The 57,423-nt window shown below is 58.7% G+C and carries 50 protein-coding genes (2 of these 50 cut by a window edge); 21 read left to right on the top strand and 29 right to left on the bottom strand.

The genetic code is table 11. The annotated features are described in order from the left end of the window. On the top strand, positions 1-1,235 hold the 3' portion of the coding sequence (locus GBK02_RS01640; protein ID WP_203468047.1) for a B12-binding domain-containing radical SAM protein. The gene continues 382 nt to the left of window position 1, outside the view; the window shows 1,235 of its 1,617 coding nt (coding positions 383-1,617); the start codon falls outside the window, past its left edge; its stop codon occupies positions 1,233-1,235. On the opposite strand, the gene GBK02_RS01635 is transcribed toward GBK02_RS01640, so the two are convergent. The 14 genes from GBK02_RS01635 to GBK02_RS01570 form a co-directional block, all read right to left on the bottom strand. Further along, a complete protein-coding gene (locus tag GBK02_RS01635) occupies positions 1,232-3,409 on the bottom strand; it encodes a CHAT domain-containing protein (protein WP_203468046.1) in 2,178 nt (725 codons plus the stop codon). The two genes, GBK02_RS01640 and GBK02_RS01635, sit on opposite strands and share 4 nt — an antisense overlap. A gap of 59 nt (positions 3,410-3,468) precedes the next feature. Then, positions 3,469-4,596, bottom strand: a complete 1,128-nt coding sequence (locus GBK02_RS01630) for a hypothetical protein (protein ID WP_203468045.1) — start codon at positions 4,594-4,596, stop codon at positions 3,469-3,471. A gap of 32 nt (positions 4,597-4,628) precedes the next feature. Further along, complete coding sequence (locus tag GBK02_RS01625) at positions 4,629-8,105, bottom strand: peptidoglycan DD-metalloendopeptidase family protein (protein WP_203468044.1); 3,477 nt, start codon at positions 8,103-8,105, stop codon at positions 4,629-4,631. A gap of 45 nt (positions 8,106-8,150) precedes the next feature. Then, entirely contained in the window at positions 8,151-9,674 is a 1,524-nt protein-coding gene (locus GBK02_RS01620; protein WP_239003231.1) for a caspase family protein, read from the bottom strand. Between the two features lie 9 nt (positions 9,675-9,683). After that, on the bottom strand, positions 9,684-10,586 hold the full coding sequence (locus GBK02_RS01615; protein ID WP_203468042.1) for a hypothetical protein: 903 nt from the start codon (positions 10,584-10,586) through the stop codon (positions 9,684-9,686). Positions 10,587-10,693: 107 nt separating this feature from the next. Then, a complete protein-coding gene (locus GBK02_RS01610; RefSeq protein WP_203468041.1) occupies positions 10,694-11,410 on the bottom strand; it encodes a hypothetical protein in 717 nt (238 codons plus the stop codon). A 302-nt stretch (positions 11,411-11,712) separates the two neighbouring features. Continuing rightward, positions 11,713-12,834, bottom strand: coding sequence for a branched-chain amino acid ABC transporter substrate-binding protein (locus tag GBK02_RS01605; RefSeq protein ID WP_203468040.1), 1,122 nt, complete (start codon positions 12,832-12,834; stop codon positions 11,713-11,715). A 157-nt stretch (positions 12,835-12,991) separates the two neighbouring features. Next, positions 12,992-13,909, bottom strand: coding sequence for an ATP-binding cassette domain-containing protein (locus tag GBK02_RS01600; RefSeq protein WP_203468039.1), 918 nt, complete (start codon positions 13,907-13,909; stop codon positions 12,992-12,994). Next, positions 13,897-14,535, bottom strand: a complete 639-nt coding sequence (locus GBK02_RS01595; RefSeq protein ID WP_203468038.1) for an alpha/beta hydrolase — start codon at positions 14,533-14,535, stop codon at positions 13,897-13,899. The genes GBK02_RS01600 and GBK02_RS01595 overlap by 13 nt, the downstream gene beginning before the upstream one ends. Continuing rightward, complete coding sequence (locus GBK02_RS01590; protein ID WP_203468037.1) at positions 14,532-14,840, bottom strand: ferredoxin; 309 nt, start codon at positions 14,838-14,840, stop codon at positions 14,532-14,534. Before GBK02_RS01590 ends, GBK02_RS01595 begins: the two co-directional genes overlap by 4 nt. Before the next feature lie 25 nt (positions 14,841-14,865). Further along, entirely contained in the window at positions 14,866-17,580 is a 2,715-nt protein-coding gene (locus GBK02_RS01585) for an HAD-IC family P-type ATPase (RefSeq protein ID WP_203468036.1), read from the bottom strand. Beyond that, entirely contained in the window at positions 17,529-18,587 is a 1,059-nt protein-coding gene (locus GBK02_RS01580) for a VanZ family protein (RefSeq protein ID WP_203468035.1), read from the bottom strand. The genes GBK02_RS01585 and GBK02_RS01580 overlap by 52 nt, the downstream gene beginning before the upstream one ends. A 135-nt stretch (positions 18,588-18,722) precedes the next feature. Beyond that, a complete protein-coding gene (locus tag GBK02_RS01575; RefSeq protein WP_203468034.1) occupies positions 18,723-20,219 on the bottom strand; it encodes a sodium:solute symporter family protein in 1,497 nt (498 codons plus the stop codon). Positions 20,220-20,304: 85 nt separating this feature from the next. Beyond that, positions 20,305-20,955, bottom strand: a complete 651-nt coding sequence (locus tag GBK02_RS01570; RefSeq protein ID WP_203468033.1) for a pseudouridine synthase — start codon at positions 20,953-20,955, stop codon at positions 20,305-20,307. Between the two features lie 265 nt (positions 20,956-21,220). Here GBK02_RS01570 and recA point away from each other — a divergent pair, with 265 nt between their 5' ends. From recA to GBK02_RS01530, 8 genes are read left to right on the top strand one after another with little or no spacing between them, the layout of a single operon-like run. Beyond that, positions 21,221-22,249 (top strand): recombinase RecA, encoded by a 1,029-nt coding sequence (recA, locus tag GBK02_RS01565; RefSeq protein WP_203468032.1) that lies wholly within the window; start codon positions 21,221-21,223, stop codon positions 22,247-22,249. After that, on the top strand, positions 22,242-22,685 hold the full coding sequence (recX, locus tag GBK02_RS01560; protein WP_203468031.1) for a recombination regulator RecX: 444 nt from the start codon (positions 22,242-22,244) through the stop codon (positions 22,683-22,685). The genes recA and recX overlap by 8 nt, the downstream gene beginning before the upstream one ends. After that, positions 22,682-23,419, top strand: a complete 738-nt coding sequence (gene lptB / locus GBK02_RS01555; protein ID WP_203468030.1) for an LPS export ABC transporter ATP-binding protein — start codon at positions 22,682-22,684, stop codon at positions 23,417-23,419. The genes recX and lptB overlap by 4 nt, the downstream gene beginning before the upstream one ends. Positions 23,420-23,447: 28 nt before the next feature. Then, on the top strand, positions 23,448-24,917 hold the full coding sequence (locus tag GBK02_RS01550) for an RNA polymerase factor sigma-54 (RefSeq protein WP_203468029.1): 1,470 nt from the start codon (positions 23,448-23,450) through the stop codon (positions 24,915-24,917). Positions 24,918-24,932: 15 nt separating this feature from the next. Then, complete coding sequence (gene hpf / locus GBK02_RS01545) at positions 24,933-25,256, top strand: ribosome hibernation-promoting factor, HPF/YfiA family (protein WP_203468028.1); 324 nt, start codon at positions 24,933-24,935, stop codon at positions 25,254-25,256. A gap of 54 nt (positions 25,257-25,310) precedes the next feature. After that, positions 25,311-25,757, top strand: a complete 447-nt coding sequence (ptsN, locus tag GBK02_RS01540) for a PTS IIA-like nitrogen regulatory protein PtsN (RefSeq protein ID WP_203468027.1) — start codon at positions 25,311-25,313, stop codon at positions 25,755-25,757. Positions 25,758-25,766: 9 nt separating this feature from the next. Further along, positions 25,767-26,702, top strand: a complete 936-nt coding sequence (hprK, locus tag GBK02_RS01535) for an HPr(Ser) kinase/phosphatase (RefSeq protein ID WP_203468026.1) — start codon at positions 25,767-25,769, stop codon at positions 26,700-26,702. Positions 26,703-26,752: 50 nt separating this feature from the next. Beyond that, the gene (locus GBK02_RS01530) at positions 26,753-27,016 is read left to right on the top strand and encodes a PsiF family protein (protein WP_203468025.1); all 264 of its coding nucleotides are present in this window, start codon (positions 26,753-26,755) and stop codon (positions 27,014-27,016) included. A gap of 45 nt (positions 27,017-27,061) precedes the next feature. Here the strand turns inward: GBK02_RS01530 and GBK02_RS01525 are convergent, their stop codons facing one another. The 4 genes from GBK02_RS01525 to GBK02_RS01510 all read right to left on the bottom strand — a co-directional run bounded on the left by GBK02_RS01525 (position 27,062) and on the right by GBK02_RS01510 (position 33,190). Beyond that, positions 27,062-27,943: an adenylate/guanylate cyclase domain-containing protein gene (locus GBK02_RS01525; protein WP_203468024.1), complete on the bottom strand. Its 882-nt coding sequence runs from the start codon at positions 27,941-27,943 to the stop codon at positions 27,062-27,064. 38 nt (positions 27,944-27,981) lie between these two features. Then, positions 27,982-28,845: a tRNA 2-thiocytidine(32) synthetase TtcA gene (gene ttcA / locus GBK02_RS01520; protein WP_203469263.1), complete on the bottom strand. Its 864-nt coding sequence runs from the start codon at positions 28,843-28,845 to the stop codon at positions 27,982-27,984. Between the two features lie 77 nt (positions 28,846-28,922). Further along, positions 28,923-32,036, bottom strand: coding sequence for a response regulator (locus GBK02_RS01515; protein WP_203468023.1), 3,114 nt, complete (start codon positions 32,034-32,036; stop codon positions 28,923-28,925). 11 nt (positions 32,037-32,047) lie between these two features. After that, complete coding sequence (locus GBK02_RS01510; protein ID WP_203468022.1) at positions 32,048-33,190, bottom strand: FIST signal transduction protein; 1,143 nt, start codon at positions 33,188-33,190, stop codon at positions 32,048-32,050. Positions 33,191-33,286: 96 nt separating this feature from the next. Between GBK02_RS01510 and GBK02_RS01505 the strand changes: the two genes are divergently transcribed. Continuing rightward, positions 33,287-34,447 (top strand): class I SAM-dependent methyltransferase, encoded by a 1,161-nt coding sequence (locus GBK02_RS01505; protein WP_203468021.1) that lies wholly within the window; start codon positions 33,287-33,289, stop codon positions 34,445-34,447. Positions 34,448-34,450: 3 nt separating this feature from the next. Here GBK02_RS01505 and GBK02_RS01500 read toward each other — a convergent pair whose 3' ends face one another. Beyond that, entirely contained in the window at positions 34,451-35,413 is a 963-nt protein-coding gene (locus tag GBK02_RS01500) for a hypothetical protein (RefSeq protein WP_203468020.1), read from the bottom strand. A gap of 63 nt (positions 35,414-35,476) precedes the next feature. Between GBK02_RS01500 and GBK02_RS01495 the strand changes: the two genes are divergently transcribed. Then, the gene (locus GBK02_RS01495; protein ID WP_203468019.1) at positions 35,477-35,668 is read left to right on the top strand and encodes a YjfB family protein; all 192 of its coding nucleotides are present in this window, start codon (positions 35,477-35,479) and stop codon (positions 35,666-35,668) included. On the opposite strand, the gene GBK02_RS01490 is transcribed toward GBK02_RS01495, so the two are convergent. Next, entirely contained in the window at positions 35,658-36,464 is an 807-nt protein-coding gene (locus GBK02_RS01490; protein WP_203468018.1) for an alpha/beta hydrolase, read from the bottom strand. The genes GBK02_RS01495 and GBK02_RS01490 overlap by 11 nt on opposite strands. 59 nt (positions 36,465-36,523) lie before the next feature. On the opposite strand from GBK02_RS01490, the gene GBK02_RS01485 reads away from it, so the two are divergent. Continuing rightward, a complete protein-coding gene (locus GBK02_RS01485) occupies positions 36,524-36,721 on the top strand; it encodes a DUF2905 domain-containing protein (protein ID WP_203468017.1) in 198 nt (65 codons plus the stop codon). Here GBK02_RS01485 and GBK02_RS01480 read toward each other — a convergent pair. Genes GBK02_RS01480 through GBK02_RS01470 form a run of 3 tightly spaced genes read right to left on the bottom strand, consistent with a single transcriptional unit; the run spans position 36,686 to position 40,872 of the window. After that, positions 36,686-37,924 carry a multifunctional CCA addition/repair protein gene (locus GBK02_RS01480; protein ID WP_203468016.1) on the bottom strand — a complete coding sequence of 413 codons (1,239 nt, stop codon included), beginning with the start codon at positions 37,922-37,924 and terminating at the stop codon, positions 36,686-36,688. The genes GBK02_RS01485 and GBK02_RS01480 overlap by 36 nt on opposite strands. A 16-nt stretch (positions 37,925-37,940) precedes the next feature. Beyond that, positions 37,941-38,903 (bottom strand): complex I NDUFA9 subunit family protein, encoded by a 963-nt coding sequence (locus GBK02_RS01475; RefSeq protein ID WP_203468015.1) that lies wholly within the window; start codon positions 38,901-38,903, stop codon positions 37,941-37,943. A 37-nt stretch (positions 38,904-38,940) separates the two neighbouring features. Beyond that, positions 38,941-40,872: a lytic transglycosylase domain-containing protein gene (locus GBK02_RS01470; RefSeq protein ID WP_203468014.1), complete on the bottom strand. Its 1,932-nt coding sequence runs from the start codon at positions 40,870-40,872 to the stop codon at positions 38,941-38,943. Positions 40,873-40,886: 14 nt separating this feature from the next. On the opposite strand from GBK02_RS01470, the gene GBK02_RS01465 reads away from it, so the two are divergent. Further along, entirely contained in the window at positions 40,887-41,474 is a 588-nt protein-coding gene (locus tag GBK02_RS01465; protein WP_203468013.1) for a 5-formyltetrahydrofolate cyclo-ligase, read from the top strand. Here the strand turns inward: GBK02_RS01465 and GBK02_RS01460 are convergent. The 6 genes from GBK02_RS01460 to ilvA all read right to left on the bottom strand — a co-directional run bounded on the left by GBK02_RS01460 (position 41,449) and on the right by ilvA (position 47,226). After that, positions 41,449-41,739 (bottom strand): hypothetical protein, encoded by a 291-nt coding sequence (locus GBK02_RS01460; RefSeq protein WP_203468012.1) that lies wholly within the window; start codon positions 41,737-41,739, stop codon positions 41,449-41,451. The two genes, GBK02_RS01465 and GBK02_RS01460, sit on opposite strands and share 26 nt — an antisense overlap. Further along, positions 41,736-42,866, bottom strand: coding sequence for a MalY/PatB family protein (locus GBK02_RS01455; RefSeq protein WP_203468011.1), 1,131 nt, complete (start codon positions 42,864-42,866; stop codon positions 41,736-41,738). Before GBK02_RS01455 ends, GBK02_RS01460 begins: the two co-directional genes overlap by 4 nt. Continuing rightward, positions 42,863-43,795, bottom strand: coding sequence for a cysteine synthase A (gene cysK, locus GBK02_RS01450; RefSeq protein ID WP_203468010.1), 933 nt, complete (start codon positions 43,793-43,795; stop codon positions 42,863-42,865). Before cysK ends, GBK02_RS01455 begins: the two co-directional genes overlap by 4 nt. Positions 43,796-43,809: 14 nt before the next feature. Further along, positions 43,810-44,583 (bottom strand): EAL domain-containing protein, encoded by a 774-nt coding sequence (locus GBK02_RS01445; RefSeq protein ID WP_203468009.1) that lies wholly within the window; start codon positions 44,581-44,583, stop codon positions 43,810-43,812. A 14-nt stretch (positions 44,584-44,597) separates the two neighbouring features. Beyond that, entirely contained in the window at positions 44,598-45,593 is a 996-nt protein-coding gene (locus GBK02_RS01440) for a sulfate ABC transporter substrate-binding protein (RefSeq protein ID WP_203468008.1), read from the bottom strand. 94 nt (positions 45,594-45,687) lie between these two features. After that, complete coding sequence (gene ilvA / locus GBK02_RS01435; protein WP_203468007.1) at positions 45,688-47,226, bottom strand: threonine ammonia-lyase, biosynthetic; 1,539 nt, start codon at positions 47,224-47,226, stop codon at positions 45,688-45,690. 127 nt (positions 47,227-47,353) lie between these two features. On the opposite strand from ilvA, the gene GBK02_RS01430 reads away from it, so the two are divergent. The 8 genes from GBK02_RS01430 to GBK02_RS01395 form a co-directional block, all read left to right on the top strand. Continuing rightward, positions 47,354-49,369, top strand: a complete 2,016-nt coding sequence (locus GBK02_RS01430) for a Cache 3/Cache 2 fusion domain-containing protein (RefSeq protein ID WP_203468006.1) — start codon at positions 47,354-47,356, stop codon at positions 49,367-49,369. Beyond that, entirely contained in the window at positions 49,366-49,791 is a 426-nt protein-coding gene (locus GBK02_RS01425; protein WP_203468005.1) for a YqaA family protein, read from the top strand. Before GBK02_RS01430 ends, GBK02_RS01425 begins: the two co-directional genes overlap by 4 nt. Before the next feature lie 149 nt (positions 49,792-49,940). Continuing rightward, positions 49,941-53,816 carry a DUF3683 domain-containing protein gene (locus tag GBK02_RS01420; protein WP_203468004.1) on the top strand — a complete coding sequence of 1,292 codons (3,876 nt, stop codon included), beginning with the start codon at positions 49,941-49,943 and terminating at the stop codon, positions 53,814-53,816. 108 nt (positions 53,817-53,924) lie between these two features. After that, positions 53,925-54,374, top strand: coding sequence for an HIT family protein (locus GBK02_RS01415; RefSeq protein WP_203468003.1), 450 nt, complete (start codon positions 53,925-53,927; stop codon positions 54,372-54,374). Positions 54,375-54,460: 86 nt separating this feature from the next. Next, positions 54,461-55,972: a hypothetical protein gene (locus GBK02_RS01410; protein WP_203468002.1), complete on the top strand. Its 1,512-nt coding sequence runs from the start codon at positions 54,461-54,463 to the stop codon at positions 55,970-55,972. Between the two features lie 62 nt (positions 55,973-56,034). Then, entirely contained in the window at positions 56,035-56,454 is a 420-nt protein-coding gene (locus GBK02_RS01405) for a gamma-butyrobetaine hydroxylase-like domain-containing protein (protein ID WP_203468001.1), read from the top strand. Positions 56,455-56,458: 4 nt separating this feature from the next. Continuing rightward, the gene (gene ubiE, locus GBK02_RS01400; RefSeq protein WP_203468000.1) at positions 56,459-57,196 is read left to right on the top strand and encodes a bifunctional demethylmenaquinone methyltransferase/2-methoxy-6-polyprenyl-1,4-benzoquinol methylase UbiE; all 738 of its coding nucleotides are present in this window, start codon (positions 56,459-56,461) and stop codon (positions 57,194-57,196) included. Positions 57,197-57,217: 21 nt separating this feature from the next. Beyond that, a protein-coding gene (locus tag GBK02_RS01395; protein WP_203467999.1) for an SCP2 domain-containing protein crosses the window boundary here: on the top strand, positions 57,218-57,423 show its 5' portion. 364 nt of this gene lie beyond the right edge of the window; the window shows 206 of its 570 coding nt (coding positions 1-206); it begins with the start codon at positions 57,218-57,220; its stop codon lies beyond the right edge, outside the window.

Below are 57,423 nucleotides of genomic sequence, written 5' to 3'. Positions count from 1 at the left end.
GCTGGGGCGACGTCAGTTTCCCAAAATTGTGCCGTGCCTTGCTGCATGGGCCGCAACCCTTGATGAAAGTGATCGCCGGCGAGCAGGCCAGCCTGGCCGAGATTGAATTGCCCTATGCCGAGTTGAGTGCCGACGATCTGGCGCATCGCCTGCTTTATGTCGAAGCGTCGCGCGGCTGTCCGTTCAAATGCGAGTTCTGTCTCAGCGCGCTCGACAAAACGGCCTGGGCCTTTGACGAGGCGCGCTTTCTTTCTGCCCTGGAAACGCTTTACCAGCGCGGAGCGCGCAATTTCAAATTTGTCGATCGCACCTTCAACCTCAAGATCGACAGTTCGCTACGCATCCTGGAATTCTTCATCGATCGTCTGACGCCCGACCTTTTCCTGCATTTCGAGGTGGTTCCCGACCATTTGCCGGATCGCCTGAAAGCCATGATCGCCCGCTTTCCGCCCGGCGTGCTGCAGTTTGAAATCGGTATCCAGAGCTTCAATCCGGCCGTCCAGCAAGGTATCTCGCGTCGTCAGGACAATGACCGGACCTGCGCCAATCTCGACTGGCTGGTCAGGCACAGTCATGCTCACCTGCACACCGACCTGATCTTCGGCCTGCCCGGTGAAACCCTGTCCAGCTTTGCGGCCGGCTTCGACCGCCTGTATGCGCTGAAGCCCGACGAAATCCAGCTCGGTATCCTGAAACGCCTGCGCGGTACGCCGATTGCCCGGCATACGCTTGAATACGGCATGGTCTATGACGCCCAGCCGCCCTACACCATCACCCAAACCGGCGTTGTCGATGCGTCGACCGTGCAACGCTTCACCCGTTTTGCCCGCTACTGGGATCTGATCGCCAATTCGGGCCGTTTCCCGGCAACGCTGGCAACCCTGCTTGAAGCACCCTCTCCGTTCCATGCTTTTCTCGCTTTCAGCGACTGGCTCTGGGAGACTCGGCAGAAAACCAGCGGCTTGAGCCCGGAAATGCTGCTCGATGGCCTGTTCGACTACCTGACCGGCGTGCTCGGCCAGCCCGGAGAGTCTGTCCGCACTATGCTTCTGGCCGACTATCGGGCCAGCGGCGCCCGATCCAATCCAGCTTGTCTGGCCGGTTTGCTGAAAGATCGGGAAAAGCCGCTGCCCAAGGCTTCAAGCGCCCTGGTCCAGCGGCAGGAACGGCATGGCGGGGTGACGGCTGATTGCATCGATCGTGTCTTGGTCAGCCGGCCAGGCCTCGATACTTAACGTGCTTGTGCCAGGTAGAAGGATGCCCAGTAATATGGATGCGGGTATTTTTTGCGGACTTCGTCCTGGGCATGATGGAAAGCAGTGACGATATCGTGGGTTTGGGCCAGCTGTTGGTAGAAAGCGGCGACAAAATCACGTGTCGCAATGTCATCAACGTTCCATAGCGACAGGATGATGTTGCGGTTGCGGTTGGCTGTGAGCGGTCGAAGGATGCCCATCAGTTCGTTCTCGTTGGCCTGATCCGCTGCGCTGAGACCGGCTTGACAGGCTGCTGCAAAGACCAGATCACGACCTTTCAGTGCTGCGTATTTGTGCATGTCACGGGCGTACAGTGAATTCGGATCGGTCGTCACGCTACGCCCGCGAATGGCGCCGTTGAATGCCAGGCGCGAGTCTTTCGGATCGTCGGCATTGAACTGGCCATGCATCGACAAATGGACGACGGTCGCATCGCTTGCCGATTGCAGTGCTTGAAGGTTGGCCGCTTCACGTTTGAAAACCTGGGCTGACGGTACGTATTGCCGAATCGCTTCAGCTTCCTGTTCGGCACCCTGGAGATCGAGTGTCGGGTTAAAAAAGCCGCTGACCCGAATATCCCTGAGCTGTCGTGCGTCTCCGGTGGTGAAGAAATTAACCGAGCGGGTGACCTTGGCGCCAAGATGGAAGTCAATCGGGTGACGCAATACCCATTTGTCTGGACTCACGGTCAAGCGTTCCGGCATCGGGTTGGTTGACGATATTTTCCGAAAGAAGGCTGCAGCATCACCTGGCTTGTCCTTGTTCTGGGAAATTTGGTCGTAGGATCGGTTGAGTTCGTTTTTCAGGTTTGCCAGCTCATTGCCACTGAGTTTCTTGACAGAGATCACCCTGCCTGAGTCGATCCGGGTGGCATAGAGCGCATCATCGACAAAACTGTCGCTGGCCAGTGCTGCATCATCGATACCAAAGTCCCGTGTTGTCAGGGGCATGGTGCTTCGTTCGGCTTTTGCGGCACGGATGTTCTTGTTGGCGGCAAGGGGCATGAACTTGCCGCCAACATACAAATCAAGGTACGGACCGGATTGGGCCAGGCGTTGGCGGTACCAGCTTTTCTGCGGCAGTCCCGAGGGGGTACGGGGAATCCCGTCTTCGCTTGCCAAATCTGCCACCTTGGCCATGGCGTTCCCGCTGTCACGGGTATATGCCAGACGTTCTTCGAGTAGCAGGCGGGACTTGTTCAGGCTAACGTAGTACAACACTTCATCGAAATTTTCAGCCTGGAAATTGGCTTCGATCAAGGTTGAAATGTAGTCGTTGATCAGTTTGTTGTAGCGCCAGCGGAACGATGGGTTGCGCAGGTTGCTGTAGGGGCGATAGACCGTGTCCAGGGCATACTCGGCGTAGACGATATTGCCTGTCCGGCGGAAGACCTGGATGTAGTAGTCGGCCAAGCTAAGGAAGTCGATTTCTGACAGGTCTACACCATCGCTCGACATGTCGCCCTTGTCTATGAAGCGATAAGCCGCCAGCGTGGCCTTGGAGCTGATTTTGCTCAGCTCATATTCTCCGCGGATCAGTCGGGAGAGAATCCGCTTGCGGGCTGCCGAGCCGGGGGGGGTGCTGTCGATATCGTTCTGGACCTGCTTGATGTGTTGCTGAAGTTTGTCGGCCGCATAGGTTTTGCTGGTATTGGGACGATTTCCAGCGAGCAGTTGGCGGTTCGTCTGGAGGCGGTCTGTGGCACTTTTCTTGATGGTAGCGGCATCGACTGAAACGTATTTGGTGACGTACTGGCTGTCAGCAATGGTGTATTGGCTGGCAGTCTGGTAGCGGGGCAGAAAATCGCCAGTGGTGTCCGCGGCAGGGATATCGCTCCGGATCAATTGCTCATCAGCCTGTATGGCGCTTTCAATATCAAGCGTTTGCAGGCTGTAGATGTCGGCCAGTTCGTTCAGGATTCGTGGTTGTGCATATGCCGAGCGGCCGAACTTTTGATAATCTGCCTCGAGTTGTGTGACCAGTCCCTGATATCTTTGCGTTGAACGCAATTCGGCGATGCCATTGATTCGGCGAATGGCTGATGCTGCAACGTCATCCTGAACGCCGTACTTGGGGACGATCAGGTTGCCGCAACTGCACAGCACGAAAGACGACAATAATGCCAAGGCACGTTTGATCGGGGCTTGTTTCATGACGAGGTCCGTACAAGGGAAGCGGATGACCTGCACAGGTCATCCGGTGTTCAGCTGGATTAGTCGAGTTTTTGCGAAGAAATGGCGCCGGCAACGCCGATTGATCTCAGGCCAAGGCAGGCAATTTCATGTTTTTTGGCAAGCCCGGCGGATTCCTTGCGAGCCAGGAGAAACTGTTCCCGCGCTTTGCTGAGCTCTTCTGCGTTGCGCTCCTTAATAGCCATATTAATCGCGGAGGCATAGGGAATATCAGTGCTTGCCTTGATATTGCGGATGTTAGCTTTTTGGTCTTCGGGTGATTGGAATCCGCAACCGCTCCCCATGACCATCGCTGCTGCACCGCCGGATTTCAGTTCGCGATAGGTTTCCACGAGCCCGAAGACAATCGGATTGCCTGCCCGAATGGCCTGGGCGGTCCCCCGATAAGCCATCGGGCTGTTGGTCAGCGTCAGAGAGCGCTTGGCATCTTCATCCATTTTTTTCAGATCCTGCCCGCGTTTGCGCATGTACTCACGACGTTCCGTATCCTGCAGGCTAGCCTGGTAAGACTGCTGGCGCTGGATGCTGCCGGCGACGCTTCCGTAATAGGCTCCGGCCCCGCCGGCCGAAGATACGAAGTAGGAAAATTTGCCCGGAATCTTCTGAATGATCTCCGGGTAGAAGCTTGGGCCGTAGAGGCCCATGTTGCCGCTAAAAGCATCGGAAATCGAGTATGCCTGGCCACGGGAGGCCACGCTGCGGACTTTTTCATCGACTAGTTGATGGTATTTGCGGGTTGTCTGGAGTGGCAGAAGCTTGAGCTTGATCGTCTTGGTCAGATAGTCGTAGCGTCGTTCGGTTTCTGCCCAGTCAGGTTTCAGTTCGAGTGTATCGTCGTAGCTGTAGATAGGCTCAAGTAGTCCGACATCGCCGGAGAAGAGATTCTTCAGCAGGGTGCCATCCTGGCTCGCAATGAATGCACCGTAAATGCCGTCTGCCCGTACGTCATGGTAATAAGTGCCGAGCTCGTCGGTGGCGACTTTCTTGTCTACCAGACGGATTGCCTCGACCCAAGTATCCACCTCTGATTCCGAAACCATGATGGGCCGGTACTTTGAGTTCGGCAGTCCGGTCGAGGCAATTTTTGCACTGATCGAGTAGCAACCTCCGAGCAGCAGTGCGGAAAGCAGAATGGCTATTTTTTTCATGATGTACTCCCCTCTTGTTTGTGTGACGCAATTTACTGAACGGTGAAGCTTGTTTCGGTGGCCAGACCCATGTTGATGGGCGTGCCCGCAGGCACGACCAGAATGCCGACAGCGTAAGCACCGGGCAGTCGGGGGGCGTACTGGAGAACCGGGTTGGTCTCTGGCAGGTTGGGTCCCTGGACCGAGGCCCGCCAGGGCTTTGCCCCATCGTCATTGAGCTGGCGGTTGTAATACCAGGTGACTTGCCCGCCTAGTTGCGCCACCTTGAGATAGAGATAAATGTCACTGGCTTGCTGCACTGGCAGGTTACCCGTCAGGTTGACCATCACCGTTTCCCCCACGGCAGGGCTTGTTGAGCTCAGGTAAAGGCCGACAGGGTTGCTGCCGGGCGGCGTGACGGGGAGTTGAACCGGCGCCGGGGGCGTGGCTGGAAAGGGCATCGGGATCGGTGTCACCGGCAACGGGGCCGGGGCTGAGGTCCGCACCGGGATTGCAGTTTCCAGACGGCTTGTCACCTTGCCCAGTTCGTCCAGGCTGATTTTTCGCGTCGGGTAGTAGCGCCATTCGCCCAGGTGATCTTGCTGGCCGTTGATGATGCCCGTCTGGTACAGATAATTGACCACGTTTTGATAATCCTGCTCTGTGGCTTCCGGCGTGCTGCCGAATTCCTCTAGCGCAAAGCGCTTCTCGGCATTGACCGTGGCCAGTTTCAGGGGAGCGATCAGCCGATTGACCATCAAAGCGACTTCCATGCGTGATGCCATGTCGGCAGGTCGGCTCAAGGTGCTTCCCTGGAAGAGGCCAAGACGTTGCATTTCGCTCGACGTTGCTGACTGAGCCAGGCCTTTCTGGACCGCCAGTCGGGCCAGTTGATCGAGTGCTTTCTGGCGACTGACCTGATCCTGAAGCATCGGATCATCTTCTTGAACATCGTGGTTGTAGGCATGTGCCGAGAAGTCATTTGCACCTTGCTCGATCAGCGCTTCCACCGCCTTGGCGGTCCCACCCGAATTCAGGAGTTTGACCGGGTCTAGCCAGACACTGGCAAGGTCACCAGCGCGTGAGGCATAGCCACGATTGCCGACCGGGGAGGTGGATTTATTGACGAAGGGGGCAAAGTTGCCGCGTGAATCAACCACTTTCCGGTCGAACCGCTGGACCTCGAGATGCAGGTGAGACGGAACTTGGGTAGGTTTGCCCAGTTCGGCAATTTGTTCTCCGGCACGAACATTCTGGCCTTTCGAAACACCGGGCTTTTCAGTGTGGACATAAACGCTGCGAATGTTCAGCGCTGGATGGTCGATCACCACATACCAGCCAAGGCTGGCCGGATTGGCGCTGGATGCGGGCGCAACCCGGGAAACGGTACCGTCCGCAATACTGAAGACAGGCGTTCCCCTGCCCCCACGGAAATCCGTGCCTGTGTGGTATCCCTTGTAGGCGATCCCGCCATAGACGCCGAGATAGTTGCCGAAATCCTGGGTGATGGTCAGTTTGCTGAGCGGTGCGGCGATTTTCCCGCTCATCGGGACCTGGGGAGGTGCCTTGCCTTCGAACTGGAAAGTCCTCAATTCCTGGCCGCCTGGCTTGTCTTTTACGGTCAGTCTGGGGTTGATCCCGAGCCGGGTGACGTCACATTTGACCTGATTTGCCGCCGGTTTGGTATCGTTGTAGCAGCGCTCGCCATCGAGGTTGATTGCTAGGGTGGGAGGCAGGTTGACGCCGCTGACCGTGAAGGTGAGCGGCTGGCCGACCGGACCGCTCAAGGGCGCTACCTGGGTGATCTGGATGGCAGAAGTCTGGATGGGCGCAGTGCCTTGCTTCTGAGCGCATTTGCTGCGAATTGGCGCGGTGTAGTCCTCTACGCTGTCGTTGTCGAAGTTGTAACGATGAATCATGCCGCCGGCGCGGACCATCTGACAGAGCGAATAGGGCTGGATCTGGTCGGTCGTGCCGCCATTGAATCCAGGAATAATGCTGGGCGAGGTAATTTGTACCCTGGGAAAGATGAAGCCGGCGACTTCAGCCTTGACGTTCCTGGCTGCTGGCGTTGTGGCCGCGTAGTTCAGCGCGTCAGCAGGATTGGCGATGATGCTGTAGACCGAGCGGGTGTACTGATCTGCAAGCTTGTAACCGGACTGGCCGTTGGCAAGTTTCTGGGAGCCATTGTAGGCAGCAATCGGGAAAAACCAGTTTTCTAGGATGCGCTTGTCAAAGTCTTCCTCGATGCCATCGATTTTGCTGAGTGCGGCGACGGCACCGGAACTGACATTGAGCTGCCATTTCTGGTTGAGTATGCCCATACCCAGTTGAATGTTCTGCTCCTCGGATTCGCTTGCAGCACCCTTGACCTGCATGATGCCGAAACAGCAATTGGTGGACGAGGCTTTGGGCCGGCCATTAAGGAGGTGATCCCATTGACTTTCGAGATAGGCCATCGCCTTGGGAATAATCGGTGGGATTCCCGCTTGCCGCGCATGCCTGATCAACAGACTGTTGGTTGACGCGTAGTTTCCGTTGCCTGCCGGTGATGGTGTGGCGGCAGTGATCTGATATTCACTGAGCATGAAACCGACTTCGGAGTCTGGTTTCTTCCAGAACAGACGCTGCATGCCGCTGGCTCGGGGCGTACAAGTGAAGCGGGCCTGTGTCGGGCTGAGTACCTGCACGCTACTGTTGTCGCAGTTGGTCAACGAGATGCGAATCGGGCTGGATTGCAAATTGGTACCCGATAGATTGAAGCTGACCGGTTGGTTCATCTGTAGTGGCCCCGTCGGGCTTGCGCTGCTGATGTTCAGCAGTGCCGGCGTGGGAGGTGCCGGCTCGCTGACTGGCGGCTTCGCAACTGGGGTGGCAATAAGATGCTCACCGAGTGTGATTGAATCCTCCGAGCCGGGTTTTTTCCAAAACAGCCGCTGTGCACCTGCTGCCCGTGGTGTGCAGGTGAAGCGTGCCTGGCTGGCGCTAAGTGCCTGGACGCTGCTGTTTTCGCAATTGGTCAGCGATATTCTTATCTGACCGGATTGCAAGCCGCTCCCGGACAGATTGAACGTCACCGCTTGGTTGAGTATCAAGGCCGTCGCAGCGCTTGCCGAGCTGATGTTCATGGCGCTTTGGGGCGGCGCTGACGGTGCGGGGGCCGCCACGCTGCTACCGATGCTGACCAGTCCCGAAGCAAGCGCAGTTCCTCCCGGTGCATCCTTGACCACAAAAGCCTTGTTGCCGGCCACTCGCGGAATGCAGGCAAAGCTGGCTTGCGAGCTGTTGCCGGATAATTTGCTGCACTCGGCATCGGCAATGGCAAAAGCCAGGCTGCTCGGCAGCAAGCTGCCCGAGATGGTGAACTGTGTCCGGTTATTCAGCGAGGCCTGGGTAGGGCTGATCTGCGTAACTTTACCTGCAGCCTTGGCAGCGGCTTCCGTGTCGATTTCGTCTTCATTGGCCCAAAGGTTGCCCAACAGGCCGCTACTGAGCAGGCAGAAGGAAACTGAAACAATTATTTTTATCATCGGTCGGTTCCGGCTAATTTGAGTTCGGATGGGCAGTTCCGAGGCTTAGTCGACTTCGCGTACGTCGATCAATCCGGCCCCGTAGGCTGCGCCACACGGAGCTGCTTCGGGTGAGTCGAAGTCGCGTGCCGTGGCGACGGCGCAGTTTGTGGTTGGGGCGGTCAGCCGTTCAACCATGTCTCTGACGTTACCGGGGGTGTTGTCAACGGCCCTGAAGCGCCCAGCGATGGGGACGCCAATACTGGCGAATCGATCGGCAGAGCCCGAGACAATAGCCAGGAAACGGTTGCTTCCCGCTGGTCCATTCGCGGCGACACGCCATTCGGGTCTGGGAATGCGCAGTGCGACGTTGGCTTCAAGGCGATTCTTCTGATCAAGTTCATTGGGAAATAGTTGGAAAATCCGTCCGCTCGACCCGACCGAGAGTAAGGTCAGGTAGCCAGGCTTGCTGGAGGTGACCTCCAAGTCCAGATAATCCTGACGAATCTTGTAGGCGGTTTTGGCTGAACGAATGGTGACTTGATGCTTGGGGTCGGCGCCGCGTTTGAGCGTCTCGAGGAGCTGCCGGCTGTCGATTTTTCCAGGAGCGGGGGGGCTTGAGGCGGTAGCATTCGGCGCCACGGGCACCGGCGCTGGCGTCGATGCACTGGCTGGAGCGCTGGTAGGGGGGAGCCCGAAGGAGACGGGGGTGGCTCCGCCCCCCTGACCATCACCGGCGGTCAATGTTTGTGCCAGGAATGGCGGCCTCAGCATCCGATTAACGCGGACTTGTGCACAAATTTTGGCTTCTTCCAGAGAAATGATCCCGTCGCGGTTTTGATCTGCCCCTGATTCGGGATTCAGGCATTCCAGCAGTGCGGCGGTTGCGAAACTGCCCCGCACGGGACCCCCGTCAATGGCATATTCATTCGGGCCGGCTGCACCGAGAAGATAATAATTCGGGGTTGATTGGGCTTGCTGGATGTCATCAAAATCGCGCGTTGCCTTGGCGTAGTTGACGGCATCTCCACAGGTATCCCTTTGGCTCATGCTGAGCTTTGGCTGGAGAAACTTGGGCTTGAGTTCATCACCCTCGTAGTCTCGCGTGGCCTTGGACGTGGTCACGACGCCACCGGAAAAGCACGTGTCTAGAAAAACAATCGTTTTTGCTGCTACGTTCTTGATCGGATCAATCAAGGCGTGGAACTCCGCCTTGGGCATGACTTGCATGTCCTGTGTGACGAGTCCCTGCTCACAGCCATTTTTTCCGTTCGACTGGCTGGTACCGTGCCCGGAAAAATAGACAAATACACGGTCACCCGGCCCGATTGTTTTCTGGAATTGTTTGAGGGTGGTGCGCAAGCCCTCAAGGGTCAGGGCTTTTTCCTGACGCTCAATGATATTTTCATCTGGCACTCCCATGGATTTGGCGATTTTTCGTGCATTGGCGCGATCCTTGGGTACTCCATGCAGTGGGCTGCGCTCATAGTTTTCAATGCCCATGATTAATGCATGATTCGCCGCATGGGTGTAGGGCAGGCTGGTGCTCAAAAGAATGCTGGCTAGAACTGATTTAAGCTTGATAGTCATATTTTTCACTTAATTCTGTGGGCGATGGTTCAAGCGCACGGATTGGGATATATAGGGGAGTTGGCCTTCGGCGAGGGTTTGGGCGTAATAGCTACCGTTCTCCGTGTCCTGGCGAAAGACTTCCTGGGCCGCTTGTGACGCATGTGCGATACGCGGGTCGCGGATGCTGAAGGTAAGTTGCTCGATACCGGTATCCCCGGCAAATTCGTAAGTGTTTTGCTGGCCCAGCGGCAGAATCACTTCACCGCCCGCCGCTAGCATGAATTGGCCGATTTCCGGCCTAGGAAACAAAGGCTTTTTCGTGCCGGAAGGCGCTGTATGGGTCACTTCAAGAAAGCCGGGAAAGGTCGATTGCACCCGCAAGCGGAATTTCTCGCCGCTATAGAACGATGCGTTGATCGCCCGCTCCTCGATGACCGATCCCAGGCTGTTGATCACCAAGACGCTGACTTTCAGACCTTGGTAATTCGGTCCGTTGACCGGGCTGTAACTCAGTGGGGTGGCCAGTTCGGACTGGGTCTGTTGAACATTTTCCACCAGTCCGTTTACCGCACTGTTCAACGCTGTCGGAGCCGCCCCGACAAATTGCCCAACAAGCTGGCAACCCGCTTGCATCAATTCATTTCGAATCGTCGCCGAGATCTTTTGTGCGCTGTTGATTGAGGCATGGCATGGCAGGGAGGGCTGCCCGGCGGCTTGGGGCGACACCCCGGAAGTCTGTGGCAAAAAGTGATTGGTCAGGCTATGGGCACCCGAGGCAATCAGATTGGACAGCAGTGCAGCGACAATTGCCGGGATCGCCTTTGTTTCCTGGCTCGGGTCTTGAGGCGCATTCGACGAGGCACCGAGCGGGCTGATGGAAAGCGACGTCAGGGCAAACAGCGGAACTAAAAAGCGCATCGTGCGAAACATCGGGCGTATCCTTGAAGTCAATTGCGGAATGCGTACAGGATCAGCCGTGTCCAGAGGGACAGCTTGGCAGCTTGGGGCCATCGTGCCGAGCGCGAGCATTGGGCACCCTACTGGTTGCGATGCTGAATGCTGACTTCGTACTGCAATGGACCGCTGCCGCTTGGCCGGGTCAGATATGTCCCTTGCTGCATCTCCAAAACCGTTTCGCGAATATCCTTGGCATACGTGTAAGACTTCCCCTGAACGCCGGAAAAGAACTCACTGGCTCGTGAAGGCGTGGCCGACGAACTGCCGGGAGGGGGCGCCGAGTTTTGCGGACTTCCCCCGTAGTTTGTGGGGTATTGGAGCTGACCTGCTGTGGCCGGGGCGCTCGGTTGGGCGACTGGCATAGCCTGAGTCGGCGTCAAGCTGACCCGCAGAATTTCAGTACCGATGTTGTTGGTGAATTCGAGAACGCCACCCGTTTCTGGTGGATAGTAGGCGGCCAGTCCAGCCTGGACCTGAATGGTGCGGAATGGGGTTATTTTTCCACTTGGCGAAATGTTGGTCAGTTGCAGGGCGCCGTTCTGGCTGCTGACGACTTTTACCCGGATTAGCTCACCGCTGTAAAACGGAAAGTGTGCAGCCCGTTCCATTTGCGTCGAGCCATCGCGATTGAGTACGACAAAACTGAGCTTGACGGCATCATTGCCGGTGACCTGTCCACCGAGTGTGCGCTCGACAATATCCTTGGCTTGTTCGAAGTGCTCATCTGCCGTTACTGGAAAAGCCGCAACTGCAAAGTAGATGGCTGTCCAATAACGGAGCCTGGCCAGGCAATTCATTGGGTTACGCTCCCTTTCCAATCGTTTACGGTTTTGATCCGGTCTCCAGTCATTTTGATATTGGGAGGCAGGATGTCAAAAATGACAAACAGCAAATGACACCTAGTAATTCTCGCATAAAGGGCATGCTGCGTAAATTATCGAAGGTGCTGGGGGCTGTTGGCGACGAGCGGTGTCGGTGCTCTCAGAGGCTGTTCACAATCAATTGCCTGTCAAGCATGCCGGCCATGGGCTCCGACTGTTCTGAGGACATAAAAAACCCTCCGGCAAGCGTGGGAGGGTTTTTCGTTAGTAGCGGCTGCTCAGTTAATGACCGCCCACTTGCCGTTCTTGAACTGATACAGCGAGATGCCACCAAAGCGGTTGTCGCCCTTCGGGTCGAAAGCCACGGTGCCGGTGACGCCCTTGAAGTTCACCTTCTGCAGCATCGGCAGGTACTTGGCCGGATCGACCGAGTTGGCCAGCTTCATGGCTTCGATCAGCGCATTGGCGGCGTCGTAGGCATAAGGTGCGTAGAGCTGGACATCGGTGTTGAAGCGCTGCTTGAAGCGTTTCTTGAACTCGGTGCCACCCGGCATTTTCTCGGCCGGCAGACCGGCCTGGGTGCAGTAAACGTCCGGTGACATGGCCTGGGCGGCAAGCTTGAGCATTTCGCCGGTACAGACACCGTCGCCGGCCAGGAACTTGGTGTTGATGCCGAGTTGCTTGATCTGCTTGAGCATCGGCGCGCCCTGGGCATCCATGCCGCCGTAGAAGATGGCGTCTGGTTGCTTGCTCTTGAGGCGGGTCAGCAAGGCGGTGAAGTCGACGGCCTTGTCGGTCGTGTATTCGCGGGCGATGACTTGTACGCCGAGTTTTTTCAGGTTGTCGGCCAGTGCATCGCCGAGCCCCTGACCATAGGCAGTGCGGTCGTCGACGATGGCGATTTTCTTGGCTTTGAGTGCGTCGACCGCGTATTTGGCCATCGCTTCGCCCTGCTGGAAGTCGTTGGCGATAACGCGGTAGGCAACCTTGAAGCCCTGTTGCGTCAGTTTCGGGCTGGTCGCCGACGGCGTGATGGCCGGAACGCCGCCTTGTTCGTAAATTGCGGCGGCCGGAATGGCGGCGCCCGAGGTCACGTGACCGACGACGCCTTTGGCGCCGGCATCAACGATGCGCTGGGCGACGACGGTTGCCTGGCGCGGATCGCCCTGGTCATCTTCGGCCATCAGTTCGAAGCGGACTTTCTGGCCGCCGATGGTCAGCCCTTTGGCATTGGCATCATCGAGCGCGAGGAGCGTGCCGAATTCTTCATCCTTGCCGACGTGAGCGACGGGGCCGGTGAGCGGCCCGGCAAAGGCGATCTTGACGACCGTTTGGGCCTGGACGGCCAAGGGAGCAGCCAGGGTGCCGAGGCAGACAATGGCGAGTGCGATTTTTTTCATGGATTATCCTTGGTAGCGGAACCGATGCCCTGCCGGCGCAGGGGCCTGTGTGCATCCGGCGCCTGTTTTCTGGCGCTGCATGCCGTGATTCAAGGCGTGGAATTGTACTGGAAGTGCACAGGAAGAAAATCCTCGGCCGAAGATCATCCCCGGCGCCTTAATCGCGCAATTCCCGCCCAGTCAGCTTGATGAATACGTCTTCAAGGTTTGAGGCACGATGTACGTAGCGCAGGCCGTCGGCTTCGGCCAGTTTGGCCAAAAGTTCGCGCGGTTCGCGGCAGTAGAAGAAGGCGGTTTCGCCGCTGGTTTCGACGCGCTCGGCCAGGGCTCGGTGGTTTTCAACAAAATTGGCCAGTTGACCGCCGGATTCGTCGAAAACTTCAATGACTTGTGGTTCGATGTGCTCGGCAATCAGCTGGCGCGGGCTGCCTTCGGTGATTTTCCGGCCATGGTCGATGACGATCAGGCGGTCGCACAGACGCTCGGCTTCGTCCATGAAATGCGTTGTCAGAATCAGCGTCTTACCGGCCGATTTGAGCTGTTTCAGTCGATCCCAGATCAGGTGGCGGGCTTGCGGATCGAGGCCGGTGGTCGGCTCGTCGAGAAAGATGATGTCGGGGTTGTTGACCAGGGCGCGGGCCATCGTCAGACGGCGTTTCATGCCGCCCGAGAGCGTCGCGATGCGTGCGTCGGCCTTGCCGGTCAGGCCGGCGAATTCGAGCAGCTGCGGAATACGTGCCTTGACCTCGGCATCCTTCAGCCCGAAATAGCGGCCGAAAACGAGCAGGTTTTCGCTGGCGGTGAAGTCCGGGTCAAGATTGTCGAACTGCGGAACGACCCCGATGCGCGCTCTCGCCTTTTGGGCGTCGGCCGGAATGGTGTGGCCGTTCAGCGCGATGTTGCCGCTGTCTGGCGCGGTCAACCCGAGACAAAGGCGCAAAGTCGTTGTCTTGCCGGCGCCGTTCGGGCCAAGCAGGCCGAAGCAGGTGCCGGGTTCAACCGCGAAGGACAGGCCGGCAACCACTTCGTTGCCGGCATAGGCCTTGCGCAGCGCGTCGACGACTAGTGCCGCCATGCGCGGGTGATGATGTCGCGGATCTGGTGCAGGCGACGATGGAAGAAGTGATCGGCCCCGGGGACGACGACGACCGGCAGGTCGAGCGGCAAGGCCCAGTCGAAGACGTTGGCCAGCGGCACCGTTTCATCGGCCGAACCGTGGATGACGATGGTGTCGTGCGGCACGGCTTCGGTATCGTACTGGCGGCTGCCCTCGACATGGCCGGCGGCGGTGCCGACCAGGACCAGACGCTGGGCCGGATGGCCGGCATCCTGCAAGCGCTTGGCGACGCGGGTCTGGCAATAGGCGCCGAACGAGAAACCGGCCAGCGCCACCGGCAGGTCGCCGCAGCGACGCTTGGCTTCTTCGAGCACGGCGAGCAGGTCGTCGGTTTCGCCACGGCCTTCATCGTGTTCGCCTTCGGTCGCGCCGACACCGCGGAAATTCGGACGGAAGGCGGCGTAGCCGAGGCTGACGAAGGTCCGGGCCAGCGTGTAGGCAACCTTGTTGGTATTGGCGCCGCCGCCCATCGGGTGCGGGTGGGCGATCAGCGCGATGCCGCGTGGCGCGTCCGGACGTTCCATGATGACGTCGATCTTGCCGACCGGTCCATCAACGAGGAATTTTTCTTCGGGCGCCTTCATAGCTTGAGACGTTCCACAACGTTGCCCTTGATCAGGTGTTCCTGGATGATTTCTTCAACATCTTCGTTATCGACATAGTTGTACCAGGTTTCTTCCGGGTACACGACCAGAACCGGGCCCTGGTCGCAGCGACCGAGGCAGCCAGCCTTGTTGATGCGGACGGCGCCGGCACCGTTCTGCTTGAGCGCGCCGATACGGTCCTTGGCGTAGGCGAAGGCCGTAGAGCCGCCAAGATTGTTGCAACACGGTTCGCCAGCTTCGCGCTGGTTGGTGCAGAAAAATACGTGGTGCTTGAAATAGCTCATCGGGAATCTCCTGTGGGAGGGTGAATTATAGGCCGTCCCGTTTCACGTGAAACGTTGCCCAGTGTTTTTCGAGGCCGATCAGCAGCGCGCAGAACCATGCGAAAAGCGTGATTTCAGCCCATTCGGTCCAACCGATCGGTGCGGTCTGGAACAGTGTGTTGAGGGGTGGCCAGTAAGTCAGCAGCAACTGCAGGACAAGCATGCCAGCGACGCCGCCCCAGATCCAGGGATTCGAGAAAAGCCCCTGTTTCCAGAATCCGACGGTCAGGGAGCGGCAGTTGAACAGGTAGAAGATTTCGACCATGACGAAGACGTTGACCGCGACAGTGCGTGCTTCGGCGAGCGTGTGGCCCTGATCGAGTTCGCGCAGGAAAAGACCGAATGAACCGGCGAGCAGCAGTAGAGAAACCAGCGTGATGCGCCGGATCAAGGCGTGGTCGAGGACCGGTGTATTGAGTCGGCGTGGCGGTCGTTGCATGATGCCGCGCTCGATCGGTTCGAAGGCCAGCGTCAGGCCGAGCAGCACGGCGGTGGTCATGTTGATCCAGAGAATCTGCAGCGGCGTGATCGGCAATGTTGCGCCGAAAATGATGGCGGCAACGATGACCAGACCTTCGCCAAAATTAGTCGGCAATGTCCAGGTGATGAATTTGACCAGATTGTCCCAGACGCCCCGCCCTTCCTCGACGGCGGCTTCGATGCTGGCAAAATTGTCGTCGGTCAGCACCATGTCGGCGGCGGCCTTGGCCACTTCGGTGCCGCCCTGGCCCATGGCAATGCCGATGTCGGCTTGTTTCAGGGCGGGGGCATCGTTGACGCCGTCGCCGGTCATCGCCACCACTTCACCACGGCCCTGCAAGGCGCGGACGAGACGCAGTTTTTGCTCGGGTTCAACACGGGCAAAGACATCGGCCTCGTGAGCGGCGGCGGCCAGTGCCGGTTCATCGAGCCGGGCCAGTTCCCGGCCGGTCATCACCCGTTCGCCGTTCAGGCCGATTTGGCGCGCAATGGCTTGTGCCGTGACGGCATGGTCGCCGGTGATCATCTTGACCCGGATGCCGGCCGAGTGGCAGTGTCGGATGGCGCCGATAGCCGCCTTGCGTGGCGGATCGATCATGCCGACCAGGCCGAGCAGCGTCAGGTCGGCGACGATGCCATCGTCGAGCGGCGCGTTGTCCGGACATTGCCGGCTGGCCAGCAACAGGACGCGCATTCCCTGCCTGGCCAGCGCGTGCGCGGCTTGTTCGACATCGCTCGGCTTGAATGGGCCGATTTGACCCTCTTGTTGCAGTTGACCGCGGCAAAGCGGCAGCAGTTTTTCCACCGCGCCTTTCAGGTAAAGATGTTGTCCGCGATCCGTCCGGTGCGCCGTGGCCATGTATTGGCGCGAGGCGTCGAATGGGAGCTCGTCGTGACGCGGCAGCAAGGTCCTGAGCGTCTGTTCGGCCAGGCCACCCTTGCGGGCGACGACTAGCAAGGCCGCTTCGGTCGGGTCGCCGGTGATTTTCCAGTGCGCGCCGCTGCGATTCAGGTGGGCATCGTTGCACAGGGCGCCGGCAACGAGTATCTCCCGCAAGGCGCCGGTGATCTCGGCGGGGTTTTCCTGTTGGCTGATCGTGCCTTCCGGCACGTAGCCGTGGCCGCTGACCTCAAAACTTTGGCCGGCGGCCCAGAGGGCGCGAACGGTCATGGCGTTTTCGGTCAGGGTGCCGGTTTTGTCCGAGCAGATGATGGTGGTGCTGCCCAGTGTCTCGACGGCTGGCAAGTGCCGGATGATCGCCCGGCGGCGTGCCATGCGGGCAACGCCGATGGCCAGGGTGACGGTGACGGCGGCTGGCAGTCCTTCCGGAATCGCGCCGACGGCCAAGGCAACCGCGGCCATGAACATCTCGAAGGCGCTTTCGCCGCGTGCCAGCCCGATACCGAAGGTGAGCAGCGCGAGTCCGCCGATCGCCCAGAGCAGCCAGTTCGAAAAGGCCGTCATCTTGCGGGTCAATGGCGTGGCGAGTTCATCCGCCGCGGCGATCAGGCCGGCAATGCGCCCGGTCTCCGTGGCGTCGCCGGTGGCAATCACGATACCGCTGCCCTGACCCGCCACCACGGTGGTGCCGGCGTAGGCCATGTTGTGGCGTTCGGCCAGCATTGTTTCCTGCGCGATGACTTCGTTGTGTTTGCTGACCGGCAGCGATTCACCGGTCAGCATCGAGTCGTCTGTGTGCAATTCGCGCTGATGAAAAAGACGCAGGTCGGCCGGGGTGCGGTCGCCGGCGGCAAGGCGCACGATGTCGCCGGGAACGAGTTGGCGGGCATCGAGTTGCTGATGCTGGCCGCTGCGCAAGACGGTTACCGGCGTGCTGACGGTCCGGGCCAGTGCGGCCAGGGCGCCTTCGGCTTGTGCTTCCTGCCAGTAGCCGATGGCAGCGTTGACCAGAACGACGCCGAAAATGACGCTGCTGTCGATCCATTCACCCAGTCCGGCGGTGATGCTGCCGGCCCCGAGGAGGACGATGACGAGCGGCTGGGAAAGCTGGCCGACAAACCGCTTCCAGCCCGGAGTCGCATTGCTCCGGCTTAATTGATTGGGGCCGTGCCGGGTGAGCCGTGCGTCGGCCTCGATCGCGTCGAGACCGCGCTGCAGATCGGTCGACAGGCGCCGGGCGGCGTCTTCAGCCGTTTCCGCATGCCAGCTTACGGTCGACGTGTTGTCAGGAGCAGAAATGGCAGGGTCAGGAAAGGCCATAGCGTACCCACAAGTCGGGTGAGGCCGTTGAAATTGAGAAAGTGACCTTGCCGCCAGGTGGCCAGAGCAGCGGTCGAATACGGGTTGGGCGGCGCCAGATTGACCAGGACGGTGCCGGCCATCAGGGCCATGGCCGCGATCATCAGGCGCGGCGTGGCGGGCAGCAGCAAGGTCAGTGCGAGGGTGACGGCAGCGAGTCCCAGACCGGTCTGGGCGCCGGGGGTCAGCCAGGCCAGTGCTTCACCCGGGCTGATCAGGATGGCTGCGGCCAGTGTCCGGATGGCCAGTCCGAGCAGCAGAAAAAGCGGCACGATCAGATAGGCGACGATCAGGCGGGCGCACAACATCCGGACAATCAGGCCGACCGCCAGGGCATTGAAGGCGGTGATGCTGGCATCAATCAACATGAAGCTTTCGGCAGCAAAAGGCACCGCGCCGCTCAAACCGAGCGTCTGACGCAAATCACCTGCACCGAACAGCAGGGTTTCCGGCGACAGTGGGACGAGCAGCCAGAGGCCGAGCAGGGTCAGGCCGAGTTCGGCGTGGGGAATCGGGGCGATGACCTCATCCTGCCAGGCTGAAATTCGCGCAAAAACACGTGGCCCGACGCTTTGTGCCCACATCGCACCGAATAATCCGCCCAGACTGTTGCAGGCCAGATCAAGATTGGACGGGACGCGCGACGGGAGCCAGCTTTGTATGGCTTCCATGCCAAAACTGACGCCGCCGGCAAGCAGTACGGCGAGTACAAGTGCGGTCAGCCGTCCAGGCAGGCCATAAAGCGCCAGGGTCAAAAAGAAGCCGAGTGGCAGGTAGACCGCGACATTGGCGGCCAGGTCAAAAAAGGTCCAATAGCGCGGCAGGCCGCCTTCGAGAAAGGCAAAAGGTGAAATGCCGGTGTCGCGCCAGCCGGTAAATGGGTGCAGGCTACCGTAGATGACCAGCCCGAGCCAGGCGAGTGCAAGGTAGCGGGAAAGCAGGATGGGGCCGCGGGAAAACTGGGACATGTCCCAATTTTATGGACTATCGACGGTGCCGTCAGCCCTTATCTTTAGTAACAATCATTCTGTTTTGGCTGCAGTACGCCCTGCTCCCGACTCAATGTCAGGTAATCGTGACTTGCCGGGCCATTTCAACCCGCTTTAATGGCGGTGCGGGTGTTCTGCCGTGTGGTGGGTTTCTGCTGCCGCGCGATGGTGTAAGGCGCTGTGCATGTCTTCGAGCGGCATGGCATGGCCGACCCATTGCGGCAGCAAGGATCCGGCCACCATGCCCAGCATACTGACGGCCAGGCCGATCAGTTGCGGCGGGACAAGACTGGCTTCGCCAACCAGCAGTTCAATCAGCAGCCATGAAACGAGGCCGCCGAAAATGGCACAGAGCGCGCCCTGCGTGCTGGCCCGCCGCCAGAAAGCACCGAAGAACAAGGGAACGAAAGCACCGGCCAGCGTGACTTTGTAGGCATTTTCAACCATCTTGAAAATGCTGGCGTTGGAGTTGAGCGCAAAGCACAGGACGATACAGGCAAAGACAACGATTGAAGCCCGCATGACCATCAGGAAGCGACGGTCATCCATGTGCGGGAAAAAGCCGCGGATGATGTTTTCCGAAAAAGCGACCGAAGGTGCCAGCAAGGTAGCCGACGAGCAACTCATGATGGCCGACAGCACGGCGCCGAAGAAAATGGCTTGGGCAAAGACCGGAGTGTGCTGCAGGACAAGGGTTGGCAGGACGAGTTGCGAATCGGTCTGCAGCAGGCCGTTGAACAATTCAGGGTCGATCAGGGTCGCCGAATAAGCGATGAACATCGGGACAAAAGTGAAGCAGAAATAGATCGATGCGCCGAGCACCGAGCCCCACAGCGCAATTTTCTGGCTCTTGGCGGAGGTGATGCGCTGGAAGACATCCTGTTGCGGAATCGAGCCTAGCATCATCGTCATCCAGGCGCCGAGAAAGGTCAGCCATTGCCAGGGGTCGGGGGGGGGAAAGAAATCGAGCTTGCCTGCGGTCGACGCGTGATTGATGACCAATTCGACGCCGCCGGTCAGGCCGGAGACGATGTAGCCGATGTACAGCATGCCGCCCATGATGACGCCCATCTGGACGAAATCGAGAATGGCGACTGAGAGCATGCCGCCGAAGGTGGTGTAGGTCAGCACGATGGCGGCGCCGAGGATCATGCCGGCGCTCTGGCTGATGTAGCCGTTGGTCACGACATTGAACACCAGGCCGAGCGCCTTGATCTGGGCCGATACCCAGCCGAGATAGCTGGCGACGATGCACAGTGTGGTGAGGACTTCGACGCTGCGGTTGTAACGCATCCGGAAATAATCGCCGAGCGTCAGGATGTTCAGCTTGTAGAGTTTCCTGGCGAAAAAGAAGCCGGCGATGATCAGGCACATGGCCGAGCCGAATGGGTCGGCAACGACCCCGCGCAAACCGTCCTTGACGAAGGTGGCGGAAACGCCAAAGACAGCTTCGGCCCCAAACCAGGTGGCAAATACGGTTGCGGTGACGACCGGTAGCGGCAGGTGGCGTCCGGCGACGGCAAAGTCTTTGGCGCTATGAACGCGGGTTGCCGCAAACAGGCCGATGCCGATGGAAACGAGCAGGTAAAGGACGACGAACCAAATCAGCATTTTTGCGCGGTCGACCGTGGCAAGAGGTTGAAAACGCGGGAATTATACGGTCAATGCGGACTGTCGTTGCGCTTGCCAGAAGTGCTCAGAATGGAACTGGGCAGTGAAACTCCAGGCGCTCTTCGGTCAGCGGGTGAAAGACCGCCAGGTCGCGGGCGTGCAATTGCAGGCGGTCGGCCATGAATTCAGCTTCGCCGCCATACAGGTCGTCGCCGAGAATGGGGTGGCCGATCGACAATAAATGAACCCGCAACTGGTGCGAACGGCCGGTCACCGGCTCCAGCTCGACGCGGCTGCTGCGACCATCTGCGGCGGTCGATACAACGCGATAGCGGGTCAGCGAGGGGCGGCCGAGTTCGAAGTCGACCATCTGCTTCGGCCGGTTAGGCCAGTCGACGATCAGTGGCAGATTGATTTCACCGCTCTTGTTTTCCGGCTGGCCGATCACCACGGCGACGTAAAGCTTGTCCACCTTGCGGTCCTGGAATTGACGCGACAGTCGGCGGTGCATTTCCGGACCGCGTGCGAAAACCAGCAGCCCCGAGGTTTGCATGTCGAGTCGATGGACGGTCAGCGCATCGGGAAAGTCGCGCTGAACCCGGGTCAGCAGGCAATCCTGCTTCTCTTCGCCGCGCCCCGGCACCGACAGCAGGCCATGCGGTTTGTTGACGATGATCATCGACGGGTCGGCGTAAAGATAATCGAGGGGGGCGAGCGGGGGCGGCGAATACGTCATTGGCGGAAAATCTGCAGGCGGCGAAATGGCAAGGCAGCAATGCGGACTTGCATTCGCAGGGCGCCAACGGTATAACTGTAAATATACACAGTATATTGTGTGTCGTGCGCTGCTCGCTATACGCAAAGCTTCGACGAAAGGTGTGGAGCATACGCATTCCCCGTCGGCGGTGTCTATCGGTAGTGATCATGAACCCGGTAACTGCAATTTCTATTCCATCTTTGGCCCCTGTGCCATAATTCCGTCAAATTCTAGAGGTATGCCCATGGACGACAACAAGGCAAAGGCGCTCGCCGCAGCGCTGCAACAGATCGAAAAGCAGTTCGGCAAAGGTTCCATCATGAAGATGGGCGATGCCGAAATTGACGAAGGCATTCAGGTTGTCTCGACCGGTTCGCTCGGTCTCGATATCGCGCTTGGCGTCGGCGGCCTGCCGCGCGGTCGCGTTGTCGAAATCTACGGCCCGGAATCTTCCGGCAAGACGACGCTGTGTCTGCAGGTCGTTGCCGAAATGCAGAAACTCGGTGGTACTGCTGCCTTCATCGATGCCGAACATGCGCTTGATCCGCAATACGCCCAGAAGCTCGGCGTCAATGTCGGCGACCTGCTGATTTCCCAGCCGGACACCGGCGAACAGGCTCTTGAAATCGCTGACATGCTGGTTCGTTCCGGCTCGGTCGACATCATCATCATCGACTCCGTCGCCGCCCTCACCCCGCGGGCTGAAATCGAAGGCGAAATGGGCGATCAGATGGTCGGCCTGCACGCCCGCCTGATGTCCCAGGCACTGCGCAAGCTGACCGCCAACATCAAGAAGACCAACACGCTGGTTATCTTCATCAACCAGATCCGGATGAAGATCGGCGTCATGTTCGGTTCGCCGGAAACCACTACCGGCGGCAATGCACTCAAGTTCTACGCCTCCGTCCGCCTCGACATCCGCCGCATCGGCGGCATCAAGAAGGGCGACGAAGTGATTGGCAGCGAAACCAAGGTCAAGGTCGTCAAGAACAAGGTCTCCCCGCCGTTCCGCGAAGCCATTTTCGACATCCTGTACGGCGAAGGTATTTCCCGTCACGGCGAAATCGTCGAAATGGGCGTCGCCCACAAGCTGGTCGACAAATCCGGTGCCTGGTATGCCTACAAAGGCGAAAAGATCGGTCAGGGCAAGGACAACGCGCGCGAATTCCTCCGGGCCAATCCGGAAATTGCCCAGGAAATCGAGGCCGGTATTCGCGAAGCGGCCAGCACCAACGTGATCAAACCGGTCAAGGCCGCCAAGGCTGATGCCTGATCCGGTTGTTGCGCTGCGTGTCGCGGCTCTCCGACTCCTTACCCGGCGTGATCACAGCCGGGCGGAGTTGAAGGCCAAGCTCGCCGCGCAGGCGGAATCCGAGGAACAGCTCGATGCTGTCCTCGAAAGACTGCAGGCGGAGCGCCTGCTCTCGGATTCCCGTTTTGCCACTCAGCGCGTCGTTGCCCGGGCCGGACGTTACGGCAACGCGCGGCTGCGCCAGGAGTTGCGCCAGACCGGCGTGAGCGATGATGAAATCGCTGCAGCCTTGCCGGAAGCCGGCGACGAGACCGAGCGTTGTCGTCAGGTTTGGGCAAGAAAGTTCAAGCAGTTGCCGCAATCGGCTGAAGAGCGCGGCAAGCAGATGCGATTTTTGCAATATCGTGGTTTTTCCGGCGACGCCATACGCCGAGTGATGCGCGGAGCCGAAGAATGACGGACAAAAAGATTTCCACGCTGGCTGCCCACAACCTGAAGAAGCGCTACAAGTCGCACACGGTGGTTGAGGATGTGTCTTTTGAGGTCAAAAGTGGAGAGGTCGTTGGTTTGCTCGGGCCGAATGGTGCTGGCAAGACAACCTGTTTCTACATGATTGTCGGTCTGGTACCGGCTGATGGCGGCGAGGTTTACATCGACGATGCGAAGCTGACCCACCTGCCGATGCACAGCCGGGCCCGCCAGGGCTTGTCCTATTTGCCGCAGGAAGCCTCGGTCTTTCGCAAGCTGAACGTCGAGGAAAACATTCGTGCCGTGCTGGAACTGCTCGATCTGCCCGAGAAAGAGTTGAATGACCGACTGGAGGGTTTGCTCGGCGAACTGCATATCGGCCATGTCCGTCACGTCAATGCTGCAGCGCTTTCCGGCGGCGAGCGCCGGCGTGTCGAAATTGCCCGGGCCCTGGCAACCAGCCCGCGCTTCATCCTGCTGGATGAGCCGTTTGCCGGGGTCGACCCGATTGCGGTACTTGAAATCCAGAAAATCATCCGTTTCCTCAAGGAGCGGGGCATCGGGGTACTGATCACCGATCACAACGTGCGTGAAACCCTGGGTATTTGCGATCACGCCTACATTATCAGTGCGGGGCGCGTTCTGGCCGCTGGCCGTCCGGATGAAATCGTTGATAATGAAAGTGTGCGCAAGGTTTACCTTGGCGAGCATTTCAAGCTCTGACCGATAAGCAGCGTCCCTACCCCATTCGATGAAACCGGCACTTCAACTCAAGCTTTCCCAGCATCTGGCCCTGACGCCACAGTTGCAGCAATCGATCAAGTTGCTGCAACTATCGACGATCGAGATGCAGCAGGAAATCGAGCGCTATCTGCTTGAGAATCCGATGCTTGAACGGGATGATGACGCCGGAACGGAGTCTTATTCTTCGGCTCAGCAATTCGATGCGCCGAAGAGCGATGAGGGTGAGCGCGAACAGCGGGCTGAGCGCGACGAACGGGATGCGCGTGAAGAGCGCGAGCAGGATATTCCGAGTGCGCCATCCGACGTCGATGACGATCGCTGGTCATCCGATGCCGGTACCTATACCGGGGCAGGTCGCGATGAAGACGATGACAGCGACAGCCACGACATCCATGCCGCAACAACCAGTTTGCGCGATCACCTCGGCTGGCAATTGGGCATGACCCAGTTGTCGGACCGGGATCGCAGCCTGGTGCGTTTCCTGATCGAAGCGCTTGATGATGATGGCTATCTCTCGGCGCCTCTCGACGAGTTATGGGAAACCCTGCCGCCCGAGTATGAAATCGAGCTGGAGGAACTGGAAATTGCGCTCCGCCATATCCAGAGCTTTGATCCGACAGGTATCGGTGCGCGTGGGCCGAAAGAATGCCTCGCCCTGCAGCTGAAGGTTTTGCCGGAAACTTCGGTGCGCAACCTGGCGCTGACCATTGTCGAGCAACACCTTGAATTACTCGCCGCCCGCGACTTTGCCAAAATCCGTCGTCTGACGGATTGCGAAGATCCCGCCCTGAAAGCGGCACACAGTTTGATCGTCAGCCTTGATCCTCGCCCGGGCGCACGTTTCGCAGCCATTGAAGCACGCTATATCACCCCGGATGTGATGGTTCGCAAGCTCAAGGGAAAGTGGACCGCCTATATCAATCCGGATGCCTATCCGCGTTTGCGGATCAATCGGTTGTACGCTGAAATCCTGTCACGCCAGCGTCGTGGAAACGGCAACATGACCGGCCAGCTACAGGAAGCACGCTGGCTGATCAAGAATGTTCAGCAACGGTTTGAAACGATTCACCGCGTCACCCAGGCGATCGTCGATCGTCAGCGCCAGTTTTTCGAGCATGGCGAAGTGGCGATGCGTCCGCTCGTGTTGCGCGAGATTGCCGATATTCTCGGTTTGCACGAGTCGACCGTGTCACGCGTTACCAGCCAGAAATACATGGCCACGCCGCGCGGTATCTTTGAATTGAAATACTTTTTTGGCAGTCACGTTGCCACCGATACCGGTGGTGCGTGTTCTGCAACGGCCATCCGGGCACTGATCAAACAACTGATCGGCGCAGAAGATGGCAAGAAGCCCTTGTCGGATAGCCAATTATCCGAAATACTAGGCCAGCAGGGAATCGTTGTAGCCCGACGCACAGTAGCCAAATACCGTGAATCGCTTAACATCCCGCCGGTCAATTTACGCAAGACCCTGTAGAGAGAGGAGAAAAGCATGAATCTGCAGATCACTGGTCACCATATCGACGTTACCCCTGCTTTGCGCGAGTACGTTGAAAACAAACTTGACCCTGTTGTTCGCCATTTCGATAAAGTCACCGGCGTTAACGTGATTTTGTCTGTCGAGAAGCTCAAGCAGAAAGCAGAAGTGACCGTCCACGTTCCGGGCAAGGACATGCATGTCGAAGAGTCCGGTGACGATCTCTACGCAGCGATTGACTCCATGTTTGACAAGCTTGATCGCCAGGTCCAGAAATACAAGCAAAAAGTTCAGGATCACCATCGCGGTGAAAAGCCTGTCATTCTCGCGGCAGAATAATTGCCGTTCGGCCGCAGCCACCGCGCTGCGGCCCATGCATCACTGAATTTTCCTATGAACCCCTTAGCCAATATTCTGTCAGCCACACAGGTCCTTCTTGATCTTGAGGCAGGCAGCAAAAAGCGGGTCTTCGAACAGGCCGGCATGCTTTTCGAGAGTCATCTCGGGCTTGCCCGTGCAGTTGTCTTCGAAAGCCTCTTTGCCCGTGAAAAACTGGGTTCGACCGGTCTTGGGCAAGGTATTGCCATTCCGCATGGTCGGATCAAGGGCCTCAAGCAGGCTGCCGGTGCTTTCTTGCGTCTGGCAACGCCCGTACCGTTCGACTCGCCGGATGGGCGTCCGGTCAATCTCCTGTTCGTGCTGCTGGTTCCAGAACAGGCGACAGAACAACATCTCCAGATTCTTTCCGAATTGGCCCAGCGCTTTGCCGAAAAGCCCTTCCGGGAAGCCTTGCTTGCGGCAACCGACCCTGCCGCTGTGGTTACCCTGTTTCAGGTCTGAGCCAATTTCGTGCGCCACATCAGCCTGACCCAGCTCTACGAAGATAATCGGGAAAAGCTGCTGCTTAGCTGGATGATGGCGCAGCAGGCCGAACGCAACATCGAGATCAAGTTGTCGAACAACTATGGTGCCGATGTGGTTGGGCACATCAACATCATTCACCCCGAACGACTGCAGGTCATGGGACAGGCCGAATATGACTGGGCTTTCCGGATCGGAGAGCGTCGGTTCGCGCAGATGTTTCTCGACCTGCTTGCGGCCCTGCCACCAGCAGTTATCGTTGCCGATGGTCTGACGCCGCCGGATATCCTGATCGATGCCTGCAAGCAGACGAATACGCCGCTACTTTTGTCCCCCAAGCCCTGCTCGGCAGTGATTGATCTGTTGCGCATTTACCTGTCTGCCCGACTGGCTGATACGGTCAATCTGCACGGTGTATTCATGGATGTGCTGGGCATGGGCGTGCTGATCACCGGCGATTCCGGGGTTGGCAAATCAGAACTGGCGCTTGAGCTCATTTCGCGTGGCCACGGTCTGGTCGCCGACGATGTAGTCGAAATGGCCCGTATTGCACCGACCACGATAGAAGGACGCTGCCCCGGCATGTTGCGCGACTTCCTGGAGGTTCGCGGTCTGGGCTTGCTGAATATCCGGACTATTTTCGGCGAAACGGCTTCCCGCCGGAAAATGAAACTGAAACTGATCGTCCATTTGCAAAAGACGGTTTCTGCCGGCGATGCTCCCCGTTTGCCGCTCGATGCCCAAACCCAGGAAGTGCTGGGGGTGCCGGTCAGAAAGGTGGTCATTCCGGTTGCTGCAGGCCGCAATCTGGCCGTCTTGCTGGAGGCTGCCGTGCGCAATACCATCCTGCAGCTACGGGGAATCGACAGCATGCAGGACTTCATGGATCGCCAGCAGCGCATGATGCTTGACGATGATGCATGAATGATCGATAGTTGCCCGGCTACTATCAACCAACCCCGAGGGACTGAACGATGAAAAAACTGATTAGCCTTTTGCTTGTTGCTTTTGCCGCTTCATCCGTTTATGCCGCCGATGATTGCGCTTCGCGTGCTGCCGAAAAGAAACTGGCGGGTGCTGCCAAGAACAGCTTCATGAAAAAATGCGAAGCCGATGCACAAGGCCCGGCTGCTGCAACCTGCAATGCGACGGCCAAGGAAAAGAAACTGGCCGGGGCTGCGAAGAACAGCTTCGTGAAAAAATGTGTCGCTGATGCTCAGGCAGGTGGCGCGAAGTAACGCGGTCAACCATTGAAAAAGGCCATCTTTGGATGGCCTTTTTATTTACTGCAGGCTGAATTCGGCCTTGTCCGCCGAAGGGTCGTTGCCTGAGTTGCCAAAGGCGATCCAGCCCTCACCTTCGAGGCGCATTTCATGGTGCCTGACCATGACCTCCCGATGCTTTCCGAAGCTGACAAAACTGCCATTGGTGCTTGTGTCGACCAGAAAAAATCCCTCTGGCCGAAGTTCGATCCGGGCATGCTGACGAGAGGCTTTGCGATCTTCAACCAGAATCTTGCAGCCCAGATCGCGGCCAAAGGTGAGCGTCTGACTTTTTTCGTCCATCAGGAACGATTTACCACGATAGCGAATGGTCAGTTTCGCCGCTTGAGCAGCCGGTGGTGCGACAGCGACATCTTCCTTGGGGGCCGGGTTCCGGACCAGGAACAGGCTGACCGAGGCGGTCGACTCACGGATCGTCCCACGGCCGGGTTGGGCCTGCAGGATGATGGCCGGATGATCGATGACTTCCGCCTGAATTACCGAGCTGGCGAGAATCTGGTCGCCACCGGCGATACCGGCAATTCGAGCGGTCGTGGTGACTGTTTCGCCCACCGGCTTTTGTCCGTTGAAACTGACCAGCCCCGCATGAATGCCGATACGAATGCTCAGTTTGTGGCCCGACACCGCGGGCAGATCGGCGATGCGCTGTTGCATGTCGATGGCGGCAAGACAGGCTTCCGCCGCTGTTTCGAAACTGGCGAGTAATTCGTCACCGACCATTTCACCGATCAGGCCGCCATAGCCTTCGATCGAGCGGGACATCCGGTTGACGCAACGTTCGATGGCATAGGCCGCCTCGGCTTGGCCGAGATGCTCGAACAGCCCGGCACTGCCCGATATGTCGGCAAACATGATGACACGTCTTTGTTGTGCTTGGCTCATACCGGATCAGTGGCGGAAGTGGCGAAAGGGAGTTCGGATCAAAATGACAGATTGATTGGAATGCTACCTGACAATGGCATTTCCGGGGCATCAAAAGCAATATCGCCTTCTTCGATGGCGGTGTCCAGTGTCTGGCCTTTGAAGTCGAAAAACCGGTTGTCGGCGAGATGGGATGGCACGACATTCTGCATTGCGGTGAGTACCGATTCGGTCCGGCCCGGAAAACGTTTGTCCCAGTCGGCCATCATTTCCTTGATTTTCTGGCGCTGCAGATTTTCCTGCGACCCGCAGAGGTTGCAGGGAATGATTGGGAACTCCATGCCACGGGCAAATTTGGCGATATCGCTCTCGGCACAATAGGCCAGCGGACGAATCACGATGTGTGCCTTGTCGTCGGTGACCAGTTTGGGGGGCATGGCCTTCAGCTTGCCGCCAAACAGCAGGTTCAGGAACAACGTGTGCACCATGTCGTCACGGTGGTGGCCGAGGGCAATCTTGTTGGCACCCAACTCTTTGGCGGTGCGGTAAATGATGCCGCGACGCAGGCGGGAACAGAGCGAACAGGTGGTTTTGCCTTCTGGAATCTTGTCTTTGACGATCGAATAGGTATCCGATTCGACAATCCGATACTCAATCCCCACCGAATCAAGATAGCGCGGCAAGACATCGGCCGGAAAGCCGGGCTGCTTCTGGTCGAGATTCATGGCGATCAGGCGGAACTTGATCGGTGCACGCTGTTGCAAGGCCATCAGGACGGAGAGCAGCGTGTAGGAATCCTTGCCGCCAGACAGGCAGACGAGCACGGTGTCACCATCCTCGATCATGTTGTAGTCGGCAATGGCTTTGCCGGTACGGCTTTCGAGGGATTTGCGGAGTTTTTGCAGAGTATTTGAGATCGTCATGATGAATTTGCGCATTTGCCGTCTGCTTGCCGGAAATCAGACAAAAGACTGCGGTCGACCGTGAAAAAGGGGCGAGTTTACCTTGCCGGGTGCTTGCTGATGGCGACTAGATGACGTGAGATCGCACGAATTTCTGTTTCCAGCGAATCGATTTCTCGTGCAATACCATCGAGTTGATCATTTCTGGCTCGTACTTCAAGGCCACTGGCGACCCGTACGGCAGGTTCTGCTGCAAAACAGGCGAGCGATCCCCGAAAGCTGTGGGCCAGTCGTTCGAGCGTTGCAGCATCGTTGTCGGTTAGCGCATCACGCATGCGAGCGAAATCGCGCTCCCAGGTGTCGAGAAAAACGTCGGCAATGATTTCGACAGTCTCACGGTCTGCACTGCGTAGCGCAGCGGCGTAGTCGAAGGCACAGGGTTCTTCGTCTGGTGGATCGATCCGAGCCCCGAAATCGAGTAGTTTCTCAAGCAGTTCCTTGGTCTTGATCGGCTTCGAGATGTAGTCATCCATGCCTGCCCGGAGGCAGGCTTCCTTGTCGCCCTGCATTGCTGCCGCCGTCATGGCAATGATCGGTGTGCGCTTTTGTTGTTTGATAGCCTCGCGCTCACGGAACTGCCGTGTTGCATCCAGCCCGCCCATGACGGGCATCTGCATATCCATCAGGATCAGGTCGAACGATTGGTGATCGAGAATATCCAGTGCTTCCTGGCCGTGGTTGGCCAGGGTGGTCCGATGCCCCCATTTTTCGAGCAGGCCGAGCGCCAGTTTCTGATTGGTCGGATGATCTTCGACCAGCAGAATATCCAGCGTACGTTGTAATTCGCGCAGCGCATGGCGTGTGACCAATTGGGTTGGCGGTGTCGATGGTTCGCGGCTTGCATTGTCGAAAACCCGACAGAGTGCGGCAAGCAGTTCTTCCGAGGCAATCGGCTTCGAGAAGAAGCCGGCGATGCCGGCCTCCTGGCAGCGTTGGCCATCGCCGCGCATGGCACCGGATGAGAGCATCAGCATCGGAGGCAAATCGACATGTTCGCTGCGCAGAGAACTGGCCAGTGCATAGCCATCCATCTCCGGCATGTGGGCATCAAGGATGATGCAGTCGAAGCCGCGGGTGTCATTGCGCATCAGAATCAGGGCTGCGGCGCCTGAATCGACGTCTTCGGTAATCACATTCCAGGCGGCAAGCATGCCGCACAGGACGCGACGGTTCGTTGCATTGTCATCGACGATCAGCATCCGTCGTCCGCACAGATCGATCTGGCAGGCGGGCATGGGGGCCGGTTGAGCATCGATCTCCAGCGGTATGGCGAAATGGAAGGTACTGCCCTTGCCCGGCTCGCTGATCAAGCCCATTTCTCCGCCCATCAGTTCGACAAGGCGACGCGAGATCGACAGGCCGAGGCCAGTACCGCCGTATTTGCGTGTTGTCGAGGTGTCTTCCTGCGAGAAGGCGTCGAAGATCAGCAGTTGTTTGTCCTGGCTGATGCCGATGCCGGTGTCGCGAACGGAAAACTGGATCGTGGCCTGCTGGTCGAGTTTTGCGGTCAACGAGGTTTTGAGGGCAATTTCGCCTTTTTCGGTGAACTTGATCGCGTTGCCGATGAGATTGAGCAGAACCTGACGAATCCGGCTGGGGTCACCGATGACCTGGCGCGGAACATCGTGCTGGATCTCGCAAACCAGCTCAATGTTTTTCTCATGGGCGCGCAGGGCCAGCGTCTTCAAGGTATCGGCAATGACGCGATGGAGATCGAAGGAAATATGCTCGACCAGCAGTTTGCCGGCTTCGATTTTTGAAAAATCGAGGATATCGTTGATGATCGTCAGCAAGGCTTCGGACGATGATTTGACGATGCTCAGGAATTCGCGCTGTTCCTCGGTCAACGCCGTATCCAGGGCTAAATCCGTCATGCCGATGATGCCGTTCATCGGCGTACGGATTTCATGACTCATATTGGCCAGAAAATCGCTCTTTGCCCGGCTGGCCGCTTCGGCCGCTTCCTTGGCGAGCAGGCTGGCGGCTTCGGCCTGTTTGCGCTCGGTAATGTCGATAATCGTGCCGAGCAAACCGTAAGGACTGCCATCCTGCCGGTTGAGCGAAGCTTTGCGATAAATCGTGTCAAAGCGCAGGCCATCCTGGTTGTGCACCGACGCTTCATAAATCTGGGTGCCTTTGACGGCAAAGAGTTCGGCATCCTTCTCGGCATGGATACGGGCATCTTCCGGCGAGAGGATGTCGAACAGCGTGCGCCCGATGAAATCCTCGCGTCTGACATTGAACATCAGCTCGAAGGCACGGTTGAGCCGCATGTATCGTCCGGCGGTATCTTTCATGTAGACCGGCAAGGGGATAGCTTCGATCAACTCCTCGACCAGGTGCAGTTGTTCTGACAACTGGCTTTCCATCAATTTCCGGTCGGTGATTTCGGTCCGGATGCCGATATATTGTTCCGGCTGCCCGGCTTCATCGAGCAAGGGAACGATGGTGGCATTGACCCAGTAAAGGTTGCCGTTCCGGGCCCGATTGCACATTTCGCCATGCCACACCTGGCCCAGAGTGATCGTGCCCCACATGTCGCGGAACAGTGATGCCGGATGCGTCCCTGAATTGACGATGCGATGGCTCTGTCCGATCAGTTCTTCATGGGTATAGCCGCTGATCGCACAAAACCGGTCATTGGCGTAAAGGATGGTCCCATTGGCATCAGTGATGCTGACAATGGCGTGCTGGTCGAGGGCAAATTTCTGGTCGGCCAGCTGGCGGCGACCTTGCTCGCTTTCTGCGACAAGTTCCCCGATTTTTTGCGACAGTACAGCGATGTCGTCATCGGCCAGCGCCTGCTCGTTTTCAAGCGGATCACTTTGCGGCAGCAGATCCCGGGCGACCGCACGCAGGGACTTGAGCGCGCTTTCACGTCCGGCCAGTTCGTTACGCAGCTTATCGTTGGTTGCCGACAGTTCGCCTGATGAAATCTCCAGGCTGCGCGTGCGTAACTCAAGGTCACGCTCGTATTGATCGTAGCAGTTGCCGACACGCTCAAGCAGATCCCCAAATCCGGCCAGCAGCCCCTGCATCGCCGGATCAGCCGTTTCAGCTGCCGCCTGCAGGGTGGCCAGCAAACGAGCGAGCTCCGTCTCATCGGCAACGCCGATGCTGCGTTTGAGCTGGCGAAGAAGGGTCTTTTGCATGGCTGGTCGGTTCAGACTTCTCCGAGGTAAGTGATGGTCATTGTCTGATTATGCAGCTTGCAGGATGTGCCCGGTGTGAATGGGCTGATTTCACCATAAGAATAAAACCCGGTGAGGATGGCTTTGCTGCCGAAAATCTCGGCGACGGCTTCGACTTCCTCATCAACGCGGGTACCCATGACCAATTTTCGGCCAACGCAGCTGACCAGGATGGCCAGTGATTCTCCTGGTGCTTCGAGCAAGGATTTGGCTGCTTCGGCGGCTGCTTCGGCTCCGTTGACCAGTTTATCCGTACTGGCATGCATCAGCTTGAGATAGCCGTTAACGTTGATTTCTCCAGCAAGGGTCAGGCTGCCGCTGGTTTCATCGATGCCCAGGATGGTGCGAATCAGGCCGATGGCGTTGTGGTCCTCGCCGAGCATCGCAAAAGGAAACAACAAGCCGGAGGCCGGCAGGCCCTGGGCGTGTTCGCCAAGATAGCGTTTGTAGATGTCGAGCGCCGGCTCGCCATCGAGTTCGTAAAGAACATTGCCTTCGCAGCGCGTGACCTTGCGGGCCGGGCCGAAGGGCTCCCAGCCGCCGAAGGAGCCGTGACCGAAGGACAAGGCGTTGCCGCACAGTCCGATGGCGACGACGCCATGTTCGGAAATGCCTTCCTGGCCGAGCGTGAATGTCTGCTTGAATGCACCGCCATCGCCGGCCAGGCCTCCGGTGATCGGTACTGTATTGCCGATGATGCTGGTCAGTCCGTCAACCAGGGCGCTGCCGTTGATATTGACCCCCGGGCCGAAAATCAGCACGGTCTTCAGGTCGACCGCAGCAAGTTGGCGGCCAATACGTTCGCCGGCTCCAAAGGAGTCGGCCATTCCGGTAAGCTGCGTGCTGGCCGCAAGGATGCGTGTATTGGCAAATTTGACGGCGGTGATCGTGCAGCTTCCATCATCGACACCGTCAGAAGTGATTTCTCCGGCCGTTGAACAACCGAGTTGTCGGGCTTTGGGGAATGCTGCACGCAATGTATCGGACAGACCGGGTTCGGCCATGTGGGACACGGAGCCGAAAAGAAGCAGCAGATCGGGATCGGCCAGCGATAAAGAAGCGAGTTTGCTGTTCAATTCGGCTGCTTTCCGAATGACAATCTGTTTGACGTGCATGACGCTTCCCTTTGGCGTGTATTTATGACAAAAATATCACAAATAAGGCCGATTTTTGTAATTTTGCGGCTTAAATCTGACTGAAACAGTGACATCATGATGAATCTTCCAGTGCCGGATCCAGATGCTATCGCCCACAGCGAGGCTTTGAAGCAATTGATTTCAGACGAAATATCCAGGAGTTCCGGACAAATTTCGTTCAGCCGTTTCATGGAGCTGGTTCTCTATGCGCCGGGTCTTGGCTATTACACCGCGGGGGCCCGCAAGTTTGGCGCGGCTGGTGATTTTGTCACTTCGCCTGAAATGACGCCTCTTTTCGGCCAGGTTGTGGCGCATCAGGTTGCACAGATCCTGCAACTGTCGGCGCCGGTCATTCTCGAAGTGGGGGCCGGCTCCGGTCGCCTGGCGGCCGATTTGCTGCTGGCTCTTGAACAGATCAATGCGCTGCCAACGCAGTACCTGATTCTCGATTTATCGGCTGACCTGCGACAACGGCAGCAGGAAACGCTGGCTCAAGCCGCCCCTCACCTGCTTTCACGTGTGACCTGGCTGGATGCCCTGCCCGATCAGTTTTCAGGTGTTGTTCTGGCTAACGAATTACTCGATGCCATGCCGGCCGATATCGTTGCGTGGCGCGACCAGGCTATCGCCGAACGCTGTGTCGGTATTTCCCCCGAGGGATGTTTCACGTGGATCGAACGACCCGCAACCGGTGCGCTTTTGGCGGCTGCGGAAAAAATTGGCGAGCAATGTCATTTGCCGCCGGGCTTCGAAAGTGAAATCAGTCTGGCGGCGGGCGCCTGGGCTGCAGAATGGGGGCATCGCTTGCAGTGCGGTGCATTGCTATTGATCGACTACGGGTTCCCGAGGCGTGAGTTTTATCACCAGCAACGTGGGCGCGGGACCTTGATGTGCCACTACCGGCACCATGCGCATCCGGATCCGTTTTATCTGCCGGGTTTGCAGGATGTCACGGTCCACGTCGATTTCACGGCAATTATCGCGGCCGCCCATGGTGCCGGCCTGGAGCTTCTTGGCTATACCAGCCAGGGCCAGTTCTTGCTCAATTGCGGCATTCTCGATTGTCTGGCGGCCCTGCCCCAGGCGACGCCGACGTACATCCGGGCGAGCGGTGCGGTGAACAAACTGCTGATGCCGCACGAGATGGGCGAGCTGTTCAAAGTGATCGCCATCGGGCGCAATATCGAAGACAGCCTGTGCGGTTTCAAGAGCGGCGACCAGAGTCACCGTCTCTGATCTTCAGCGTCTGGCCAGCTCGCGGAATTGATTCGGCTGGCCAAGAATCAGTCGGCCGAATTCATCGAGTAGCGCATCATCGAGCTGCAATGGCGAGATCGTGAACATGGCGCTGCCCAAGCGTTCCAGATTGCGTGTTTCGAGCATCAGGACGCCTTTGTCGAAATCAGCTTTCCAGCGTGCATTGACACTGATTTGAGGCTGGATTTCGAATTCTGCGCGTTCGACGAAGCGGCGCTGGTTGCGGAATTCCTTGCAGGTGAATTGCAGGCCAAAGTCGAAGAGTTGTGTACGGAAACGCTCGATCGCCAGTCCCTCGCGTTCGACGATGATCGTACCAGGGCTGCTCAGCGAGTATGAAAAAGTCACCAGTTCGATCAGGGCGCCGTCACCCTGCGATTGCTTGCGGTAATCCGAAAAACCTTCCTGCCAGTTGAGCCGGTTGAGCTTGATCGTATCCAGCAGAACGTATTCGCGCGGGATTTCCGGTTTGACGACGTTGAGTTGCTGGACAAAGTCGTGCAGATAGAAAAACAGATAGTTCAGTGCCTGGTCGATGGCGACGTTCGAGGACGTGCGCTGGGCCAGGGCGGAATGCAGTTCACGCTGGCGAACATCTGCCTGCTGACGTAGCTGGTCAAGCAGGCCACCCCGTTTTTCCACGGTCAACGCTGCCAGATCGGCCGATTTTGCTTGCGGCTTGGCCGTTGTGGAGGAGGCACTGGTGCGGTTTGGGGCAAGCGCAGGGAAAACCAGTTGCGGATCACTCATCCCGGCTCTCGATGCAGCGACATGCTCCTGTTGGGCGCGTTTCTCGGCTGCATCAAGATCAAATGTCGCAATATCGGCGAGCAATGACGATTCAAATGCGGCGATATCGGTGGTGCGCTCCGTGCTGCGATCCCGCTTGGCCTGGATGGCCCGAAGAATGGCAGAAGAGGTGTCAGGTGCGTCGTGCTGGCTCATTGCGTTGACAGGTTTTGTAACTGTACTAAAGTAGTATTTTCTCCGGACTGGAGCAAGAGCTACATGGATATTTCCTCACTCGGCAGTCTTTCTTCTGCCCTCGCACAAGCCCAGACCGGAGATGCGGTCGGGACGCTGGCGCTCAAGAAAGCGATGGATATTCAGGCGCAAAGTGCCATGCAATTGATTGCTGCACTACCCGATGTGCCGAACAATCCACCGAATCTGGGTAACAGCGTCGATATCAAGGCCTGATTTCGGCCAGCCAGTCCTGCAAGGCGGCGGCAACGAGCGGCCATTCCTTTTCGTGGGTCACCGCATGGCCCATGCCGCGGAAAATATGTGTCGGTAATCCATAGGTCTGCCCAGTGGTCTGGACCAGGAAGGCGGGAACCAATACATCGAGTTCGGCTCCCAGGATCAGCATGGGCGGACGATGCATGGCATGCAGATTGGGCAGGTTGAACATTGACATGTCCCACAGCGCACGGTGCGATTCCGGCTGCATCCGGTCCAGCCAGGCGGCCAGCATGGTTTCGTCGATTTCGCCGGCAAACAGGGCTTCGCGCAGGATTTCGGTATCCGGGTAATTGCCACTCATGATCCGGTTGATGTCCATGAACAGCTGCGGTTTCTGGAACATCAGGTGGAATTGTGCGGCAATCAGGCCCTGCGGCGGCACCGAGCAGACCAGTGCGGCGCCCGGTACCGGATGACGTTCAAGGTATTTCTGGACGATGAAGCCACCCATCGAATGTCCCACCAAGACTGGTGTTTCGCCTAGCCAGTCGACCACCGTACCGATGTCGTCGACGTAGTCGGTGACTGAATGCCAGTCGATCTGGTCGCGGCCATGGCTGCCACCGTGACCGCGCAGCGACACGGCGTAACAGGGATAGCCGGCCTTGGCGAGAAAGGGCATGAAGGTTTCGGTCCACATCCAGCCACCGGCAAAAGCGCCGTGCACGAAGAGCACGGGCGGACGTTTTGTTTTCTTGGCAGGCAGGCAGGAAAAAACTTCCAGCCCTTCAACAATTTGATTTTTAAGCATGGGAATCCGTCGGGTGAAGCGTGATTAAATGCGACTTTCACCCTGCTGTGCAAGGCAAAATGTTGAAATGGATCTTGACGCTGGTCATCGCGATTTTTCTGCTGGGCATCATCAGCCCGCATCTGGCGCGCTTTATTCGCTTCGGCAAGCTGCCGGGTGATACGGCCTTTCGCTTTCGGGGCCGGACTTACGCTTTTCCGTTTGCCTCGACCCTGATTTTCTCACTGCTGCTCTGGCTGGTTTCCCGCATCATCTGAGAGCGCCTGGACGGCCTTGACCCGGGCCTGATGAATGCGCTCGGGAATGTTGCCCTTGTCGCTGCAGGCGGCTGCGATTTTCCCGGCTTCGACGCGGTTGACCGCAGCAAGGGCATCCAGCAGCCGTTGCGGGCTGTGGTAAGGCCGTTCTTCCCAACCCAGCCGGCCGGTGTAGTCACACAGGCAGGTATCGAGCAATTGCTTGAAACGCTCCGGGCGACGCAGCGCGTCGGTTTTCTCGAAAAGCGTGACGATGGTGCTGGCCTTCAGATCGGCAGAACGATGCACATTGCCGTGGTAGCGAGCCATCAGGAAAGCCAGGTCACGGCAGTCGTTCGGTACTTTGAGACGGCTGCCCATCTGTTCGGCGAGGCGAACGCTGCGTTCTTCGTGACCGATATGGCGTGGCAGGATGTCGGCCGGCGTTTCGCCCTTGCCGAGATCGTGGGTCAGCGCTGCGTAGCGTACGGCCAGCCCGAAACCGCGCCGGGCCGATTGGTCGATGACCATCAGCGTGTGTATGCCGGTATCGACCTCCGGGTGGTAATCCGGGCGCTGCGGGACGCCGAACAGTTTGTCGAGCTCTGGCATCAAGCGCAGCAGCGCACCACACTCGCGCAGCACTTCGAACATGCGTGAGGGCTTGTCTTCCATCAAGCCCTTGGCGACTTCCTGCCAGACACGTTCGGCAACGAGGTGATCGACCTCACCGCAATCGACCATCTGCCGCATTAGCGCCATTGTTTCCGGGGCAACACTAAAGTCGCTGAAACGAGCAGCGAAACGAGCGATGCGCAGGATGCGTACCGGATCTTCCGCAAAAGCCGGACCGACATGGCGCAGGATTTTGGCCGCCAGATCGCGTTGACCGTGAAAAGGGTCGACCAACTGGCCATCGTCGCCCTTGGCCATCGCATTGATCGTCAGATCACGCCGGGCGAGATCTTCTTCTAGCGTGACATCGGCTGCTGCGTGGAAGGTGAAGCCATGGTAACCGTGACCGGACTTGCGTTCGGTGCGGGCCAGTGCGTACTCCTCCTGCGTTTTGGGATGGAGGAACACCGGGAAATCCTTGCCGACCGGACGGAAACCATGAGCCTGCATGGTTTCCGGGGTGGCGCCGACGACGACATAGTCGCGGTCGGCATTGGCCCGCCCGAGCAATTCGTCGCGGACAGCACCGCCGACGATGTAGATCTGCACGGTCGGGCCGGCGGGCTTAGCGCCCGGCGCGGAAGCGGAAGCTGTCGAGCTTGCCCTTCGGCGTATTGAGCGCGATGTAGGATGGGGCGATGGCTTCGAGGGCCGTCGGCTGCCAGTGGGCTGGTGCCGTAGCACCCGGCTGGCCGACGCTGTCGACCTGCATCGAGCGCAGGTTGTCCGGCGAGAGCAGCGGATTCGGTGCCAGCCACATCAACCCGGCCTGCAGATAGGCCCAGCCTTCCGACAGGGGCAGGATGGTGGCATTGCTGCCAGTCAGTTCTGCGGTGTAGTCCACCAGCTCGCGCAGCGTGTAAACCTTCGGGCCGACCAGTTCGTAGGTCTGGCCGAAAGTGGCTTCGTCGCTCAGGCTGTCGACGAAAGCATCGGCTACGTCTGCGGCCCAGACGGGCTGGAAGCGGGCGTGGCCGAAACCGAGCGGGAAAATCGGCAGTTTCTTCAGGGCTGAAGCAAAGGTGTTCAGGAAGGAGTCGCCGAGGCCGAAAATGACCGACGGACGGAATACCGTGACATCGAGTTCGTTCTTGGCGGCGAGCACGACGGCTTCGCCATCACCCTTCGAGCAGAGGTATTCGGACGGGCCTTTCGAGTCGGCCTGCAGGGCGCTCATGTGCACCAGACGGCGGACGCCGGCGGTCTTGCAAGCGGCGACGATCTTCTTCGGCAGTTCGACGTGCGCCTGAGCGAAGTCGCGGCTGTACGGCAGCTGGACGTCGCGGCTGTGCAGGATGCCGACCAGGTTGATCACGGCATCCTGACCCTGCATCAATGCGGCCAGCGTTTGCTCGCAGTGGATGTTGGCTTCCGGCATCTCGATGTTCGGCTGGATGATCAGCGCCTTGGTGCGTTCGCGACGACGGGTCGGAATCGTGACTTCGATACCGCGTTGCGACAGGCGATTGGCGATATAGGTACCGATGAATCCGCTACCCCCCAGCAACAAGACTTTTTTGATGGCCATCTGGAACCCCGAAGTCGAAACTCGAAAAACTTGAATTTTAAGGCAAATCTGCGTCTTTTGGCGCATCCGATGTGCGCGCACCGACGACACCCAGCCGGGCTTTCAGCGAATCCGGCTTGCCATTGAACAGGGCCGAGTAATAAACCGCATTGCTCATCACTTTCTTGACGTAGTCACGGGTTTCGCTGAACGGGATGGTTTCGGCATAGATTGCCCCTTCCAGCGGCCGCTCGGCGCGCCATTTCTTGGCCCGGCCCGGTCCGGCGTTATAGGCTGCAGAAGCCAGTACCGGGTGATTGTCGAGGTTTTCCATGACCAGGCGCATGTAGCTGGTGCCGAGCAGGACGTTGGTTTGCGTGTCGTGGACCTGGCTGTGGTTGTACTCGCGCAGGCCGATTTTCTTGGCCACCCATTTGGCGGTCGCCGGCATCAGCTGCATCAGCCCGGAGGCGCCGACATTTGATTTGGCACTGGTAATGAAGCGGCTTTCCTGGCGCATCAGACCGTACACCCAGGCATCGTCGAGCGATTGATTCTGGGCAGCCGGACGGACATGTTCGCCGTAAGGTGCGAGGAAGCGCAGGCTGTAATCGTGTTCGTTCTTGGTCCGGTCGGCGGTGTTGATCGCCCGGTCCCAGATCTGGTTGCGCTTGGCCAGGTCGGCGGCGGCGAGCAGTTCGCGATCATCCATGCCGCGCAGAGACCAGTTCCATTCCTTGACGGCTTCTGTTCGCATGTCGAGCCGGAAAAACGCGAGGGCCCGGCGAATGCCCGGATTTTCCCGCGCTGTTTTTTGTTCTTCGCTGGTTGGCGGTTTGGCCTTGGGCGGTGGCATGACGCTGCGACCCAGTTCCTCGTCGGCCAGATTGCCGTAGAAATTGGACTGGCCGGCAATCTTTTCGAACAAGGCATCGGCATCCGTCGTCCGGCCGCCGGCTTTCTGGGCGCGGCCCAGCCAGTAGATCCATTCGGGTCTGGCCGCCAGTTCGTGCGGCATCGATTCAATGGTTTTCAGGACGGAACCCCATTCCTGGGCGCGCAGTGCGGCGCGTACCTTCCATTGGTAAGCATCTTCGGAAAGCGTCGTCTTTCCGGCGGCATTGAACCAGGCCACGGCTTCCGGCATGTGTTTCTTGGCGGCCTGCAGGCCGATCTGGCTCCAGGCCCACTGTTTTTCGGAGTCCTGCATCTTGCTCTTGAGCTTGTCGAGCTCATCGGCCGCGGCACGCGGGTCGTTGGCTGCCATGCGCTGGATGGCGATGGCAGCCAGTTCGCGCCCTGCCCGGCTCGACGACCAGTTGGCCGGCTGGCGGACGAGATAGCCCATCGAATTGCTGATCGCACTGTCGAGCGCACGACTATCCGGGAGCTGGCTGTCCGGCAGGTAATTCAGTGTGGTCTTGGCCCAGCCAGGGCGGTTGGCCTCGATCTGGCGACGGGCGCGTTGCCAGACATCGTCGCTGCTCATGCGTTGGCCGCTGACCAGTGCGTCGATCACCGGACGACAGGGTTCCGGCGGTTCGAGTTGGGTCAGCCAGAGTTTTTCGGCTTCATCGAGTACGGTTTTGTCGTCACGCGCCAAGCGGGCTTGCTGGTTGATGCAAACGACGTCCGGTTCCGGGGCGATCAGGCGGGCGTATTCACTTTCTACCTCGTTCCACGTGGAACGCTTGGCCAGCCAGCGAATCCAGTCGACGCGCAGCTTTTCGGCGACATAGCTTTTCTCGTTGCGCTCGAAGAAGGTGCGCATCGCACTGGCGTCGCCCTGATCCATCCACATGCGCAGACGGTAACTTTCGACGTAAGGCGCCAGTTCGTGATTGCCGAGTTGGGTGGTTGCGCGCTCCAGCTTGTTGCGGTCGCCAGCCCGGAAGGCGTCGCGGGCGGTGAGGAAGGCGAGGTCGCGGCTGTCCTGCGCGAAAAGAGGGAAGGAAAGGGACAGGCTTAAAACGAGAAGGCGAAACTTCATGCTAGATTTGACGAATGAGTGAGCTGATCGAGGATAACACGGGCTGGCGGCGGGCGTTGCGGCGCGAGATGGTGGCGCGCCGGGCGGCCATGCCGCCAGCACGTCATGCGGCCTTGTCGGCCGAGATTGTCGGGCATTTGTTGAGCGGGTTGCCGGCGCCTCGGATTGCCGCATTTTGCTGGCCGATCAAACACGAACCGGATGTGAGGGCGATTGCCGGGCCCTGGGCGCAGCAAGGCGTGCATCTGGCTTTACCGGTTGTCGTGGCCGAGGCCGAACCACTGGCCTTTCGCTTGTGGACCGCGACAACACAGCTCAGTCCTGACCGTTACGGGATTCCGACGCCGCAGGATGGCGAATTTGTCCATCCGGACCTGATTTTGTTGCCGCTCAATGGCTTTGATGCTGCAGGTTACCGGCTCGGTTATGGCGGTGGCTATTTTGACCGGACGCTGGCTGCGCTTGAGCCGCGCCCGTTGGCGGTTGGCGTCGGTTTCGAGATCAACCGGCTGGACAGCATCCGGCCGGAAATGCACGACCAGCGTCTCGACTGGATCGTCACCGAAAACGGTATTTTCAGTCCGTCGACCGCCGGATGCTGAACAGGCCGAGGACGAAGAGCAACGAAACAAGCATCGCCAGCAGAGCCTGGCGCAGATCGTAAAGCCCCGTGCGCATGGCCAGTTCGATGGCGTAGCCGTGTTGCAGGGCGAGCAGCATCGCGGCCAGCGAAATGGCCAGCCAGGCCCGACGGCGCGTGCTGCCCTGCCCTTTGAGCAGGAAAAGTTCGGTTGCAATCCAGGCCGCACTGGTTTGTGCAACGGCGGCCAGCAACAGGGCGAAAACAGCGAGCGTGTAGGGATTCATCGTGGGCTGCAGGCTTGTTTGAGACGCCGCAGGGCTTCTTCGAGCGTGCTGCGCGGACAGCCGAAATTCAACCTGAGCCAGCCGGGCGCGCCAAAATCGGCGCCATCCGACAAACCGAGGCCGTGCGTTTCAAAGTGGACGGCCGCTTGAGCCAGCCCCAGTGAACGCACGTCGATCCAGGCCAGGTAAGTGGCTTCGACGTGACTCATTTTGATGCCCGGAATGGCGTTGACCGCAGCTTCCAGCAAATCGCGATTGCCGGCCAGATAGGCGATCAGCTCGCGATGCCACTCGGCGCAGTCACGGTAGGCCGCTTCGCAGGCGGCCAGGCCGAGCACATTGACGTGCGGCACGATGCCATCCATGGCGCGCAGGAAACGGCGCCGCAGACCGGCATCCGGAATGACGGCAAAAGCACAGCCGAGGCCGGGGATATTGAAGGTTTTCGACGGGGCCATCAGCGTGATGCTGCGCTTGGCCGCATCGGGCGACAGGCTGGCGAAGGGGATGTGGCGCTTGTCGGCGTCGAGAATCAGGCCGCAGTGGATTTCATCCGAACAGACGATCAGGTCGCGTGCCTCGGCAAAAGCCGCGAGATCGAGCAGTTCCGCCCGATCCCAGCAACGGCCAACCGGGTTGTGCGGATGGCAGAGCAGGAAAAGGCGGGTTGCTGCGGTCGACGCCTCGTTCAGGGCATTTTTGTCCCAATGCCAGCGCCCATCGGTTTGGGCCAGATCGACCCGGTTGAGTACGCGTCCGGATAGTTTTGGGGCGGACAGGAAAGGCGGATAAATCGGCGTGGCAGTCAGCACTTCGCCATCGATCGCACGACAGGCAATGTTCAGGCCGCTGACCAGGCCCGGTAGCCAGACGATCCAGTCAGCTTCCACTTGCCATTGATACTCGCTCGCAATGTGAGTGAGCACTGACTCTGTGAGCGAGGTCTGAGCGTGACCGTAGCCAAAGACTGCATGCGTCAGGCGTTCTTGCAGCGCCTCGAGCACCGCGGGCGGCGCTGCAAAATCCATATCGGCAACCCACAGAGGCAGGATGTCGCGACCGGCGTACTTGCCCCATTTAATGGAGCCGGAAGCTTGCCGGTCGATGATGCGGTCGAAAATACTCAAACTTCGAGGTGCTGATAAAGAGCGGTGGACAGATAGCGTTCGCCGAATGACGGAATGATCACGACGATCAGCTTGCCGGCATTTTCAGGGCGCTTGGCCAGTTCGAGTGCCGCCCAGGTGGCTGCGCCGGAAGAGATGCCGACCAGCAGGCCTTCTTCGGTCGCCATCTGGCGTGCCGTGGCAAAGGCATCTTCATTCTTGACGCGAATGACTTCATCGTAGGCGGCCGTGTTCAGCACGCCCGGTACAAAGCCGGCGCCAATGCCCTGAATCGGGTGCGGTCCCTTGGCACCGCCGGACAGTACCGGTGAAGCGTCCGGCTCGACGGCAACGATCTTGACGCCCGGTTTCCGTGCCTTGAGCACTTCGCCGACGCCGGTCACCGTGCCGCCCGTGCCTACGCCGGCAACAAAGATATCCACCTGGCCATCGGTATCACGCCAGATTTCTTCAGCCGTCGTGCTGCGGTGAACCGCCGGATTGGCCGGGTTTTCAAATTGCTGCGGGATGAAGTAGCGCGCATCGGCGGCGGCCAGTTCTTCGGCTTTCTTGATTGCCCCGCCCATGCCTTCGGGGCCCGGCGTCAGAATCAGCTCGGCGCCGTAGGCCTTGAGCAGCAGCTTGCGCTCGCGGCTCATCGTTTCCGGCATGACAAAGGCGCACTTGATGCCGCGCGAGGCGCAGACCATGGCCAGGCCAATGCCGGTATTGCCCGAAGTTGGCTCAAGGACGACGGTGTCCGGCCCGATCTTGCCGGCCAGTTGTGCCGCGTCGAGCATGGCAACGGCGATCCGGTCCTTGACGCTGTGGCCAGGGTTGAAGAATTCGAGCTTGGCAGCAACGGTGGCGCCGCTGCCGGCAGTCAGGCGATTGATGCGAACCAGCGGGGTATTGCCGACCAGTTCAGTGATGTTGTTGGCGATTTTCATGGTGGCTCCAGAGTTCAGTCGCGCAGATTGTAGGCGAGTCCATCGGGCTTGTGGGTAGAAACGCAGTCACGGGCGGCGTTCCCGAAAAGAATGCCCTGCCCCAATTTTGCGCCGTAGGCTTTGGCGATTTCGAGATCTTCTGCCGAGTCCAAGTTATCGGCGTGAATCAGCACCCCTGCCGGAAAGAAGGGGGCACCGAGCGTTGTCACCGAATATTTGACGATATCCGGCGCAAACAATTCCGGATGCTCGCCCTGGCTTGAGAGAGCAATCCGATAGCCGCGTTCGCGGTAATTTTCGACCGCCGAGGCGAAGTGGGCATCATCCAGATCAACGTTGGTTTTCAGCTCCAGCACAATGTCGACCGGGGCAAGCCCGCAGCATTTGAGGATGGTTTCGAAAACCAGCCCATGCTGGCTGGGAACGGCCAGCAAATGGCGTGGATGGACGGACAACTGCAAGTAACCGCCGGCATGGCGGTGCTGGGCAAGGAAATTCAAGGCGTGCACGGTGCGGCACAAGCGGTCGAACTGGACAACCGATTCGTCGGACGGGAAACGGCGATACGCAGCGTCGCTATCCAGTGAATTTGCCTCCTCGTCTTCTGCGACTAAGAAAGCCTGATGGCCGATAACTCGCCCGGTCTGAAGATTGACGATGGGCTGGAACAGCGAGCGCAGGCGTAGCCCTTCATGCCAGGCGGCTGCACGTTCATCTTCGAGATAAAGCGTGCTGTCACCGATGGCATTGTTGCGATTGAAATAGTGGATCAAGTCGATCAGCGGCATCTTGCTTTCCCTTGCTATTTCTTCAGATAAATCTGATCGAAGCTGCCGCCGTCGGCAAAGTGCGTTTTTTGCGCCTTCTGCCAGCCGCCGAAGGTGTCGTCGATGGTCACCAGCTTGATTTTCGGGAACTGTCCCGCGTACTTCGCGGCTACCTTGGCATCGCGCGGCCGGTAGTAATGCCTGGCGGCGATGTTCTGGCCTTCTTCGGAGTACAGATAGTCGAGGTAAGCCTGCGCCGTCAGGCGCGTGCCGCGCTTTTCAACAACCTTGTCGACCACCGCAACCGGCGGCTCGGCGAGGATGGACAGGCTGGGGGCGACGATTTCGAATTTGTCCTTGCCGATCTCGTTGACCGCAAGCTGCGCCTCGTTTTCCCAGGCAATCAGCACGTCGCCCAGGCCGCGTTCAACAAAGGTGGTCGTCGAGCCACGGGCGCCGGAATCGAGCACCGGCACATTCTTGAAAATGGCCTTGAGCAATTCAGCCGCCTTCTGCTCGTTGCCGCCCGGCTGCTTCAGCGCCCAGGCCCAGGCCGCCAGATAGTTCCAGCGGGCGCCGCCCGAGGTTTTTGGGTTCGGGGTGATCACGCCGACTCCCGGCTTGGCCAAATCGCCCCAGTCCTTGATCGCTTTCGGATTGCCCTTGCGGACCAGGAAGACGATGGTCGAGGTGTAAGGCGAAGAGTTATGCGGGAAGCGCTTCTGCCAGTCGGCCGGAATCAGCTTGCGTTCGACCAGCGCATCGATGTCGTAAGCCAGCGCTAGCGTCACGACATCGGCTTCCAGCCCGTCGCGCACAGCCATCGCCTGCTTGCCCGAGCCGCCGTGCGACTGGCGGAAATTGATTTGCTGGCCGGTCTTGCCCTGCCAGTGCTTGCCGAAGGCAGCGTTGAAATCTTTGTACAGCTCGCGGGTCGGGTCGTAGGAGACGTTGAGCAGCGAAGTCTGGGCAAAGGCGTTGCTCAGCGCGAATGCTGCGGTCAACGCGGCAGAAAGAATGATTTTGCGCATGAAAAACTCCAGTCAGATGGCGATGACTGGAGTTTAGGTAGCTTGCTTTATTCTGTGAAAGAATTAATTTTCACAAAATTATAACCAAATAGAATTAGCCAAGAAAAAGCTTGTAAGCCGGGTTCTTGCTCTCGTCCCAATGGGCGTAGCCGAGATTTTTCAGGAACTCCCTGAATTGCCCCATTTCGCCCGGTGGCACCTGCATGCCGACCAATACCCGGCCATAGTCGGCGCCGTGGTTGCGGTAGTGGAACAGGCTGATGTTCCAGCCGGCACTCATCTGGGTCAGGAAATTCATCAGGGCGCCCGGTTTTTCGGGGAATTCGAAGCGATAAACCAGTTCGCTCATGCCCTGTTCGCAGACTTGCGGGGCATGGCCGCCGACCATGTGGCGAATGTGGTTCTTGGCGATTTCGTCGTCGGTCAGGTCGAGCGTCGGATAACCGTGCTTGCTCAACTGTTCGACCAGCTTGGTCGATTCGTTGCGGTCGACGACCTGCAAACCGACAAAAACGTGGGCTTCGCTGGCCGTGTGATAGCGGTAATTGAATTCGGTGACGTTGCGCTTGCCGATCAGGCTGAGGAATTTCTTGTAGGCCCCCGGCTTCTCCGGCAGCGTCACGGCGAGCACGGCTTCGCGGCGTTCGCCAACTTCGGCCCGTTCGGCGACGAAGCGCAGGCGGTCGAAATTCATGTTGGCACCGGAAGTCACGGCGATCAGGTTCTTGTCTTTCAGCTTGTGCTGGCGGGCGTATTCCTTGGCCCCGGCGACAGCGAGCGCACCGGCCGGTTCGAGAATCGAGCGGGTATCTTCAAAAACATCCTTGATTGCGGCGCAGATGGCATCGGTATCGACCAGGATCACTTCATCGAGGTATTCCTTGCACAGGCGGAAGGTTTCCTCGCCGACGAATTTGACGGCGGTGCCATCGGCAAACAGGCCAACCTGGTCAAGCCGGACGCGCTTGCCGGCGGCAAGCGATTGTTTCATCGCGTCGGCATCGAAGGTTTCAACGCCGATCACCTTGATTTCCGGACGCAGGCGCTTGATATAGGCGGCAACACCCGCTGCCAGGCCACCGCCGCCGATAGCGCAGAAAATAGCCGTGATCGGCCCGTTGTGGCGCGAATGCTGGCGCAGGATTTCCATTGCCACGGTACCTTGGCCGGCGATGACTTCCGGGTCGTCGAAGGGGTGAACGAAGGTCAGTTTCTCGCTTTTTTCCAGTTCGACCGCGTGGGCATAGGCTTCGTCGAAAGAGTCGCCGTGCAGCACGACTTCGCCACCGCGTGACTTGACCGCGTCGATCTTGATGCCCGGTGTCGAGGTCGGCATGACGATCACGGCCCGGCAACCCAGTTTGCTGGCTGACAGTGCGACACCCTGGGCATGATTGCCGGCCGAGGCGCAGATCACGCCACGCTTCAGCTTCTCGGCGGAAAGGCTGGAGATCTTGTTGTAGGCACCGCGCAGCTTGAAGGAGAAAACCGGCTGCATGTCCTCGCGCTTGAGAATGATCTTGTTGCCGACCCGGACAGAAAGGTTGTTGGCCAGTTCGAGCGGCGTTTCGATTGCCACGTCGTAAACCTGAGCATTCAGAACTTTTTCAAGGTAGTCGGGGACGGCATGCATGATGGATTTCCGGTAAGGCAAAAGACGAAATCTAGCAGCTTAGGGGCGCCTTTGTCTTTCCAGCCATTGCGGGGCAAGGGTCTTCAGCGCAGAATTGGCGAAAAAACAGGTCTTTCAGGGAGAAGTCATGTTGTCGGAAAAGCTTGCTACGCGGGTGAGTGCGGTGGTTGCTGCCGTTTGTGCAATTGCTTTCGCAGCGGTTGCCTTGTTTTCATTGCTTACCTTCTCGAAAGCGGAGCGAGCCAGCGCAGAAGAGGCCGCCCGGGGTCAGGTATCGGCGGTAGTCGATCTGCTTGAGCTGACCTCAAAAAGTCACGAGGCGGCGGGCATGAAACGCTTGGGCGTGCTCAAGACCATGCTGGGTGACACGCTGAAAGCCGCTGATGTTTCGACCGAAAAGGACGCTTTCGGCCTGCCGGTTTTCCGGGTTGCCGGTGAAGTGGTCAATGCCAATGAGCGTTTGATGGCTCGCTGGAAGGACATCCTGATTGCCGAACCCGCGCTGCTGCTCCTGAATAGCCAGGGAGAGATGGTGCGCGTTGCCACCTTGCTCAAAGACAAGGAGGGCAAGAGCATGGTCGGCAAGCCGATTGCAGCCAATGCGCCGGAAACCCTGACGGTTTTGGAGGGCAAGGAGTGGTCGGGCGTTGTCCAGCGTGGCGGAAAGTTTTATGTCAGCGCATTTTTGCCGCTTAAAAACGCCCAGGGCAAGGTGTTGGGGGCCTGGTCGGTACGCAGCGATGTCAGTGAAGACATGGGGCGCCTGAATGAAACGCTGAAGAAAATGAAATTCGGCGATACCGGTTACCCGTACGCGATCAAGATCGAAAAAAATACGGATGACAGCTTCCTGACCTTGCATCCCAAGCTGGAGGGTAAGACTGCCCGCGAAGTTCAGGGGCCTTTGCCGATGCTGGCTGCACGGATGTCTGCCAAGGATGAAGGGACCATCGTTTATCCCTATAACGACGAAACAGGCCAGGAGCGCGAAAAAATTGTTGTGTTCAAACGTTCGCCCAGTTGGGGTTGGACGGTCGCCGGGGGAACCTGGATCGATGAGTACAACAAGAATGCAACCTCGATTCGCCTGCAACTGGGGTTTGCCTGTTTGCTGGGGGCCGTGCTTTGTGCGCTTGCCGCCTGGTTTGCTGCCACAAGGGGCCTGGCCGGCGTGCTGCCGGTGGTTGAGGGCGTTCATCGCATGGGGGCGGGGGATTTTTCCCAGCCGATTCCGAGCGCCAGTTGCGAAATCGGCATCATTGCTCACGAAGCAAACACAGCGCGCGACAACATCGGTCGCTTGATCGGCAATATTTCAAGCGCCTCCGCTACCGCCTTCTCCTCTGCCAAGTCGCTCGAGCAAGCTGCGTTGGCTGCCGCCTCTTCCGCCGATGAGCAATCCGCCTCGGCTGCTGAACTGGCGACAGCGATCGAACAGCTTTCGGAAAGCATTTCGCATACGGCGAATCAGACCCGGCAATCGGCCAATGCGGCAGGTGAAACGCTTGCGCTGGCCCAGCAGGGTACTTCTGCAGCGAATTCGGTCTCTGCCGAAATGCACAAGATCGCCCAGGAAACAGCCAGTGCCGAGGCCTTGATGGCACAGTTGGCGGTCAATGCCAGCGAAATTGCCGGCATGGCCAGTTCAATTTCCGAATTGGCCGATCAGACCAATCTGTTGGCACTCAATGCGGCCATCGAAGCTGCGCGGGCCGGTGAGGCCGGGCGGGGTTTTGCCGTGGTGGCCGACGAGGTGCGCAAGTTGGCCGAGAAGTCGACGCAATTCACCAATCGCATTGCCCAGACGGTTTCTGCCACTTCGTCCGGCACGGCCCGGGCGGCTGAAGCCGCCAAGCAGATCGCCCAACAGGCCCAGGAAGCCCGGCGTCTGGCGGCCGATGCTGAAACGGCACTGGGGGCGATTGCCGAAGCGGGCCGGCGCTCGGTTGAGGCATCGACCGAGATCGCCAGTGCAGCACAACAGCAAGGCGCAACCAGCCACACCATTTCCCAGGCAGTTGAACGGATTGCCGAAGGTGCCGAGTTGAATTCGAACCAGGCCAGGCAGTTGCTTGGAGAAGTCCGGGCGCTTGAAGGTGTGGCACGGGGTCTGGAACAGAGTGCGGCCAGCTTCCGGACTTGAGCCTGCTTGAATTTGATCCGGTGTACGGCCTGTGGGGGCTCGGCCTCTACAGCTTTTTGGCTGCGACGCTATTGCCCGGAGGTTCGGAAGTTGCGTTGTTTGCGTTGTTGCGTCTCCAGCCGGAATCGTTTTTTGCCGCTTTGGCTGTGTCGACCGCAGGCAACACGCTGGGCGGCATGTTTTCCTGGGGCTGCGGGCGCTATCTGCCACGCTGGCAACGCCTGGAGTCCCTGCCGGCCAAGGCGTGGGTCGAGCGTTGGGGAAGTCCCCTGCTGCTCTTCTCGTGGTTGCCGCTGATTGGCGATGCCCTGTGCATCGCGGCCGGCTGGTTGCGCTTGCACTGGGCGGCCTGCTGCCTGTTCATGGCGCTGGGCAAATTTGTCCGTTACTGGCTGGTGGCCCAGGGCGCCATCGGTCTCTGAACGAAGGTTGAGCGTTCCCCGTTTGCCGGTCAAATTGGCCGGTTTGCAGGGAAAGCTGAACTTTGCCCGGCTGGACCAGTCCACCTGTGCCGGCATGTTGCGTTGCAATACGCTAAAATCCACCTTTTGACGGACCTCCGGCTGCTCCCATGACTGCCCGCCTGCGCGAAATCCCCTACAACTACACCTCGTTTTCCGATCGCGAGATCGTCATCCGCCTGCTTGGCGCCGATAACTGGGCAATTCTCGACGAGCTTCGCGTCGAGCGTGTTACCGGGCGTTCGGCACGCATGCTTTACGAGGTGCTGGGCGACATCTGGGTCGTACAGCGCAACCCGTATCTCGAAGACGATCTGCTTGACAACCAGGAGCGCCGCAATGCGCTGGTCAATGCCCTGCGTCATCGCCTGACCGAGGTCGAGAAGCGCCGGGCAGAAAGCGAGACGGAGGATCCCGAGCGGGCCGCCAAGGTCAAGCGTCTGGTTGAAGCTGCGCAGGCTGCGGTCGACCGTTTCGCAGCACGGTTTTCCGAAACCTATGATCTGCGCCGCAAGGTGCAGAAGATCCTCGGCAAGCACACACGCAAGGACAACATCGCCTTCGACGGCCTGGCCCGCGTCTCGCATGTCACCGATGCCACCGACTGGCGTGTCGAATACCCCTTCGTCGTTCTTTACCCGGATACCGAGGAAGAGATCGGCCACCTTGTGCGCGGCTGTTTCGAAGCCGGCCTGACCATCATCCCGCGTGGCGGCGGTACCGGCTACACCGGCGGTGCCGTGCCGCTGACGCCGTATTCGGCAGTGATCAACACTGAAAAGCTGATCGATATGAGCCCGGTCGAGAACATCGTTCTCCCGGGACATACGGAAGCCTACGCCACCATCCGCACCGGTGCCGGTGTGGTGACCGACCGCGTCTCCGAAGCCGCCTCGTTGGCCGGCCGCGTTTTCGCGGTCGACCCGACTTCGGCCTCGGCTTCCTGCATCGGCGGCAACATCGCGATGAATGCCGGCGGCAAGAAGGCTGTGCTGTGGGGCACCGCGCTCGACAACCTGGCCTGGTGGAAGATGGTTGATCCGGACGGCAACTGGCTGGAGGTCGAACGTCTCAACCACAACTACGGCAAGATCCATGAGCAGGAATTGGTCGAATTCCGCTTGAAGCGCTTCGACCCGAGCGGCAAGAAACTGCTGAGCGAAGAAGTCCTCAGCATGCCCGGAGCCGCTTGCCGCAAGGTCGGCCTCGGCAAGGACGTGACCGACAAGTTCCTTGGCGGCGTGCCCGGCGTACAGAAGGAAGGCACCGACGGCATCATCGTTGCTGCGCGTTGGGTGCTACACAAGATGCCGCCGGTCTCGCGCACCGTCTGTCTCGAATTTTTCGGCCAGGTCCGTGAGGCCGTGCCGGCGATTGTCGAAATCACCGATTACTTCAAGCCGGGCGGTGCTGGCAATGCTGCCGGCGTGCTGTTGGCTGGTCTGGAGCACCTTGATGAACGCTATGTGAAGGCCGTCGGTTACGCAACCAAGGCCAAACGTCACGGTCGCCCGAAGATGGTCCTGATCGGCGACATCGTCGGTCACGATGAAGCCGAGGTGATGAAGGCTGCTTCCGAAGTCGTGCGTATGTGCAATCTGCGTGCTGCCGAGGGCTTTATCGCGGTCGACGCCGAAACGCGCAAGAAATTCTGGCTCGACCGTTCGCGTACCGCCGCCATTTCGCGCCACACCAACGCCTTCAAGGTCAATGAGGACGTGGTGATTCCGCTGCCGCGCATGGGCGAGTATTGCGACGGCATCGAGCGCATCAACATCGAACTGTCGACGCAGAACAAGCTGGCCTTGTGCGATGCGCTGAGCCAACTCCTCGAAGGTGAATTGCCGCTGCACGAAGGCGATGCCAATGTCGACAAGGCCGTGCTGATCGGCGACCGCCGCCAGGCTGCATTGGATTATGTAGCTTCGGTCCGTCGCCGCTGGGCATGGCTGCTGGCCAATCTGGACATGCCGCTGGCCGACGCCGAGGCTCAGTTTGCCGACTATGGCGTGGTGGCTGGAGAATTGACCAACAAGGCGGCCAGTCCGGTGCTTTTCCACCGCATGCAGGATTTTTCTGTCCGCACCTCGTGGAAGCAGGAACTGAAGGCTCGCCTGTCCAAGATTTTTGATGGCAGCGTCTATCGTCCGATCCTTGAGCGTATCGAAGCAATCCACAAGGAAACGCTGCGCGGCCGCGTCTTCGTCGCGCTGCATATGCACGCCGGCGACGGCAACGTGCATACCAACATCCCGGTCAATTCCGACAATTACGAGATGCTGCAAACGGCGCACAAGGCCGTCGAACGCATCATGCACCTGGCGCGTGGTCTGGATGGTGTGATTTCCGGCGAGCACGGCATCGGCATCACCAAGCTGGAATTCCTGTCTGACGAGGAAATCGGCCCCTTCCGTGCCTACAAGCAGAAGGTCGACCCGGAAGGCCGTTTCAACAAGGGCAAGCTGATGCCCGGCGGCGACATGGGCAATGCCTACACGCCGTCGTTCAGCCTGCTCGGCACCGAATCGCTGATCATGGAGCAGTCCGAGATCGGCAAGATTTCGGAGATGATCAAGAATTGCCTGCGTTGCGGCAAGTGCAAGCCGGTCTGCTCGACCCACGTGCCGCGCGCCAATCTACTCTACAGCCCGCGTAACAAGATTCTCGGTACCTCGTTGCTGGTCGAGGCCTTCCTCTACGAGGAACAGACCCGGCGCGGCATTTCGCTCAAGCATTTCGACGAATTCAACGACGTGGCCGACCATTGCACGGTCTGCCATCGCTGCGTCAAGCCTTGCCCGGTCGACATCGATTTTGGCGACGTTTCCGTGGCGATGCGCAATTTCCTGCGCAAACAGGACAAGAAGCGCTTCAGCCCCGGCACCACTGCAGCGATGACCTACCTGAACCTGAAGGACCCGGCGACCATCAAGCTGATGCGCGGCGTGATGATGGATTTCGGTTTCAAGGCGCAGCGTCTGGCCCACAAGGCGGCCAAGGCGATTGGCCTGATCCAGGATACCCGGGCGCATCCGCCGGCCACGGTCGGTGCGCCAACGGTCAAGACGCAGGTCATCCACTTCCTCAACCGGCCGATGCCGGGCAATTTGCCGAAGCGGACTTCGCGCGCCTTGCTCGATATCGAGGACGACAAGGTCATTCCGGTCATCCGCAATCCCAAGGTGGCGAGCGACGATTCGGAAGCTGTCTTCTACTTCCCCGGCTGCGGCTCGGAGCGTCTGTTCTCGCAGGTCGGTCTGGCCACGCAGGCGATGCTTTATGAAACGGGCGCCACGACGGTGCTGCCGCCGGGCTACCTGTGCTGCGGCTACCCGCAGAACGCTTCTGGCGATGCGGACAAGGGGCAGAAGATCACGACGGACAACCGCGTGCTGTTCCATCGCGTGGCCAATACGCTGAACTATCTTGATATCAAGACGGTGATTGTTTCATGTGGAACATGCATGGATCAGTTGCAGAAGTACCAGTTCGAAAAGATCTTCCCCGGCTGCCGCCTGCTCGACATCCACGAATACCTGATGGAAAAGGGCGTCAAGCTGGAGGGGGTGAATGGTACGCGCTACATGTACCACGATCCCTGCCATACCCCGATGAAGGCCTACAACCCGCTGGCCGTGACCAAGTCGCTGATGGGCCAGGAAGTACCGCTGACCGATCGATGCTGCGGTGATTCCGGTTCCTTCGCCTATTCACGGCCGGATATTGCGACCCAGGTGAAGTTCCGCAAGCAGCAGGAGATTGAAAGCGGTGCCGAGAAATTGCGGGCCGACGGTTTCACCGGTGAGGTCAAGATTCTGACATCCTGTCCGGCCTGTCTGCAGGGGCTGTCGCGTTACGATGACGATGCCGGCACCAAAGCGGATTACATCGTGGTCGAGATGGCCAAGCATCTGCTGGGTGAAAACTGGGCAGCACAATATGTCGATCGCGCCAATAATGGCGGGATTGAGCGCGTTTTGCTGTGATTCTGGCCTGGATTTCGCGGTCGACCGTGAAATCCAGGCATTTTCCGGCTGAACTTGCGATATGGGCCAGACGGTGTAATTCTGTTGGAATGATCGGAGTGATTTGACGTGAACACCAGCAACGGCACCTGTGAACTGTGCAACAACCCAGGCGGGGAAGTTCTCTGGCAATCCCCTGCGTGCCGGATTGTGCGCGTTGCCGATGCGAACTTCCCGGGATTCTGCCGGGTTATCTGGGGACAGCACGTACGGGAAATGAGTGATCTGGATAGTGCCGATCAGCGCTATCTGATGTCGGTCGTCCTGCAGGTCGAAAAAGTCGTGCGTGACCTGTTCTCCCCGGACAAGATCAATCTGGCCAGTTTCGGCAATGTCGTGCCGCATTTGCATTGGCACATCATTCCTCGCTGGCAGGATGACCGGAACTTCCCCGAACCCATCTGGGGACTGGTCCAGCGGGAAAGTACAACCGCCCGCCCCGAAATCAGCGATCAACGCATCACTGCCGCACTGAATGTTGCGCTGGCCGATTTGCCGTATATCCCGGGGGCATCATAGACAGCCGGTTCTCGACCCCTCTCGTCATTCGTGATCAGCAGGCCGGACAGGATTACCTTTCCCGCCTGCCGTTGAGCAACCTGGTCATGGCCGAGCAGCAGCTGGTCGAGTTTCTCGATGCCCTGCTGACCCAGCCGCCTGCTCCCGATTGCCTGCTGGCTTTGCTCGAACAGGCCCGTCCGCCGATGTGCTATGTCGAGGAAGAGTTGGCTCGCCGCTATCAGAACAAGCCCCTGATCCTTGCGGATGACGAAGCGGCCGTGTTTGGCCGGGTTGTCGGGGTCTGGAAAAAGATGAGCCAGGCTTATGCCCTCTGCGCCCGTCTGGTCGAGCCCGATGCCGGTAATCCGGATTATGCCGAACTGGTTGCCACCATCCTGCACCGTTGCCTCTACTACAGCGGGATGGTCATTCTTGAGCATTTTCGAGCACGCCGGGAATTGCCTCCCGGTGCGTGGCGCCGTTTGCACCGCTATTACAGCGCGGCAGAACAGTGGGGTGTGACAACCACGCCTGTTGAAGATGCGCTTGAACATGGAACCCAGGAAACGCACTGTGCGGCAGCTTACGTCACTCTGCTGCTGGTCGATCTGGCCAGCCCTTACCGCAGTAGTTTCAGGGAAATGAACCTGATCCGCCACTGGGCCGGCATGTGGGCCGGTCTGGTTTCAATTCATCCGATGGGGCGTGAACAGACTGCCTGCCCCTACGTGATCGAACTGGAAAAGGATCTGGCGCTGCATCCGGGCAAACAGCTTGCCGTTCCCGGCAGCGATGCGCGCAGGCTGGATACGCTGCAATTGAGCCAGCAAATCCAGCACATGCTGCACCAGTTGCGTGAGCGGATTACACCGTCGCAACTCGGCTTGGGTGAGGAAACGACGGGACAGGTCGTTCAACTGTTGAACCGCCTGATCCGCCCGTGGGCGCAAACCGAATCGCCGAGAAAATTCAGAAGATTCGCCGCCAAGGGCACGGCCCGCGTTGCGAGCGGCTTCGATGCCATGCATTTTTTCGTGACAGGCAAAGAGTTTATTCAGCCCGATGCGGCACTGGCCTATTCGCGCAAGGAACTGGAGCAGCTGTTCACCTTCCGTGATCGGATTGAAACTTCCCAGGCTGCTTCAGCACAGCCCAAGGCCAATTTTCCGATCGATGAATGGGCGGCGATCGATCAGTCCGCCAACGGTTTTCGGCTGATGCGCAGCAATGCCGGCCACAAGATCATGCACAGTCAGCTGGTGCTGATTTCACCGCATGATGGCGAACATTTCCTGTTGGCTCAAATTGCCTGGCTGATGGAAAAATCGGATGCCAGCGTGATTGTTGGTGTCGCAACCTTGCCGGGCTTGCCAACGGGTATTGGCGTGCGCCTCGCGGCAGATAAATCGGCTGACAGCAAACGCTATGTCAGAGCTTTCCAGTTGCCGGCCCTGCCGGCGATCAAGGAAGAAAGCTCCATCGTGATGCCTTTTGGCGTCTACCAGCCGGGCCGGATTCTTGAAGTCAGTTCGGGCAGTGAAACATGGCTGGTCAAAATGCACCATATCCTGCAGCGCGGTGCCGATTTTGACCGGATCAGCTACTTGCCGGTTTGACCTATCTTGCCGTCTTGGTCCTGCGAGTACGCTAAACTAACGGTCTTATCCAGGAGAACACTATGGCGGGTATGGATCGGGATACGCCCATTCCAAACGAAATCAAGTTGCACCAGAAATCTCGATTGCTGGAGCTGAACTACGAGAGTGGTGAATCTTTCCAGCTTGATTTCGAGTATTTGCGTGTAATGACCCCTTCAGCCGAGGCTCGCGGTCATGGCCCGGGTCAGGAAACCCTGCAGGCTGGCAAGCGTAATGTCGACATCGAACGCATCGAACCGGTCGGTACTTATGCCTTGCGCCTTGTCTATTCGGATGGACATGACAGCGGTCTCTACTCTTGGGATCTTCTCTACAATCTGGGGAAACATCACAGCGAACTGTGGGCTGAATATCTGACGCAACTCGAAGCCCAGGGTTTGTCCCGCGATATCGATACCCGTACTCGTCCGGCAGCCGGTGGCTGCGGTCAACATCACTGAAATCATGAAAAACGATACTACCCATTTCGGCTACGAATCCGTTGCCGAGCAGGAAAAGGCCCGCCGCGTCGCAGACGTATTTGATTCTGTAGCCAGTCGCTACGATTTGATGAACGATCTGATGTCAGGCGGCATGCACCGGCTCTGGAAGGCATTCACCATTCAGCGCAGCGGCGTACGCGAAGGTTCGCGCGTACTGGATGTGGCTGGCGGTACCGGTGACCTGTCGCTGGCTTTTGCCAAACGTGTTGGCAAGAGCGGTCAGGTCTGGTTGACGGACATCAACAATGCCATGCTGGCCCGCGGCCGGGATCGTCTGCTCGATAAAGGCTACATGCTCCCGGTTGCCCAGTGCGACGCCGAAAAGCTGCCCTTCCCTGACGACTGGTTTGATTGTGTGACCGTTGCCTTCGGGTTGCGCAACATGACGCACAAGGATGCCGCCCTGGCTGAAATGCGCCGTGTGCTGCGGCCGGGTGGGCGCTTGCTGGTCCTTGAGTTTTCACAGGTCTGGAAGCCCCTGGCGCCGCTGTACGATTTCTATTCCTTCCAGGTGATTCCTCGCGTTGGCAAGCTGGTGACCAACGATTCGGATAGCTACCGCTATCTTTCCGAGTCGATTCGGGTTCATCCGGGCCAGGAAGAACTCAAGTCGATGATGGAAGGTGTCGGTTTCGAAAAGGTTGAGTACTTCAATCTGGCGCTCGGCGTTGTTGCGCTGCATCGCGGGTTCAAATTCTAAAGCCTGGCCCAAGTCAGTCTCATGGCCTCCATTGAATCAATTCTTGTCCCTGCGCTGAATCATCTGCTTGATGGGGAGCCATGGGCTGCAGAGCGTCTGCGCAGCCATTCCGGTGCGCGCCTTCAGATTGAAGCGGGGCCTCTGGTTCTTGCTCTGGTGATTAACGCTCAGGGACAATTCAGTCCTTGTGACACCACTTCCCCTGCCCAGGTCACCATTACCCTGCC

Origin of the sequence: Dechloromonas sp. TW-R-39-2, from assembly GCF_016864195.1 — a bacterium.
Taxonomy (GTDB): Bacteria; Pseudomonadota; Gammaproteobacteria; order Burkholderiales; family Rhodocyclaceae; genus Azonexus.
This window is presented reverse-complemented; position numbering and strand designations above follow the sequence as displayed.

Excerpts from the sequence above, each read along its gene's own strand:
- GBK02_RS01500 (WP_203468020.1), bottom strand. The coding sequence starts at position 35,413 with ATGAGCCAGCACGACGCACCTGACACCTCTTCTGCCATTCTTCGGGCC.
- GBK02_RS01525 (WP_203468024.1), bottom strand. The coding sequence starts at position 27,943 with ATGAGCCAAGCACAACAAAGACGTGTCATCATGTTTGCCGACATATCG.
- GBK02_RS01485 (WP_203468017.1), top strand. The coding sequence starts at position 36,524 with ATGTTGAAATGGATCTTGACGCTGGTCATCGCGATTTTTCTGCTGGGC.
- GBK02_RS01465 (WP_203468013.1), top strand. The coding sequence starts at position 40,887 with ATGAGTGAGCTGATCGAGGATAACACGGGCTGGCGGCGGGCGTTGCGG.
- GBK02_RS01530 (WP_203468025.1), top strand. The coding sequence starts at position 26,753 with ATGAAAAAACTGATTAGCCTTTTGCTTGTTGCTTTTGCCGCTTCATCC.
- GBK02_RS01580 (WP_203468035.1), bottom strand. The coding sequence starts at position 18,587 with ATGTCCCAGTTTTCCCGCGGCCCCATCCTGCTTTCCCGCTACCTTGCA.
- GBK02_RS01490 (WP_203468018.1), bottom strand. The coding sequence starts at position 36,464 with ATGCTTAAAAATCAAATTGTTGAAGGGCTGGAAGTTTTTTCCTGCCTG.
- GBK02_RS01630 (WP_203468045.1), bottom strand. The coding sequence starts at position 4,596 with ATGAAAAAAATAGCCATTCTGCTTTCCGCACTGCTGCTCGGAGGTTGC.
- GBK02_RS01405 (WP_203468001.1), top strand. The coding sequence starts at position 56,035 with ATGGCGGGTATGGATCGGGATACGCCCATTCCAAACGAAATCAAGTTG.
- ptsN (WP_203468027.1), top strand. The coding sequence starts at position 25,311 with ATGAACCCCTTAGCCAATATTCTGTCAGCCACACAGGTCCTTCTTGAT.
- lptB (WP_203468030.1), top strand. The coding sequence starts at position 22,682 with ATGACGGACAAAAAGATTTCCACGCTGGCTGCCCACAACCTGAAGAAG.
- GBK02_RS01625 (WP_203468044.1), bottom strand. The coding sequence starts at position 8,105 with ATGATAAAAATAATTGTTTCAGTTTCCTTCTGCCTGCTCAGTAGCGGC.
- cysK (WP_203468010.1), bottom strand. The coding sequence starts at position 43,795 with ATGAAAATCGCCAACAACATCACTGAACTGGTCGGCAATACCCCGCTG.
- GBK02_RS01615 (WP_203468042.1), bottom strand. The coding sequence starts at position 10,586 with ATGTTTCGCACGATGCGCTTTTTAGTTCCGCTGTTTGCCCTGACGTCG.
- recX (WP_203468031.1), top strand. The coding sequence starts at position 22,242 with ATGCCTGATCCGGTTGTTGCGCTGCGTGTCGCGGCTCTCCGACTCCTT.
- GBK02_RS01590 (WP_203468037.1), bottom strand. The coding sequence starts at position 14,840 with ATGAGCTATTTCAAGCACCACGTATTTTTCTGCACCAACCAGCGCGAA.
- GBK02_RS01585 (WP_203468036.1), bottom strand. The coding sequence starts at position 17,580 with ATGGCCTTTCCTGACCCTGCCATTTCTGCTCCTGACAACACGTCGACC.
- GBK02_RS01410 (WP_203468002.1), top strand. The coding sequence starts at position 54,461 with ATGGCCGAGCAGCAGCTGGTCGAGTTTCTCGATGCCCTGCTGACCCAG.
- GBK02_RS01430 (WP_203468006.1), top strand. The coding sequence starts at position 47,354 with ATGTTGTCGGAAAAGCTTGCTACGCGGGTGAGTGCGGTGGTTGCTGCC.
- GBK02_RS01470 (WP_203468014.1), bottom strand. The coding sequence starts at position 40,872 with ATGAAGTTTCGCCTTCTCGTTTTAAGCCTGTCCCTTTCCTTCCCTCTT.
- GBK02_RS01595 (WP_203468038.1), bottom strand. The coding sequence starts at position 14,535 with ATGAAGGCGCCCGAAGAAAAATTCCTCGTTGATGGACCGGTCGGCAAG.
- GBK02_RS01600 (WP_203468039.1), bottom strand. The coding sequence starts at position 13,909 with ATGGCGGCACTAGTCGTCGACGCGCTGCGCAAGGCCTATGCCGGCAAC.
- GBK02_RS01510 (WP_203468022.1), bottom strand. The coding sequence starts at position 33,190 with ATGCACGTCAAACAGATTGTCATTCGGAAAGCAGCCGAATTGAACAGC.
- GBK02_RS01515 (WP_203468023.1), bottom strand. The coding sequence starts at position 32,036 with ATGCAAAAGACCCTTCTTCGCCAGCTCAAACGCAGCATCGGCGTTGCC.
- recA (WP_203468032.1), top strand. The coding sequence starts at position 21,221 with ATGGACGACAACAAGGCAAAGGCGCTCGCCGCAGCGCTGCAACAGATC.
- GBK02_RS01570 (WP_203468033.1), bottom strand. The coding sequence starts at position 20,955 with ATGACGTATTCGCCGCCCCCGCTCGCCCCCCTCGATTATCTTTACGCC.
- GBK02_RS01505 (WP_203468021.1), top strand. The coding sequence starts at position 33,287 with ATGATGAATCTTCCAGTGCCGGATCCAGATGCTATCGCCCACAGCGAG.
- GBK02_RS01475 (WP_203468015.1), bottom strand. The coding sequence starts at position 38,903 with ATGGCCATCAAAAAAGTCTTGTTGCTGGGGGGTAGCGGATTCATCGGT.
- GBK02_RS01420 (WP_203468004.1), top strand. The coding sequence starts at position 49,941 with ATGACTGCCCGCCTGCGCGAAATCCCCTACAACTACACCTCGTTTTCC.
- GBK02_RS01550 (WP_203468029.1), top strand. The coding sequence starts at position 23,448 with ATGAAACCGGCACTTCAACTCAAGCTTTCCCAGCATCTGGCCCTGACG.
- GBK02_RS01635 (WP_203468046.1), bottom strand. The coding sequence starts at position 3,409 with ATGAAACAAGCCCCGATCAAACGTGCCTTGGCATTATTGTCGTCTTTC.
- GBK02_RS01575 (WP_203468034.1), bottom strand. The coding sequence starts at position 20,219 with ATGCTGATTTGGTTCGTCGTCCTTTACCTGCTCGTTTCCATCGGCATC.
- GBK02_RS01440 (WP_203468008.1), bottom strand. The coding sequence starts at position 45,593 with ATGCGCAAAATCATTCTTTCTGCCGCGTTGACCGCAGCATTCGCGCTG.
- GBK02_RS01460 (WP_203468012.1), bottom strand. The coding sequence starts at position 41,739 with ATGAATCCCTACACGCTCGCTGTTTTCGCCCTGTTGCTGGCCGCCGTT.
- GBK02_RS01445 (WP_203468009.1), bottom strand. The coding sequence starts at position 44,583 with ATGCCGCTGATCGACTTGATCCACTATTTCAATCGCAACAATGCCATC.
- hpf (WP_203468028.1), top strand. The coding sequence starts at position 24,933 with ATGAATCTGCAGATCACTGGTCACCATATCGACGTTACCCCTGCTTTG.
- ttcA (WP_203469263.1), bottom strand. The coding sequence starts at position 28,845 with ATGACGATCTCAAATACTCTGCAAAAACTCCGCAAATCCCTCGAAAGC.
- ubiE (WP_203468000.1), top strand. The coding sequence starts at position 56,459 with ATGAAAAACGATACTACCCATTTCGGCTACGAATCCGTTGCCGAGCAG.
- GBK02_RS01610 (WP_203468041.1), bottom strand. The coding sequence starts at position 11,410 with ATGAATTGCCTGGCCAGGCTCCGTTATTGGACAGCCATCTACTTTGCA.
- ilvA (WP_203468007.1), bottom strand. The coding sequence starts at position 47,226 with ATGCATGCCGTCCCCGACTACCTTGAAAAAGTTCTGAATGCTCAGGTT.
- GBK02_RS01620 (WP_239003231.1), bottom strand. The coding sequence starts at position 9,674 with ATGACTATCAAGCTTAAATCAGTTCTAGCCAGCATTCTTTTGAGCACC.
- GBK02_RS01605 (WP_203468040.1), bottom strand. The coding sequence starts at position 12,834 with ATGAAAAAAATCGCACTCGCCATTGTCTGCCTCGGCACCCTGGCTGCT.
- GBK02_RS01495 (WP_203468019.1), top strand. The coding sequence starts at position 35,477 with ATGGATATTTCCTCACTCGGCAGTCTTTCTTCTGCCCTCGCACAAGCC.